Origin of the sequence: Legionella sp. MW5194, from assembly GCF_016864235.1 — a bacterium.
Classification (GTDB): domain Bacteria; phylum Pseudomonadota; class Gammaproteobacteria; order Legionellales; family Legionellaceae; genus Legionella_C.
Window position 1 is genome coordinate 2,536,013 of sequence record NZ_CP045732.1, and the last position, 57,671, is coordinate 2,593,683.

Genomic DNA, 57,671 nt, shown 5'->3' on the forward strand with positions numbered 1-57,671 from the left:
GCTTAATTGGAATCCTCTAATCCCGTTGCAATCGGCGTGACGCCGATATTGGGATTAATGCCGCAGTCATCCAGGAGTTTCAGCAGATTATTGCCGCGGCGGGTTAAGCGTTTGATGCAATACGTTTCGAGGTAGCTTTGCAGTATATAATAATACTCCGGTAGATTGAGTATGGTTACTATTTTTTCGGCACGGGCAATGTGATGGGACTGGCTGTGATCACAGGCTTGAAAAAGCACAGCGCCTAACATGGCGGCAAAGCTGGCTTTGCGAACAGGATCGGCAAGATAAAAGCGATGAACGCACTCATCAAGCGCCCGGTCTTTATCCCACTCAACCCAGCTATCATAAAGACCCATGGCTTCTTCGTCATCCAGGCGTCCATTTAGAGCCATTTTCTGCAGGGCGTAACCCACAGCAACCACGGATTGAACGTTGGCCCACGAACAATTGCCGCTGATTTGTGAGCTGATGGGCATTTGTGCCGTCGGCACCAATCCCAGTTGTTGATTGATGGTCTGATGAAAATACTTACGACCCTGTTTTCGGTAGAGGAATTCCTTAATGAATGCCAGATTAAAGGCGTCCGGCCGGGTGATGCGGTAAATATTGACACTGCCTTCTTTCAGGCTGTTCTCACCGCGATCAATTTTCGCCCACCATTGGCCATAACGAATAAAGGCCATGGCATGACCCCGGCTGGCGGCGGGTAGAATTAACAGGGGAACCTGCCTTAAGTGGTCAATCTGACGAAGCTGCTCTTCCTGCAGGTGAGGATGATGCTGAAATTTAAGCAATTCCGCCGCAGTGCCCAAGGCATCCATGATTTCATGTAAAAAAGGAAAGTGCTCCCGTAAATGCCGGGTAGAATAGCTGCTGGTAAAACGACGCAACGAATCCTTGATGACTGCCACGGTAAATTCAAGAATAAAGCCTTCGTAATCAAGCTCAATGAACTCACCTTTGGCATTGACAATATCGACATCGCCCTTTAATTCATAACGATGACCAAGCAGCTTGCCATGAATGAAATCAAGGGCAAAATCCAGTTTGGCACCGTATTGGTACAGTAAATGTTTCAGGGTATCCTGACCGCGAAGAACAGGATAAACCAGCACCGAAAGTCCGGAATGGGTATAGGCATTGGGATCAGCCTGATGTTCGAGCAGCAACCGGGTCAGTTCGAGATCCTGGTTATCAACAGCCCAGTGCAGCGGGGTCCTGCCAGTCACATCCGCTTTATTGACATTCACGCCCCGGCTGATTAACTGCTCGGCAATGGCGGGCTGACGAGTAATGGCGCATTCAATCAATGGCGTGAACCCATACTCATCAATGTCATCGAGCGATTCACCCAATCGCAGGTAATGCTCAAAATCAGGCACACGGCAACTGATGATGTCATTGGCGATGGTCATGGATTAAGGTCCCTGTGGTTTAGGCGCAGTCGTGAATTTGGGCATATTCCCCAGACGCAACTGTTTCTCCATTTCCTGCTCCCGCCGTTCATTGTCAAATTCGCGACGGGCTTCGGTATTGAGCGGCGGTTCCGGATTCAAATTCGGATCAATGCCATCAAAGCGCTGGGCATCCAGCCAGGGATGTTGTTGAATGGAATTCTGCAACTCCCCTTCCGGTGCATTGGACAGCTGTTCTTCCGGGTGTTCACGCGCATGCACTCGGGCCAGTTGACGATGCCCTTCCTGCTCCATCAAGCGGCGTTTACGTTCCATGCTGCCCGTTTCATCGGCTAGATAGGACCCCGTGCGCTTAACCTGCGGTAACTCACTGTAAGTAAACGCATCATGATGAACGATATTGCCATGGCGGGTCACCACCACCACATCAACAATACCGCGTCCAGAGGGTGTAAGGGCTGTTACCGTGGTTGGATTGACCAGTTTAAAACGCATGGCGGCTTTGCCGCCAAAGGTTACTCCGATGGCAGCGCTTAAATTGGGACCTGTAATCGTGACTTCCGTACCGCCAGCCATTGTGCCCAAGTCAGGAGACACGGTAATTCCAGTCACCATACGGCCAGTGAAGGCGTTAGCGATTTTTGGTTTAGTACTCATACTACACAGTATAAATTATAAATACTCACGTTGCAGTATTTCAGCAATCTGTACAGCGTTGGTGGCCGCTCCCTTGCGGATGTTGTCAGCGACAACCCATAAATTCAGGCCGCAGGGATCGGTAATGTCTTCCCGTATACGGCCCACAAACACCTCGTCATGTCCAATAGCATGGGTGAAGGGTGTCGGGTAAAGCAACTTGGCTGGATCATCCACCACCTTGACCCCAGGCGCTTTGGCCAACAGTTTGCGTGCGTCGGATGCGCACAGCGGTTTTTTTAATTCAAGATGAATGGCTTCTGAGTGCCCATAGAGAACCGGAACCCTGACGGTGGTAGGGTTAACCAGAATGCTGTCATCTTCCATGATTTTTTTGGTTTCCCAAACCATTTTCATTTCTTCCCGGGTATAACCGTTTTCCAGAAACTCATCAATGTGCGGCAGAACATTGAAGGCAATCTGGTGTGGATAGACCTGGGCATCCACCGGACGACCATTCAACAACTCACCGGTTTGGTGGATAAGTTCACTGATTGCTTTTTTGCCCGTACCGGAAACCGCCTGATACGTGGCCACATTGATGCGCTTGATTCCCACGGCATCCTGCAAGGGTTTTAATGCCACCACCATCTGGATGGTGGAGCAATTGGGATTGGCAATGATGCCGCGCTTTGTGTACTCGCGGATACGATGCGCATTGACTTCAGGAACCACCAGCGGGATATCCTGTTCGTAACGAAAACAGGACGTGTTGTCGACGACAACGCAGCCTGCAGCCGCAGCGATCGGCGCATACTGTTTAGACACCGAACCGCCCGCTGAAAATAATCCAATGTGCACACCTGAAAAATCAAAGTCAGCGAGATTCAGCACGTCCAGTTCACGGTTATTGAATCGCACCGTTTTTCCTGCTGAACGCTCACTGGCCAAGGGATACAACTTATCCACGGGAAAATCACGCTCCTGAAGCACCGTCAAGAACGTTTCTCCCACAGCGCCTGTTGCCCCTACGATCGCCACATTCAGCCGTCTGCTCATAATAACCTCGTTTATTGTCTTGTTGTCTTCAAATCTTGGGGAAAGTTCATCGCCACGTCAAGGCTCATGGAGCGTCCCCATCAGCGATTCTGTGCTTTATGACGCAAATAGTGATCCATGATCACTAAAGCCATCATCGCCTCCGCAATAGGAACGGCGCGAATCCCCACACAGGGATCATGGCGGCCTTTGGTCACAACTGTGACTTCCTCCCCTGCAATGTTCAGTGTTTTACCGGGTTTAATAATGCTGGAAGTCGGTTTGAGAGCCAAGCTGACTTCCAGGTTTTGTCCGGTGGAGATACCACCTAAAATGCCGCCGGCATGGTTGCTCAAAAAACCGGTTTTATCCATTTCATCGCGATGCTCACTCCCCTTTTGGGTGACCACGGCAAATCCCGAACCAATTTCAACCCCTTTTACGGCATTAATCGACATCATGGCAGCAGCGAGCGTCGCATCGAGTTTATCAAAAACCGGATCCCCCAGACCCGCCGGCATGTTTCGAGCCATGACATTCACGCGGGCCCCAATGGAATCCCCTTCCCGGCGTAATTGATCAATGGTATTGGCCAGCGCGTCAATCTGATGCGTGTTAGGGCAAAAAAAAGCATTGCGATCGATTTCGTTTTCGTCAACAAAATCGAGGATCAACTCTCCCATTTGCTGCAGGTAACCAACGATTTCAATCCCCGTCTCCTGCTTCAAATACAAACGGGCAATGGCGCCAGCCGCCACCCGCGCCGCGGTTTCACGCGCAGAAGAGCGCCCGCCGCCGCGGTAATCACGATGGCCGTACTTGTGATGGTACGTGTAATCGGCATGGCCTGGGCGAAAGACATGCTTTATTTCTTCATAGTCACTGCTGCGCTGATCCTGATTGCGAATCAGCAAGGCAATGGGTGTGCCGGTGGTCACTCCTTCAAAAACACCGGACAAAATCTCCACGCTATCGGCCTCACGGCGTTGCGTGGTGTACTTGGATTGGCCGGGTTTTCGTTTATCCAGAAAAGGCTGTATGACCTCTTCACTTAAGGCAAGACCTGGGGGACAGCCATCGACAATACAGCCTAATGCCTTGCCATGACTTTCGCCAAACGTCGTCACTCGAAACAAATGGCCAAAGGTATTTCCGCTCATGTTGCTTCCTTATTTGCCAAAATAGCGCTTAAGCTGGGTCTGAGTCAGCAGGAATACTCCCTGGCCGCCATTTTCAAACTCAAGCCAGGTGAATTCCAGATCGGGAAAGGCGTCAGAGAGCGCTTGCTCGCTATTTCCTACCTCAACGACCAAAATGCCATGGTCCGTCAGATAATCATGGGCATTGGCCAGTATTTTTTCCACCAGGGCAAGGCCATTGTTAGCCGCTTCAAGCGCCATCACGGGTTCATGGCGGTACTCCTGCGGCAAGGTCTGCATTTCCTCCTCGCCAACATAGGGAGGATTGGACACAATGATGTCATAGCGGACGGCCGGCACATTGTCCCAACAATCGGATTGAATGAGACAGAGCGACTCGTGAAGCGCATGACGATCCTGATTGATGGCAGCGACTGTCAGTGCGTCTTCCGACAGGTCAACCGCATCGACCTCCGCCTCGGGAAAAGCATAGCAACAGGCAATCGCAATGCAACCGCTGCCGGTGCATAAATCCAGAATGCGATGTACCTTTGCACTGTCAATCCATGGAGAAAATTGATGATTGATTAATTCAGCAATGGGCGAACGCGGAATAAGCACTCGCTCATCCACATAAAAAGGCAAATCACAGAAGGTCATGTGCTGAATTAAATAAGGCACCGGGACGCGCTTGATAATTCGGCGTGACAATTGCTCGGTCACCTGCTGTTTTTCTGATGGAGTGAGTCGTGCCTGCCAGAATCGGTCATCGTAATCCGGTGGCAGCCGCAAACTGCCAAGCACCAGGGCCACCATTTCATCCCAGGCGTTGTCAGTGCCATGACCATAATACAAATCATGGGCATTCGCCTGGCTAACGCCAAAACGGATGAAATCAAGAATCGTCACCAACTCGGAAGTGTCTGGTAAAGTCAGAGCAGTCATAGGTACCTTATGGTTAATTAATTGCGCAGAATTATACGCAATTGTGCGTCAATTAAACCATATTCTGCCAGTGTCAGTCGAGAAAAAGTCAACTGACATGCCGTACAGTCGTACAAGCAGGAATAAGCTTTGTTGTGCCCCGAAACCGTTAAAAAGGTGATTTACGAGGAGGGGGTGATGCTGAATTCTTGCAATTCCAGGGTATCCGGCAGGCGTCGTTTTGCTGGATTATGATGCCATAAGGATTGGATGACCGAGGCTACTTTGACAGGGCAGGATTCTGGAATAGCATAACGCGCGGCCTTATTCACTCTGTTTTCAACCAATTCAGTCAAGTCGTTTTCCGGGGCTTCCTTGCGGGCGGCCAATTCCCAAAAGGTAATACCCAATGCAAAATAATCGCCGGCGCGTGTCACTTTCAACGAATGGGTGAAAGGCTCCCCTTTCCGCTCAACCCGGTTTTCCAATGATTCTTGTTGTAAAAATTCTAACAATTCCGGGGCGCAGTAACTCGGCGAACCCACTTGTTCAACCGGGCTGCCAATCGCTTTCGTTAAACCAAAGTCACAGAACTTCGGTTCAAACATTGACGTTAACAGAATGTTTTGAGGTTTAACATCCCAATGGGCATAGCCCGCGTTATGTATGAATTGCATGCCTTTAATGCATTGCACAACGATGGGATAGCTTATTTTCCAATAGGCTTCCCATGACGTCACAGGAATCTGTTTATGATTTTTAAAAAACGCTTCGAGGTTCCCTTTCGGAGCATATTCCATAGCCAGGTAGAGTTGTTTTTTTAAGCTTATTTTTCCCACTAAATCAACAGTGTAATTTCCTGCTAAGGGGGTTTGATTTTTCTGTCGGGTGAGCTCTTTTAAAACCTCCACCTCATTGACAACGCTTGCATCATCGATTTTTTTAATGGCTATCCAACGATTAGCCTCGGTATGTTGTATTTTGTAGACAACAGAAAAGGCGCCCATCCCAATTTTGGTCTTGGTTTCAGGTTTGTACTCTGTACTGCAATCAATCAGCTCCTCCTCACAGTCTGTTTTTTCTGACTTGTCACCCGGTATTTGGCTGATCTCCTTCCCCTTGTTGCCGCCTGACACGTCGCTGGGAGAGGGCATTGTTTTGCTTTCGTTGGCTTCGTTCTCGTTTGAAGAAGCGTGAATCGCTTCATTTACGCTCTGTTGAGTATTGGGCATAAAGACTCCAAAAATAAGACAGACCCGGTCTAGCCAAGGATTGTTTTGATCAAAGTTAATACTTATGAATTTTATTAAAAACACATTAACGAATTATTAAGCAGAGCCGAGACTCCCTCGCCGGCGAGATGGCATCTCTGTTTAGTCCAGCCTGCTGGTTGATGGGCTGCCGCGGGCTAAGCCGCGGCGTATCGCGAGTGAAACGATAAGTTAAGTTATTTGGGAGCCAGCATTGAACTGTCTTCTTCAACAAGGTCAGCGGGTATATGCCGCTTGGCGCGATCCTGGTGCCATAACGACTGGATGATGGTGGAAACCTTCACTGGGCATTGTTCGGGCAAGTCATAACGCTCTCCCTTAACCACCCGATTTTGGTATAACTGGTCCATGTTGTCTTCATAGACTTCATCGCGAGCGGCCAATTCCCAGAAAGTGATGCCCAGGGAAAAGTAATCGGCACTGGCTTCAAGCTTCAAGTCGCTGACAACTTTCTCTTTTGTCCCTTTGGATTTCTGATTGAGTCTGTACAGTTCGATAATTTCGGGGGCACAGTAAAGCGGCGTGCCAACAGCCTCTGCTTGACTTCCTAATTCCCCCGCCAGCCCAAAATCACAGAATTTCGGTTGGTACGTTGCAGTTAACAGGATGTTATGCGGTTTAATATCACGATGAGCAATGCCCATGCTGTGAATAAAATTCAGCCCTTTGAGGCAATGAAGCATGATTGGATAAGCGATTTTCCAGTAAGCATCCCAGTTTTGCCTGGGAATTGCTTTAAAATTATTAAGAAACCCATCCAGATCACCTTGCGGCATGTACTCCATCACCAGGTAAAATTTGCCTTCGAGCCCAATACGGTCTAAAAAATCAACGGTATACTTTCCTTCCAATGCTGTTGCTTTTTTCTTCTGAGTGAGCTTGTCTAAAATTTTTGCGTCCTTTTCGACTGTCTTCTCCTCATCAAATTCTTTGATCGCTGCCCATTGACCAGTCCTGGCGTTCTGTATTTTATACACCACAGAAAAATTACCGGAACCAATTTTTACCCTGGTTTTTCGGTCATACTCATCATTGGTAGCAACAAGCTCAATGTCGGTTTCTGTTTTTTCAGATTTGTTATTGGATGATTTATGGGCATTCTTGTTTTCAGGCGATTCAAAATAAGGCGGCAGGCTCTCTGCTTCACTCCCTACGCTCCCATGGTCTTTACTTGCTTTAACGAGTTCAAAATAGGGAAGATCCTGCGAGGCATTGCCATCGCTTTTTTCGGAAGAAGAGAAGGGGCTTAACTCCACAATGGTCAGGGGATTAGTATTAGGCATAAAGACTCCAAAGAGATCGAATGGATCGATTATATCACGTTCTGATTTAATTTAGAACAATAACTACCTTTCCTGCCGCATGCGTGATGTTGTCAGTCTGATTGAGTATAATTAAATTAGGTTTGTATAAGGGTTTTAGTAATGGCGGATGATGGGGTATCTGATCAAGACAAGGCGTTGTTTCGTCAGGCCATGCAGTCGGTTAAACCGCTCAAAAAGGGTAAGGCCACGCCTGTGAGTGACATCAGAGCACCGCAAAATCATACCGCCCCACCCAAACAGCCGCGACGTGAAACGCCACCTCCCTCCGCGATGAATCTGTCCAGCTATTATACTGACGAGGTATTGGCACACACGACCTTATCGTACACGAGCCATGGCATTCCAGCCAAACGATTCCGGGAGTTGAAAACAGGCGCCATCCATTGGCAAGCCAAACTGGATTTACATGGCTTAACCACAGAAGATGCTCGAGAAACACTCCTTTCCTTTATCCTTTGTCAATATGAAGCAGGGCATCGCTCGATTCTGATTATTCATGGTAAAGGCGGCGTGCATGGGGAAGCGCCTGTGTTAAAAAACCTGGTTAATCATTGGCTCAAACAGATTCCCACCGTGCTGGCTTTCCATAGCGCCAAGCCCAAAGACGGCGGTACAGGGGCCCTGTATGTATTATTAAAGAGGCAACGTCATGATTAATGCATGAAATGAATGCCCTTTCCAGCTTTTGCATGCGTTTTCGATTGAATTTATCGTCATAAACGCTTACCATTTGCACAAATTTAAGTATGAAACGATCATGAGTAAAAAAGCGATTATCATCGGGATTTCAGGCCCTTCTGCCTCAGGCAAAAGTCTTTTAGCCAATACCATTGTCAATGAACTTGGTTCTGAGCAAGTGGTTGTAATTTCAGAAGATGCTTACTATAAAGACAACAGTCATCTTCCTTTTGCCGAAAGGGAAAAAATCAACTACGACCACCCCAATGCCTTTGATCACGCCCTGCTGTGCCAGCATTTAAAAAGTCTGCAGGATGGCGAATCGGTAGAAATTCCAATTTACTCCCATTCCAAACACATCCGCCTGCCTGAAACCCGCAAGGTGGGACAGCATGCCATTATTGTACTGGAAGGGATTTTATTGTTCAGCGACAAAGCCCTGCGTGAAATCATGGACATCCGCATTTTCATGTCAACGCCCCTGGATGTCTGCCTGACCCGCCGTTTAAAACGGGATGTGGTTGAACGGCATCGTTCCTTTGAATCCGTGGTTCATCAGTACGAAACGACCGTCAGGCCCATGTACCTGCAATTTATCGAGCCTTCAAGCCGTTATGCGGATATTATTGTTCCCCGTGGTGGTGAAAACCGGATTGCTATTGACATGATTCAAGCCAAAATGCGCGAACTGCTTGCGACTCATAAAAAAGATTAGAGGAGTATATGATGGGATTTTTAAATGGAAAAAAGGCTCTGATTGTTGGCCTTGCCAGTAACCGTTCGATAGCTTACGGCATTGCCAAAGCCTTCCATGAGCAAGGCGCACAATTGGCTTTTACCTATCAAAATGAAAAGTTACGGGAGCGGGTCGAAACCATGGCGGCCGAATTCGGTTCCAGCCTGACGCTTCCCTGCGATGTAGCCAGTGATCAGGCTATCCACGCCGTTTTTGAGCAATTGAGCAACCAATGGGATAAACTCGACATCGTGATTCATTCCGTCGCCTTTGCGCCAGCCGATCAAATCAGCGGCGACTTTGTTGAATCCGTGAACCGTGAAGGGTTTCGCATTGCCCATGACATCAGCGCATACAGCCTGGTGGCTTTGGCCAAAGCCGCGCTTCCCATGATGACTGACACCGGCTCCATTTTGACTTTAAGCTATTACGGTGCTGAAAAGGCCGTACCCAACTACAATGTCATGGGCATTGCCAAAGCCAGCCTCGAAGCCTCCGTGCGCTACCTCGCGGCAAGCCTGGGTCCCAAAGGCATCCGTGTCAATGCGATTTCCGCAGGCCCCATTAAGACGCTGGCTGCGGCGGGCATTAAGGATTTTCGAAAAATGCAGGCCTCCTATGCCAATGCCACGCCGATGCGACGCAATGTCACCGCGGAAGAAGTGGGCAATACCGCCGCCTTCCTCTGCTCTGATTTAGCTTCAGGCATTACTGCTGAAGTCATCCATGTGGATGCGGGTTACCATGCCGTTTCCATGTCGGACTTAACCGAGTAACCCTCTTTAATTGACGCGATGCTGGGCCTTAACCCAGCACGCGCTGCTTGTTCTCACTCCTCTTACTCTGCATTAATCCATTCATTTTTTAATTGCTTATTAGGCAACATCCCGGAAGTTTTTTAGACACGATTCAATCTTGAGTTGAGCGCAACTTTTTTATTTCGCCTCGATCGGCCCCCTCTCCCGCGCCAGGAGCTTTGATTGTATGATGATGCTTTTCGCGGGAGAGGGATCAGATCGAGGCTAAATTAGAAATCTGGGCTCAATTCAAGATTAAATGGTGCTCAGAAAACTTCAGGGACGTTGCCTAGTATGATGACGCCTTTCGCGGAAAGGGGGCAGATCGAGGCAAGATTGCATTATGTCTAAAAAACTTCCGGGACGTTGCCCGTAAGGCATGGATTCAATAGATTGGTTCAGGCAGATAAAACACCTTCTGCCCTGAATTGGATAAACACTTCAGCTGTTACTGTTATTAGCATCTGAAGCTGGGGCACACGCAGGGGGCGCCCCAGGAAATTAATCAGTCTAGACGAAATGAGGTGCAGTGGGCGTATAGACCGGCTGAATTGCCACGTAAGGTGGAGGTGATTCAGCGTAAGACTCCATGTTGGATGGATAACCATGATGGTGTTGCGTGTAAGTATCAGGCTGTGACGGCATGTTCAGTTGCGGGTAAAGATTTCCGGTCTGATAAACATAACCCTGAGTCTGTGCATCATAATAATAGGCAGGCATTAACACCTGTGGACGTCGTAAATTGAACGTCATGTCATCGATTTTGATTTCCTCTAATTCACCGCGTCTTAGCTGACGAACCTGAGCTAAAATCGCCTGTTTTTCCCCGCCCCGGGTCGTAAACCAACGATTTAATAAGGACGGTACTGAGTCCTCGCCCATCTTCTCGCGAAGGGCTGTGATGGCGCATTTGATAGCAATCGGATCAAGTCCTGCGACCAACAAATCGTTCATTTCTGAATCCGTTAATTGAAAACGGCAGGCATCCATGGGATCAATTGCATCGTTGTTTTTCAAAAGGTAGGTTTGTAATTTGTTGGTCGCAAAACAACCCAGGGCACCTAAAGCCAGTGACAGGCAGACGGTAGTAAAAACAACCAGCCCCACGGGATTACTGATTCCAGCCGCCAGAATCAGCGCGGACAAAGGTGATGCAACCACCATCGTACCCAACAAGGCCCCTGCCGTAGTGAAAGCAGCCATGCTTGACAGGGTGATAAACGCCTGCAGCCAGCCTTCATTCCAGACAAAGCGCTCCAGGCTATTCAAGGTCTGACTTAACATGTAATAAAGCGCGATACAGGCCAGCACCGCAGCAATAAGCACAACTACCAGCAGAATCAAAAAGGCTAAGCCTTCGCCGTTGATGCTGTCACTGCTGCCATGACCATGATGATGAGATCCCCACCATCCCCCATGGTGATGGTGGGCGTGAAGGCTGCTGAAATAAAGGTTCAGCATGGCCCAATCAAAAAAGGCGTCATGTCGGCAATAAGGATCGGGATTGACGACTAAAATAAAATCGTGTTTCTTCTTAAGCTTGTTTTTAATGTTTTCTTGACGTTGAAATTCTTGCAATTGGGCGAAATTATTTCTATACAATGGCGTGGAAGCGATAAAGGCGTTAAACACAGCCCATGCCTTGCCTTGCTCTTCATAATTTAGACCAAAAAAAGCAGAGCCCTCATTTGCCAATTCGCCATAGACTTTAAAATAGAGGGTCCAGTAAATTTGATCAGGTGCTAATTTGGGACTTTTCTCACAGAGCGTCTTATAATCCGCTGCCAAACCTAAATACAGCTGCGACAGCATGTTATCAGAAAAATTTTTTGCCATACGCTTACTCCCTAAACAACGCTATACCATTTACTGATGCCGTTCGATTTTCGCTTTGGCAATGATGCTATTGACGTACAGATCGTAATCCATAACCCCGTAACTCGATTCAATTTGCTGAGCCAAACTTGCCTGTTGCTCTTTATCCAGCGAAGAATAACGGCCATCATTAATTTTTTTAAGCTGGACAATTACGTAGTCACCGTTGACCAGACTGCGACCTTCGCGGCTATTGACACGCGGCAGACTGAAAGCAAGATCATTGATCATGGCATCGGCTTTGTCGGTATCGCGTGTGGCTTGTTCTACTTCATGCCAGGTCAATTTTTTCTCGTCGATGATTTTTTCCTGCTTGTCCTTGTCGGACTTGGTGGAGAGCAAATCCAGACCTAACTGTTTTGCTTCCTTGCGAGCCTGCAGCAGGGTTAGTTTTTTAACAATGGTATCCTTCACCTGGTCCAGGGGCTTTTTGGAGGCAGGAATGTGTTTGTTTACTCGAAGAACAATGATGCTGTCATTGTCCAATTGCACCGGTTCACTATTATTGCCCAACTCCAGCACATCGTGACTGAATGCCGTATTGACAATCTGCTTGTTGCGGGTAATGTCGCTTTGGCCACCCTGGCGGGTAAACGCTTCGGTTTGCTCAATGTTCAGTTTCAATTCATCGGCTGCCGGCGACAGCGAATCGGGAGTCTGGTAGCTTAGATCTGTCAACTGTTCCAACACCTGAGCATAATTGGCCTGGGCCAGTTCAGCAGAAAGCTGTTCGGAAATTTCTTTCTTTACGTCTGTCAGCGGCTTAAGCTTGGCCGGCTTGTAGGCGATGAGTTTAAAGATCTCATAACCATGCGCTGTTTTAAATGGGGCAGAAATCTGGCCAGGCTGAGTCAGGCCTGACAGGGCCTTATCAAATTCCGTGCTACCAGCCACAATCCAGGGCAAGACGCCATTGTTGGCCGCAGACAATTTATCCGCTGACATGGTTTTTGCCCATTGAGAAAATTGCATGGGGTTATTTTCAAGCGCCTGATAGGCTTCCTCCGCCTTTTGTTTAATCTGCTTTTCCGTTTCCACACTGGCGTCGTCCGGTATCGCGAACAGGATGTGGGCCACTTGCCATTGAGCAGGTGTCAGAAAATTGCTTTGATTGTCTTCATAGTAACGCTGAATGTCGCTGTCAGTGATCTGAATGTTTTTACGGATGTCCTGCATGGACAGGCGAATGTAATCAATGCTGACTTTTTCCGGTTCGATGAATTGCTGTTGATGTTTTTTATAGTAAGCAGCCACCTGTGAATCATCAATTTTAATGTGATCAGTGAATAACGAGGTAGGAATTTCAAGGTAATTGTAATCACGGGTTTGCATGTACAGTTTGACAAAGCGTTTGATTTCTTCGGGTAAAGCGAAGGCACTGCCCATGAAAGCAAACCGTTGTTGATTCAGCAGCATGCCCTGACGCACTTCTTTCTGAAAAGACTCCGGAGTGAACATGGCACCGCTTAAAGCCTGCTGGTAACGTTCCGTAGAGAAATGACCATCCTGTTGAAACTGGGGAATACTGACGATGGCGGCATTGGCCTGTTCAGGACTCACCTCAAAGCCTGCCCCCTTCGCCGCTTGCACGGTAATCTGATTGACAATCATGTTTTCCAGTACTTCTTTACGCAAGGCCACTTCACTGGCGGTTGTCATTTGCGAAGGGTCGCGCTGCTGACGGGCACGGCGATAACTGATTTCAAAGGATTGCTTGCTGATGGGCTCACCATTAACGGTCACTTCAGAATCTGATGCCTGATGAGACTGCATATAATAGTCGACTCCGAATAAAGTGAAGGTTACCGCAATCAGAATAATCACTACCCAGGCTACCACGCCCTGTATGCGTTCATTTAACTTTTGCAACATATTCGAAGTTCCATATTTTAATGTAAATACGCAAGAAATTCAGATTAACTCGGTTGATAAAAAAAACGCGCCATACGGCGCGTTAATCTGGCGGAGTGGACGGGGCTCGAACCCGCGACCCCCGGCGTGACAGGCCGGTATTCTGACCAACTGAACTACCACTCCAATTCTTGGTGGGTGCTGCAGGGATCGAACCTGCGACCCTCGCCTTGTAAGGGCGATGCTCTCCCAGCTGAGCTAAGCACCCAAAAAACTTACGCTTCCTGTACTGCTTCCTTCAAATTCTTTCCAGACTTGAATCTTGGAACTCTTGAAGCAGGGATCTGAATGGTTTTGCCAGTTTGTGGATTTCTTCCTGTACGAGCAGAACGATTGCCAACTGAAAATGAACCGAATCCTGGTAACACAACATCATGGCCGTTTCTTAAAGCATCAGTCACAGTCGCAATAAAAGTATCTAATACACGACTGGTATCTGCTTTAGTAACACCAGCACTACTAGCAATTGCTTCTACCAATTCACTCTTCTTCATCTTTTCCCCTATCCAGTTATTCATCCATAAGTTGAGTCGATTAACTGCATCTTCTCGGTTTAAGCGTCCACATCCTTGAACTGCCCGCCACTGGCGGGCAACGGAATGAAATATACCCCTTATTAGTGTGCGTGTAAATCCTTATTTTTATTTTTTTTTGAACTTTTTGTTGTCACTACCGGATTTACCTCCGAAATGGGCGAATCAACCCTGGGGCTGCGCTGTAAAGCGATGTCTAAAACCTGCTCGATGGTCTTCACCGGGTGGATAGTCAGCTTTCGCAGGACATTGTCAGGGATCTCTTCCAGATCCTTGGCATTTTCCTCAGGAATGATGACATGCTTGATACCACCGCGATGAGCAGCCAGGAGCTTTTCTTTTAGACCACCAATGGGCAGAACCTGCCCGCGCAGAGTAATTTCACCCGTCATCGCCACATCCGCCCTTACCGGAATCTGCGTCAGCGTCGATACCAGTGCCGTACACATGCCGATACCTGCACTGGGGCCGTCTTTAGGTGTTGCCCCCTCCGGCACGTGCACATGGAAATCATTCTTGTCATAGAAATCATCCGCGAGGCCAAAGGTTTTGGCACGGCTTCTAACCACTGTCATGGCGGCATGGATGGATTCCTGCATCACTTCGCCCAATTGGCCAGTATGAATGGTTTTGCCCTTACCTGGTATCATGGAGGCTTCGATGGTTAATAACTCACCGCCGACGCTTGTCCAGGCGAGTCCGGTCACCTGGCCAATCTGATCAAACTGTTCAGCCAGTCCGTAACGGAATTTTTTAACCCCCAGGTATTTTTCAATGTTGGCCCGGGAAATAGTGATTTTTCTGGTTTTTTTGCTTGATAAAATTTCCTTCACTACCTTACGGCAGATACTGGCAATATCACGTTCCAGATTCCTCACCCCGGCCTCACGGGTATAGTGCCGGATGATTTCCCTGACAGCACTCTCACCAATATTGATTTCATCGGATTTAAGACCATTGAGCGTAACCTGCTTGGGAATTAAGTAAGTCAGCGCAATATTAACCTTTTCATCCTCGGTATAACCGGCCAGGCGGATGACTTCCATCCGGTCAAGTAACGGTGCGGGAATTTCCAGAGAATTGGCTGTGGCGATAAACATGACATCGCTTAAGTCATAATCCACTTCAAGGTAGTGATCGCTGAAGGTATGGTTTTGCTCAGGATCAAGCACCTCCAGCAGGGCGGAAGCTGGATCACCACGGAAATCCATGGCCATTTTGTCGACCTCATCCAGCATAATCAGCGGGTTTTTCACCCCGGCCTTACATAATTTCTGAATGATTTTACCGGGCATGGAGCCAATGTAGGTGCGACGATGGCCACGTATTTCCGCCTCATCACGCACACCGCCCAAGGCAATACGGATAAACGTACGGCCCGTGGCATTGGCAATGGATTGCCCGAGAGAGGTTTTACCGACCCCCGGTGGTCCAACCAGACACAAAATGGGGCCTTTGAGGCGTTTTACACGCTTTTGGACCGCCAGGTATTCGATAATCCGTTCTTTGACTTTCTCAAGCCCATAGTGTTCTTTATCCAGCAGTTTCTCTGCTTTTTTCAAATCGAATTGAATTTTATTCTTGCGCTTCCAGGGCACACTGAGCATCCAGTCCAGGTAATTACGAATGACTGTGGCTTCAGCTGACATGGGCGACATCATTTTTAATTTCTGCAACTCAGCGGTTGCTTTGGCTTTGGCTTCCTTGGGCATACCGGCTTTATTGATTGAGTTTTCAAGCTGCTCAATCTCATTGCCTTCTTCACCCAGTTCTCCGAGTTCTTTTTGAATGGCTTTGATTTGCTCGTTTAGGTAATATTCGCGCTGGCTTTTTTCCATTTGCCGTTTCACGCGTCCGCGCACACGTTTTTCAACATGCAGCAAATCAATTTCACCTTCAATGGCAGCCATTAATCGCTCAAGGCGAGTGCCAACATCGACAATTTCCAGCAATTCCTGTTTGTCATCCACCTTGATGCTCAAATGCGCGGCAATGGTATCCGCGAGTCGGCCTGGCTCTTCAATGCCCACTAAGGAGCTTAACACTTCGGGTGGAATTTTTTTGTTAAGTTTGATGTATTGCTCAAACTGAGACATCAGCGAGCGCATGATGATTTCAATTTCCTGCTCTTTATGGCTTTCATTGACTTCGTGCATGGGCTCAAGACTGGCTTCAAGGTAACCATGTTCCTGATTGTAAGACACCACTTTGGCCCGTACTTCGCCTTCAACCAGGACTTTGACGGTACCGTCAGGCAATTTTAATAATTGCAGAACACTCGAGACGGTGCCCACGCTAAACACATCGTCCGGCGTTGGATCGTCATTGGATGATTTGCGTTGCGCGACTAAAAAAATTTGTTTATTGTCCACCATTGCCGCTTCAAGGGCCTTGATGGATTTTTCCCTTCCCACAAAAAGCGGAATAACCATATGAGGGTATACCACGACATCACGAAGCGGCAGTACAGGTAATGGCGACACCAATTCGCTTTCATTCGATATGAATTTATTTTCACTAGACATAATAAGCCCTTCTTCAGACGATTATCCCAAGTATCATTACCAATTTATATCAAAACAGCTTAGACGCATATAAGATTGGGACACTTGCCATTGATTTTTAGGAAATCAATGGCAATCTAACGACAAGGTGTAAAAAAATCAGCTCTAACCGCCAGCGGCAGATTGCTTGCTCTCGTCACCTTCAAAGATGAGGATAGGTTTACCGGTATTGTTGACAACATTCTCATCAATCACCACTTTCTTAATTCCATCTAGGGAAGGTAGATCATACATGGTATCTAAAAGAATATTTTCAAGGATGGCACGCAGACCACGAGCGCCTATTTTTCGCTCCAATGCCTTTTTGGCAATTTGATGCAAGGCTTCATCGCGAAACTCCAGCTCCACATCTTCCATTTTGAATAAGGCATGGAATTGCTTTGTCAGCGCGTTTTTCGGTCTGGTCAGAATGTCAATCAAAGCCTCTTCATCCAGCTCATGCAGAGTAGTGACTACTGGCAGACGGCCTACAAACTCAGGAATCAGTCCGTATTTCACCAAATCTTCGGATTCTAAGGATTCCAGAATCTTTTCATTGATCTTGCTGTCTTTCTGGTTTTTAAGCTGGGCCGCAAAACCAATACCGGATTTGTCGCTGCGTTCACGGATAACTTTTTCAAGGCCGGCGAAAGCACCGCCGCAAATGAACAGAATATTGGAGGTATCGACCTGCAAAAACTCTTGCTGTGGGTGTTTACGACCGCCTTGGGGGGGGACAGAAGCCACCGTGCCTTCGATTAGTTTCAACAACGCCTGCTGTACCCCTTCACCAGAGACATCGCGCGTTATCGACGGGTTGTCGGATTTTCGTGAAATTTTATCGATTTCATCGATGTAAACAATGCCCTGCTGGGCCTTTTCCACATCATAGTCGCATTTTTGCAGCAGTTTCTGGATGATGTTTTCGACGTCTTCCCCCACATAACCGGCTTCGGTCAATGTCGTGGCATCGGCCATGGTAAACGGCACATTCAACAAACGGGCCAAGGTCTGAGCCAGGAGGGTTTTACCGCTTCCTGTCGGTCCAATCAGCAGAATATTGCTCTTGCCCAGCTCGATGCCATCTTCGGTTTTATGCTGCAGGCGCTTGTAATGGTTGTATACGGCGACTGACAAGACTTTCTTGGCATGCGGTTGACCAATAACGTATTCATCCAGGAACTGTGAAATCTCACGGGGTGTCGGTAAATGGGATTCTGATTCTTCCGCCACATCCTGTGTTTCTTCACGAATAATGTCGTTACACAGTTCCACGCATTCGTCACAGACGAATACGGAAGGGCCAGCGATTAACTTCTTGACTTCATGCTGACTTTTTCCGCAGAATGAACAATAAAGAATTTTGTCCCCATCGCTGTTACCAGTTTTACTCATTGATAAACCCCTTTCTTACTTTATGCCATTATCTGTGGCAATCTAGTAAAATTTTAGACAATTGAAAAAATAAAGGCAATGCGGCTACGAAAACTTAACAGTTGCCTGTCTTTTTCGCAGCCGTCTGAATTACATTTCGCTCGCAAGCGCATTACGATCGTAGAGGACCTTGTCAATTAACCCGTATTCCATCGCCTGGGTCGCACTCATAAAGTTATCCCTTTCGGTGTCCCGCATGATTTGGTCAGGCGTCTTTTTGGTGTGTTTACCCATAATATTGTTCAATCGTTCCCTGACAGCCAGTGTTTCACGTGCGTGAATTTCAATGTCTGTCGCCTGGCCGCGGTAACCGCCTAAAGGCTGATGAATCATCACGCGGGCATTGGGCAGGCAAAACCGCTTGCCGTCGGCACCGGCGCAAAGCAATAGCGCGGCGGCGGAAGCAGCCTGGCCGATACACAGGGTGCTGACATCGGGTTTGATGAACTGCATGGTGTCGTAAATGGCCAAACCCGCAGTCACCACCCCACCAGGGGAGTTAATGTACAGGGAAATGTCCTTATCCGGATTTTCTGATTCAAGGAACAGAAGCTGAGCTACAACCAGATTGGCCATGTGGTCTTCGACTTCACCCAGCAAAAAGATAATGCGCTCTTTTAATAATCTCGAGTAAATGTCATATGAGCGCTCCCCTCGCGAGGTTTGCTCAATTACCATCGGCACCAAGCCGCTGGCATTTCTGATTACATCGTCTGAATGACCCGGCATCCTTACTCTCCTTTCTTCTCAGTATCCTTTTTGGGGTTCATGACGTCATCGTAAGACAGTTGCTTTTTAACCATTTTTGCATTTTCACTGATCTTTTCGGCAACGACTTCTTCCATGACCAGGGCTTCGACTTCGCCCAGACGCTCTTTGCTGGCTTTGTACCAGCTGCGCAGCTCGTCCGGATTTTCATAAGCACTGGCGAATTTATCAATCATAGCATCCACACGCTCTTTTTCAGTAGTGAGTTCATGCTTTTTGACGTATTCAGAGAATAAAAGTCCGAGATGAACACGACGCTTGGCCTGTTCTTCGAACAGTGCGCGCGGAAAGTCAGGAATTTTTTCATTGTCATGGTGTTCGTGACCGAATAAGCGGTGATACATTTCATGCTTTAAGTGGGCAATTTCATTGTCAATTAACGCCACAGGCAAATCAAACGGATTGGCAGACAATAATTTATCGAAGATTTTTTCGCGGTTCATGGCGCTGACACGGCGTTCGAGTTCACGGGTCATGTTGTCTTTAATGTCTTTTTTGAGTGCGTCAATGCCACCTTCCTTAATATTGAATTTCTCTGCGAAGGCATCATTCAACTCAGGTAATTGACCTTCAAAGACCTTGTTCACCGTGATTTTGAATGTGGCTTCTTTTCCGGCCAACTCGTTGTGACCGTAATCGGCAGGGAAAGACACCTTGATGTCGGTGGGCTTACCTGGCTTCATGCCTACAATCCCGTCTTCAAATCCGGGAATCATGGATCCGGAGCCAAGAACCAATTCATAGTCTTTGGCACTGCCGCCTTCAAAAGGCTCATCACCCAGAAAACCTTCGAAATCAATGACCACTTTGTCGCCTTTTGCCACAGCACGCGACACGTCCTGCCATTCTTTATTCTGTTCGCGCAGTTTTTCCAGCATGTTGTCAACATCGGCGTCTGTGACTTGCGCTTCGATGGCTTCGATTTCATCCTGGTTCAATTCAGTGATGTCAATGACCGGGAATACTTCAAACGTCGCGGTGTAGCGAAAATCCTTGCCCGCTTCGAGCTGCTCGGGTTCGACCATGGGCTGGCCTGCCGGCACCAGTTCGTTCTTTTGCAGGGCCTCATACAGGGTGGATTGAACCATTTCACGGGCGACTTCTTCGCGAACACTGTCAGAAAAGCGGTTTTTTACCACATTCATGGGCACTTTACCGGGGCGAAAGCCAGCCACTTTGGCTTTACGGGCAAGCTCGCGCAGACGTTGGCCTACCTCTTCTTCAACTCGTTCGGTAGGTACCGAAACCGTTACTTTGCGTTCCAAACCGTTTAAGGTTTCAACAGAAACTTGCATCTAGTCACCTCTTGATGAATTTACATGAATATGGTGCGAAAGGAGAGACTCGAACTCTCACGGGTTACCCCACTGGAACCTAAATCCAGCGCGTCTACCAGTTCCGCCACTTTCGCAAAACAGGGTGGAATTATCGGACAGTACGTGAGTCTTGTAAAGACTCTCTGTGAATCTCGACATGAATTGTATTTGGCTTGATTTAAATGGGGTGAACGATGGGACTCGAACCCACGACAACCGGGATCACAACCCGGGGCTCTACCAACTGAGCTACGCTCACCATAACGACATAATCTTGAATCTGCACTAGGCTGGCACGCCCGGCAGGATTCGAACCTGCTACCCTCGGCTTAGAAGGCCGATGCTCTATCCAGATGAGCTACGGGCGCATTAAATGGTCGGGGTGGAGGGATTCGAACCCCCGACATCCTGCTCCCAAAGCAGGCGCGCTACCAGACTGCGCTACACCCCGTAACCCGTCCTAGGACAGAGCGCAGATAATACTAGCAGCAAAACCTAAAATCAATAACCTGGGCATTTATTTTATCATGCCTGGTCGAATAAAGCCCTTTCTATTTGGATGCGTGATTCTACCGTTTGCGAAGCCCCTGGTTTCTCAGTAGCATAAGCTTTAAAAAGACTGGTGATGATTATGAAAACCCCGCTGCTACCCCTGTTTGACAACCTGGATCACCTGCATAAAAACCACGAGCATGTCGTGCTTCCTAATGCCGAGGTGCAACCTGATTTTTATTACACGCTGCAGTTTTTAAAAAGCTACACCGGCAGTCAGGGCACCTTTAACAGTTATCGACGCGAAGCCGAGCGTTTGCTGCAATGGACCTGGCATGTCCGCAAGGCCACGCTTAAACAATTGAAACGCGAGGACATCGACCAGTTCATCCGTTTCTGCCAGAATCCGCCCGAGAGCTGGATTAGCGTCAAAAAAGTCCCCCGTTACCTCGAAAAAGAAGGCTTAAGGCAGCCTAATCCGGAATGGCGTCCGTTTGTGGTTACCGTCAGCAAGGCGGCGTTTAAACAGGGTCATCGCCCCACCGTTGACCAGTTTACGCTCTCCCAGGGCGCCATTCAGGAAATGTTTGCCATTTTAAGTACCCTGTTTAATTTTTTGATTGCCGAAGAGTATTTAATTGCAAATCCCGTGGCGCTCATCCGCCAGAAGAGCAAGTACATCCGCAAACGCCAGCAAAACGCCCCTATCCGCCGTTTAAGCTTAATCCAGTGGGAAGCCGTGCTTCGAGCTGCCGAAACATTGGCCAATGAGCATCCAGAAAAGCATGAGCGGACGTTTTTCATCTTAAGCCTGCTTTTTGGCCTGTACCTGCGTATTTCGGAGTTAGCCGCCAGCGATCGCTGGATACCCACCATGAATGATTTTGCCAGGGATAACCATGGCAACTGGTGGTTTACGACCGTCGGTAAAGGCAATAAGGAGCGCCAGATTGCCGTCAGCGATGCCATGCTGCAAAGCCTGTCGCGATGGCGTCGTTTTTTAGGTTTATCGGCCCTGCCCTCCCCGGCCGACAATTCGCCGCTGATTCCCAAATTGCGCGGCAATGGCCCAATGAGCGACACCGCCCCCTTGCGTCGTCTGGTGCAGCACTGCTTTGATTTGGCGGCTTTGGATTTACAGGCTCGCAATCAACTGGACGAGGCAGAACATCTGGCCTCAGCGACCGTCCACTGGTTAAGGCATACGGGAATTTCAGAAGACGTTAAAATCCGCCCGCGCGAACACGTGCGGGACGATGCCGGACACAGTTCCAGCGCCACAACCGATCGCTACATTGATGTTGAAAAGCTGGCGCGGCACCGTTCAGCCCGGGGCAAACAGATTGAACCCACTGAAAACAGCTAGGGGCAGGCGTCGACGAGTTCAATGGATTCTGTTTTAAGCGCTTCGCCTAAAAAAATCTCCCCAACCTGTTGGAATCGGGCGACTGAATCAGTAACTAAATAACGGATGTGACGGCCATTGCCCTGAGTCTGCAAGCCAGCCTCGCTGAGCAGCTGCTTTAGACGCTTGGCCGTGGCCTCTGCGGAATCAACAATGGTGACCGTTTCCGGTAGCAACCTGCACAGCAACGGTTTAAACACGGGAAAATGGGTACAGCCTAACAACAGGGTATCCTCGGCATTAAAATCAGCAAGGTAATGGCGCAGGGCTTCTTTCGCGACCGCGTTATCCACCATGCCTTCTTCAGCCAAAGCCACTAATACGCTGCAGGCTCTTGCTGTAATCACGGCTTCAGGCAACTGCTCGTTGATTAAGCGTTGGTAGGCTTTGGAGGCGATGGTTGTTTCGGTGGCTAAAACCGCCACCTGCTGGTTTTTCGTGGCAGCAATGACCGCACTGGCGCCGGGCTGCACCACACCAAGCACCGGAATGTCCGGCAACATGACTTGCAGATGAGGCAAGGCCGCGGTGGTTGCGGTGTTGCAGGCAATCACCAGGGCCTTAATGCGGCGTTCAACCAGCACCTTGGCCATCTGTGACGCATACTGCTGCACCGTATCAGGACTTTTCGTCCCATACGGAAGTCTTGCCGTATCCCCGAGATATATGAACGATTCTTGTGGCAGCGTGCTTTTTAAGGCACGCAAAACCGTGAGACCGCCCATCCCTGAATCAAACACCCCGATTGGTAGGTTATTATTCTTCATAGTGTCCTGTGTTTAGGTTTACCCGAGCGTAGGACCTCGGTTGGTATTCAAATCGCGCTCAAGATTATCCAAGGCTTCCTTCCCTTCCGTCTTAAATTGCTGCAGCATGCTGGCAATTTTTTTGGTGACGTCTTTGGTCGTACTCTTTTCCGCTTCTTTGGATTCGGTGAAGGTTTTTATCAAGCCCACCATTTGTTTAATGGCTGGATGCGCCATGTACGTATTGTAGAGCGCATCGCTTTTAAGTCCAAACACTTTACCCAGTTCACTGTCAGGATCAAACGCGGTGGAGGAAACTTTAATCGCATCCTGGCTGAACTTCATCTTGGGGTTGTTTTTACCCAATACCATCAGCGCCGTCCATAAATGCCTTAATTCCTTGGGGTTGGAGCCGGTAATGACGAGAGGTCTGTCTTTGGTTGGCGCATGATCCAGGTGAGCCAGCAATTGCGAGGCCATGGCCATGGCGTATTTAATTTGATTCTCGGGGTCTTTAGGGAATTTAGACACCGTAATGGTCGCCTTGGGATTAACCTCGGTTTTTTTCTTGACTGTTTTGGGTTCCAGATGGCCGGCATGGACTTCTTCAACAAAGGTCCCGGTATCGGCCACCGTGCGGGTTTGCCCTTCGCCGTAGGTTTCTTGTCTGGTGCCAGAAAGAACGTATTCACGGCACATGCCCGGTTCAAGTTTTTTAACGGTGTAGGTTCTTGGCGCCTCGGTGGAGACCGCTGTACGGTCTGGCGCTGCCTGCTGTCCGGGACCGGGTTGATAGCCCTGAGCAAAATGCTGCTCTTTCTCATCCACCGGAAAATCACTGTATCTCATGTCGGAGGTGGCGAAAATCACATTAGTGCCGTGCTTGCAATCCTCCAGATGTTGAATTAACCCCTTGCGGGCTAATTCATTCGTAGCCGAAGGATCACCGTTCAACGCCAGGCTGGCCTTTTCATAGTAGTCAATGCCAGCTTTAATGTTATCCAATTCTTCTTTTAATTGCTCACGGAACTTTTCAATGTCCTTTTTTTGCTGGCGTTGATTGGCCTGATTCAGAGTCGATGTATTCGGCAAGGAATTAAGCTTGTTTTCATAAATCTTTTGCTGTCTTCGAAACTCTTCAAGGATAACGTCGCAATCGCGTGCAAAGGCTTTAAATTTCGGATGTAACTCGTTGTAAGCCTGACGTGCCGCCACTTCAAACTCGGGGCTTAACCATTGCATTTGAGTTAAATTACCCAGGTGTTGAAGTTCATCACGGTAACTATTGTCAATCTCGGTTACCGTTTCTAGCCTGGTTTTTAACGCCTGAACCTCAGCTTGCTCAGTCTCTCTGGTACCACCTTGGGCGTTGTAGGTAGCATTCAACCAGGCCTGCTGTTTCTTAACCTGTTTGTAGGCGTCAAACATCTCAGGGGTGATTTGTTGTTGCCAGCCTGTATTTCCCAAATTGGTATTTATCGTGTTATTTCCGGGTATACCGGTAATGACATCATTAAGCGAGGCTGCATTTTCAAAAAAATCCCTGAAGTTTTGAATCTGATTTTGGTCAAAATTCTGCGCCTTACTTAAGCGCAGGGCAATTTCAATCGCGGCTTTTTCTTTAATGTCCGCTGCGATAGGGTTAGGCAAATTGGATATAGCGCCATGCCTTGCCACCAGGTGATGATTACGCCCATGCTGATCTGCCATGGCTTGCCGAATGGCACCATTTGCAATATTAAGCCCCTGCGCATCCAGCCCAAAGGCCTGATTAAACGCCGCTTTATCCTGCGGATTAAACGCCATCCTTAGTGTACCAACCAAGTTCCTATAGACATTGTTATTCGCATCAAAGATGTTATTTTGAGTCAACAGCGTGCGATTGAGCGCATCAATCTGTGCGTCATTAACCGCCAGAGGCGGTTTAATGCTGGCTAAAATCTTGGCCAATTCGGGATTGTACAGTTTACTTAATTTTGATAAGCGCTGATTTTCGGCAATCAAATCACCGGCACTGCTGTTCGTAGTACCGACTACGCGGCGAATTTCATCGATGCTTTGCGCTTTCATCAAGGCGCCGAGCACCTCCGGTTTGGCTAAAATGGCCTTTTGCTTATCCAGGCTTAAATGAGAAATGAATGCCTGCAGGTGAGGATGTGCTTCGGCAGGAAAGGCTGAGTGAGCATTGATATGCCCAGTGGCTGCACGTGCCGCGGCTTTTCTCTGTAAATCGGCAGCGAGGCTGTCATCCATCCAATCCAGATTGGCGGTAACCCCCATGTTGGCGAGTTTGATTTTAACATCATTGGTGTCTTTGGCTTGAATTAGCTCATTTAAATGAGCTATTGGGGCTAAATGAGCTATTGGGGCGTGCCCTGGACTAGCAAGAGGGTATTTATCAATCAGTATTTCGATGAGTTGCTTGCGTAAATTATTTTGATCATTTGAGTCTAAGTTCAATAGAATTCTTTGTGTCTCGTTTTGGTTGCCATCAAAACTAAGGCTATTGATGAAGTGCTTCACCTCATCAAAAGTACCCTGATCTGTTAAATCGGCCGTCTTATAATGTCTTACAAGTCTCTCTGCCCTGGCAAGCCCTACCAGTGAAGTAACAAACCGTGCACTTCCATTAGTAATTAGATTATCAGCATCTGTATTCCCAACACCCATTAAACCGTTAATTTTTATAGCATTTGCCAAATTCTGCCTAACATTGGCGGTAGCAATCGTCTGAACCTCTAGAGTATCCAAATTTTCTAATTTCGCTCTAAAAAAAGCAATCAACGCCTCTTCACGACTTTTTGTCACATTAGCCGGGTTATTGAAATAGTCATCAAGGGCCTGTCCCACCAGAGGAGGTTCTGTGGCAGACATTAAATATTGTTTGTACTGAGTGGCAAAATTGGCCTGAGCAACCAGCCTTTTTAAATGCTCCGTTGAGGCCGAAGGGAGATGGGCGCGGACATGGGCGGCCCCCAGGATAGAGCGCAGCAGGGCAGGCTCAACCAGGGCTTCTCGAGCGTTAAGATTACCAGGGCCAGAAAAACCCAAGGCGGGGTATTTGTCAAGGACGGAACGCAGGCTTCCGATGTCGCGCACATCGGCCAAGGCCTTTAAAGCCTTGACATCGCCACACGCGGCAATGTTCAATTTTAAAGCCTGAAGCGCGGCAATCTGACGTAATTCTTTGGCATTGGCCTCCGTGACGGCATGAGTCACATAACGTCCATTTGTATCAAGTAGAGGGGTGATGGCACCCTGTAATGTCCCAACCGGTGGGTTTGCTGCGGCAGCGGCTATGCGGATAAGATCATTTGCATCGTCATGAACAGCCAAGGCTTCCTTAAGGTATCTCGCCCCTAAAACCCCTTTTGCCCAGTTGGCATCCTCATCCTGCTGGTTAAATTTATCGTGGTATACACCGTTAAATACACCTTGAGGAAATGGGTTAAAAGTCTCTGTCTGATGATCCAGCGCATTAAACGCGTTAGCGATAGGATTAAAGTCAGCCCTGAAGTGATACTGAACTCTGAGTTCAAAGGCTTTTCTTAAAGCCACTTTTTCAAATGGACCATTCGCCAGAAGATTACCCCTCAGGGCATTTCTAACATTGACATCCGCTATGCCCAATTGTTGGGCGGCGGCACGGAAATTAACATCGTTATTACGAGCGGCCAATAACCTTTCAAGCTGTGTCAGGGTTTGCGCCGTACCCGGTGCCGCTTTAATTTTCTGAATTAACAACGCCCGTTTCGCCGTCTCCTGAATGGAGTCAGCGGCATTATTAGTAATGTGAGTTTCGTTATTATTTTGAAGTCCGCCTTGCCATTGAGCAGGATCCCCTATCAGGGCGTTTAATGGCGCAGCAGCTAACTGTTGTCTCACAGCTTGTTGATTATTGGCCGTAATAATGGCACTGAGTGCCGCCTCATTTGCCTCCATCAGTGCCAGTTCGACCCGCTTTTGGGCGGCGAGTTGATACAGATCGAAGAATCGCCTCCCCGCATTATTATCAGCGGCATCGAAATTATTATTCGTCGTATCGTTATCCTGAAAATCAGCGTTTACCAATGCACCGCCACTGATCGCTATCCATACATTTTTATGCCTAAAAAGGGCTTGTCTAAATGCGTTAGCATCCGCATGCCCCACCCGCAGGATGTCATCAAGGGCGGCTTTATACCCGGGATTATTCGCTAAATGAGGATTATCGTTAAGACCATTGAGAAGCGCTGCAAACTGTTGATTCTTTGCCATGAAAAATACTCCGGGTATCCAATCACTTTATTGTAAACCTAATTCCTTAAGTTTACCTTAACCAAATCGGGCGAACTCATTTAAATCATTTGGAATTGCCGCCAATTTATTCTATGTTAATTAGTATAGCAAGCGAATGGATAACATCGGATGTTAAGACCGCTCGTCTGTCTCTTCCTCTTAGTCCCTGCCTTAGGCTTTGCCTGCGGCGCGACCAAAACCGTGGTGGATGTCAAACCGGCGGGCCTGCCGCAATACATCTGCTTTGACGGCCGCACCCTCACCTGCGCCCGCACGGGCTACATTTGGCAGGCTAAACGCGGCTGCTTCTTCAGTCATGTCCCATGCGAAGAATACCAGGCGAATTTTTATGGCTATTACCCGCGCGGCAAGCAGATAGCCCGGGCTTATTACAAATGCCGCAAGGGCTATCCCTGGCGTCTCGGTGAGATGCAAACGCATTGAGGTTAGCTGAAGAGGTTAAACAGCAGGCAGTTCCATCACCAGTGCGAAAGCAGCGACTATCCAGATGACTGTGCTCAATAAGTAGGGGTGTTTAAAACGCTCATAGGTTTTCTTTATTGACCACAAATCAATCAGCAGTGTGGGAAGGATAGTCAAAGCCGTCAGTAAAAGAATCTGTGCAACCAGCCAGTCAGCGGTATCAAACGGCAGAATATCCCGAATCCCTTCCGTCATCGCATAAAGAACCGCCTTTAATTTCAACAGTGCCCACAGAACCCAGGGTTCATAATAAACCACTAAAAAAGAAGCCAGGGCGGTGGGGAGGAACAGCGTCATGCCTGCGATTTTAAACACTTTTTTAATGGTCTCGCTGAATTCCTGGGAAAAAAACACCACGATGGACGAACACAGTACAACCAGTGTAATGGTTAATAACATGGCGTTACCCTTTGTCTTCCAGCGCTTCCCAACGCGCATAAAGCGTAGCCAACTCGGCTTCGTCTTTGGCGAGCTCCTGGGTAAATTGGCTGATGGCCTGCGTATCGCGTTGATAAAAATCAGGATTGGCCATGACCAGTTGCAATTCGTTTATCTTTGCTTCCAATTGTTCGATTTTTTGCGGCAATTGCGCCAACTCCCGTTGCTCATTAAAACTCAGTTTAACCGAACTGGCCGTGCGTTTAATAGTCTTTGCCGGGGTACTGATTTCGCGCTGCTGCTTTTTCTGGCGGCGATAATCCTCATAGCCCCCCACGTACTCGTTAAACACCCCTTCGCCCTCATAAACCAGCACGCTGGTGACCACCTGATTGATGAATGCCCTGTCGTGGCTGATCAATAGCAAGGTGCCCGGGTAATCCACCAGCAGGGTTTCGATGAGCTCCAGCGTTTCAATGTCCAAATCGTTGGTTGGTTCGTCCATGACCAGCAGATTCACCGGTTTGGCGAACAATTTAGCCAGCAGCAGGCGGTTGCGCTCGCCCCCGGACAAGGTGGAAACCTGTTGATTGAACCGCTCCGGCGCAAATAAAAATTCCCGCAGGTAGGTGGCCACGTGCTTTTGCTTGCCATTGATGGTGACGTAATCCGCCCCGTCGCCGACATTGGCCATCACGGTTTCATTTTCATTGAGCTGGCGGCGCAATTGGTCAAAATAGGCAACCTCCAGGGATGTCCCCTGCCGAACCGTGCCGCTGTCAGGCTGCAATTCGCCGAGCAGGGTGCGGATCAGCGTGGTTTTACCGCAGCCGTTAGGGCCGATAATGCCAACCTTGTCGCCACGGGTCAGCAGCAGGGAAAACTGCTTAAGCAGTGTTTTATCGCCCAGGGTTAAATTAACCTGGTTTGCCTCAATCACCAAAAAACCGGAACGGGCGACATCAAGCGTCACGGATTGCACTTTACCCAATTGGGCACGTCTGGCCTTGTACTCCTCGCGCATGGCCTTGAGTGCCCTCACCCGCCCTTCGTTACGGGTCCGCCGGGCTTTAATGCCGGTGCGAATCCAGGCTTCTTCTTCGCTGAGGCGCTTGTCGAAAAGTTCATTGTGTTTTTCTTCCGTCAGGCGCATGGCTTCGCGTCGGTCAAGGTAAGTCTCGTAATCGCAGTCATGGGTATACAGGTTGCCGCGGTCAACTTCGACAATGCGGCTCGCCACCTGGCCTAAAAATTCGCGGTCGTGGGTTACTACCAGTAGGCTGCCCTGATAGGATTTAAGGTAGGACTCCAGCCATTCAATGGCATTGACGTCAAGGTGGTTGGTCGGTTCATCGAGCAGGAGCAAATCCGGTGCGGCAATCAGCGCCGCGGCGAGCAGGGCGCGGCGTTTCATTCCGCCCGAGAGCTTGTCCATGCGTGCATTGGCGTCAATGCCGATGCGGGTGGCCATCATTTCAACCCGGGGCAGAATATCCCAGGCATGCAGGTTGTCCATGCGCAATTGACATTGGGCGAGGCGCGTCAGATCATTGCCTTGCGACAAGCGATGAAATTCATCAAGTACCTCGCCGACTTCGCCAAGTCCTTTCACCAGAAAATGATACACCGATTCGTTTTCATGAACAGGAACCTCCTGTGTCAATCCCGCCACACGCAAACCGCCCAAGCGGTTAATCTGGCCTTTGTCCGGTTGCAACTGGCCCTGCAGCAGACGAAGCAGGGTTGATTTGCCAGCGCCATTGCGGCCCACCAGCGCGATGCGATCCTGAGCCTGTATCTGCCAGTCCACCTCGTTAAGTAACGCATTGCCGGCAATGTTTAAACTGACCCCGTGAAGCGAGACTATACTCATAAAAAACCCGTTGACCTGATTGTGTAAACCCTATTTTTCGATGATCAATTGCCTGTCTTTTTGCGATAAATTAAACAGCGACAACACATTCATTCCCAACAGCACCATCTCATCCTGCTCATCGGGTAAAATCACCGCTTTAATGTTTTTTAATTCAAAAGGACCAAAGGATAACCTGTCTAAACGCGTCAGCAGGCCGGTGACTTCGCCGCTGGCAGTATTGAGCGTAATGGGGTAACGTCCCTGAAGGTGAAGCTCGTCGGCCACCGTTTTAGGAATGGCGACGAGGCTTGCGCCTGTATCGACCATGAACTCGACGGACTTGTCATTAATAAACCCCTTGACACGGTAATGCCCCTGCCGGTCGCTCTTGATGGTCAATGTGCCCCGGTCAATCTCATAGCGGGCAGGATCGTGCTGGTCGTGAACGTAAAAAAAAGTAAACAGCAGGCCGAATAAAATCAGCCAGGCAATAATGAACATCTTACGCCCGGTGCGGGCGTATGAATCGTCTTCCACGCCAGTGACTCGCTTATTTTCGTGGTAAAACCAAAATGCCGTCAATTTCGACCTGAGCCCCCCGCGGCAGTGCCGCGACACCAATGGCCGCCCGGGCGGGGAAGGGTTCTGCGAAATAACGGGTCATTGCTTCGTTGACCAACGGAAAATGGTTCAAATCCGTCAGGTACACGTTCAGTTTGACAACATTGGCCAAGGTGCCGCCCGCCGCCTCGCACACGGCGGTTAAATTGTCAAGAACCTGATTAATCTGCAGCCTGATTTCATCACTGCAAAGCTGCATGGTTTTTGGATCCAACGGAATTTGTCCGGATAAATACACGGTATCGCCGCAACGAACGGCCTGGCTGTACGTTCCAATCGCCGCTGGAGCGACCTCACTGTGAATCGCTTGCATGAATTATTCCCCCTGTTTCTTACGGTAAAGGCGCATGACCACTTTATTGGCACGCAGGCGCCGCATGACCCTGGCTAAATGGGTTCGATCACGGACACTGATGGAAAACGTGACCGCATTATGACGGCCATCCCGTGGGTCGACATTGATATTGCCAATGTTGGATTCCGCCTCCGCAATGGCCGTGGCCAAGGCCGCGAGTACGCCTCGCTGGTTGGCCACATCCACCGTGATATCCACCCAGTATTCACCCTGCACCTGCTCATCCCAACGCAAGGAGATGAATTGTTCAGGGTGACTTCGAACATGATTGACCTGCGGGCAATCACTGGCATGAACAATGATACCCCGACCCTGCTGGAAACGTCCAACAATACTGTCGCCCGGAATGGGTTGGCAGCAATCAGCAAAATGAATCACCATCCCTTCGGTGCCTTTAATGGCTAACGGTCCGCCCTGGGTGGTTTTTTCAAGGTCCGGGCTTTCCTGGGTAATGACCAAGCGTTTGGCAATGACCATGGGCATTTGATTGCCGATGCCCACCGCATAATACAGCTCGTCGGCTGACTTGTAATTGAGATCCTGCAATAAAGCCTGAATGGATTCAGGCGGTACCTTGGATAAGGCACTGCCGAGTTCGTTCAATGCCTGATCCAGCAAACGTTTACCAAGGACAATGGATTCCGCATGCTGCTGGCTTTTCAGAAAATGACGAATATTACTGCGTGCTTTGCCGGTTACCACAAAATTTAACCAGGCTGGGTTGGGATGCGCACCCGGGGCGGTGATGATTTCCACCGTTTGGCCATTGGACAGCGGGATGCTCAACGGCACCAACCGTCGGTTAACTTTGGCGGCCACGCAGCTGTTACCCACTCCGGAATGGACGGTGTAGGCAAAGTCAACCGGTGTCGCCCCTTTGGGCAACTCCATGATGTGGCCTTTGGGCGTAAAAACGTAAATTTCATCAGGAAACAAATCAATTTTAACGTTTTCGATGAATTCCAGGGAATTCCCGGTGCTGCGCTGCATCTCCAGCAAACGCTGCACCCATTCCCGTGCCCGTAACTGGGCTTCGTTGATTTCAAGTCCTGAGGATTTATAAATCCAGTGCGCGGCAACCCCGTTTTCGGCTACTTTATCCATGTCACGGGTACGAATCTGCACTTCCAGAGGGACTCCATAAGGGCCAAAAAGCGTCGTGTGCAGCGATTGGTAACCGTTGGCCTTGGGAATACCGATGTAATCTTTAAAGCGTTGGGGCACGGGTTTGTAAGTGCGATGCAACGCGCCGAGCACCCGATAGCAGGAGTCAATGTCTTCTGTGATCACCCGGAAAGCAAACACATCGGTGATTTCAGTAAACGACGCCTTTTTCTGTTTCATTTTTCGGTAAATGCTGTACAAGTGCTTCTGGCGGCCAAACACATGCTCATACGGGATATTCAAATCCTGCAAGGCTTTCTGCAAATCGTGTTCGATGCGCTGCGTCAATTCGCGGCGGTTACCGCGTGATTTTTCCACCGCGGACTTGATGGCACGGTAGCGCATGGGATACAACGCCTGAAAGCCCAGATCTTCAAGGCCGGTATACAGCGCATGCATCCCGAGACGGTTGGCAATGGGGGCATAGATTTCCAGGGTTTCAATGGCGATGCGGCGGCGTTTCAAACGCGGCATGGCGCCCAAGGTGTGCATGTTATGAAAACGGTCGGCCAGTTTGACGATGATGACGCGGATATCCTTCACCATGGCAAGCACCATTTTACGGAAGTTTTCCGCCTGAGCCTCCGCCCGGGATTCAAATTTGATTTTGGTTAATTTCGTCACGCCATCCACCAGCGCGGTGACGTCTTCTCCGAATTGCTGCGTTAAATCGTCTTTGCTGATGGACGTGTCTTCAACGACGTCATGCAGCAGCGTGGCCATGATGGTCTGGTAATCAAGACGCATTCGGGCAAGAATGAGGGCCGCGGCAACCGGGTGGGTAATGTAAGGCTCGCCAGAACGACGCATTTGGCCCTGGTGTGCTTTTTCAGCCACCAGATAGGCTTGATGGCATTTTTCTATGTAGGGTTGCTCAAGATAGCATTTAAGCTCTTCATCCAGCTCCTTAAAGTAGCTCACGCCTCACTCCCCTCGCTTTGATGACGGCTATTATTTAGGCGAGCCGCAGCTCCCTGGCTATAATTCAAGCGATATTGCCAACACATCGAAAGCCTTAAACCAACTTTATTATAAAAATTGTACTCTTTTTATAAGTATCGACATCAATGCCTGAATCATCAAGACAATAAAAGCCATCCTGATGATAATTCCTGATTTTGGGATGATTAAGCAGGTCCCAGGGTTTCGCGGAAACACGAAACCCGATACAGGGCGGCTTGTTAGTCTTTTTCCAGAATCTCGGGCGTGACTAATCCGGCAGCGATTTCTCTTAAGGCAACCACCGTGGGCTTGTCATTTTCCCAATCCACCATTGGCTGCTCGCCGCGGACTGCGATTTGGCGTGCACGTTTTGTGGCCACCATGACCAATTCAAAACGATTTGCTACGTGCTCTAAACAATCTTCTACCGTTACACGTGCCATACAAACTCCCCTCCAGAATTGAAACGGCAACGCCGTTGGTGTTGCCTACTTTTTAGCTAAAACATTCTATTTTACTGCTATGAGAGCAGGAAAGAAAGTAATTTTCCTACTTTAGCCGACTGGCGCTGCAAAGTCAGACGATTGGCTTTGACGATGGCTTTGAGATCCGAGGCCGCCTTTTCGAATTCATCATTGACAATCAGGTAATCAAATTCGGAGAAATGACTTAACTCATCCTGGGCTCTGTGCATGCGATCCGCGATAACGTCTTCCTTGTCCTGCTTTCGTTCCTGCAGGCGCTGTTTCAACACATCAAGGGATGGTGGAACCACAAAAATGCTGATGGCCTGCGGGAAAATGCGGCGGATTTGCTGCGCTCCCTGCCAGTCGATATCAAGGACCACATCGATGCCGGCGCTCAAGCGGGCATTGATTTGCGCCACCGATGTCCCGTAATAATGGTTAAAGACCTGCGCGTGCTCAACAAAATCGTTGTCATTGACCATCTTAAGGAAACGCTTTTCATCCACAAAGAAATAATCCACACCTTCCTTTTCACCCGGGCGCTTGCCGCGCGTCGTGTGAGAGATGGATACTTCGATGTCTTCCAGGGAGCTAATCAGGTGTTTGACTAGACTGGTTTTGCCGCCACCCGAAGGAGCGGCGACGATGAAAATATTTCCCAGCAATAAATTGGCCATTTTATTTACTCTATGTTTTGAATTTGCTCTCGCATTTGTTCAATCAATACCTTCATTTCAATCGCACACTGGGTTAATGCGATGGAATCCGATTTTGAACCCAGCGTATTGGCTTCTCGATTTAACTCCTGCATCAGGAAATCAAGTCGTCGACCCGATGCTTCAGTATTACCCAATACGCGCGCAACTTCCAGCAGATGCGTGGTTAAGCGGTCAAGTTCTTCACTGACATCCATGCGCGTCAGCAGGAGGGCAATTTCCTGCTCGACACGGCCGTGCTCAACATCAAGCTGCAGCGCATGCAACCGGGTTAATAATTTGTCGCGGGCATCATCCAGTGACGCGCTGACAGCCATACGGGCCTTATCCACTTCGTCCTGCATTTTTTTAACCCGCAACTGCAGGTAATGCTCCAAAGCCTGCCCCTCCGCCATTCGGGCGGCTGTGAGCGCCGTAACCGCCTGCTGGAATAATTGTTTGACCTGAGTGGCCAGATTCTCTGCATCCGGTTGAGCCACCTGCACAACGCCAGGCCAATTAAGCAGCGACGACAGGGTTAAATCATTGGCCAGGTGTTTTTGAGCAGCGAGTTGATTGCCCGCCACCAGCAGCGAGTCGAGCAGCGCCTGATTAATGGCAATCGACTGCGCCTGCGTGTCACTCTCCGTCAATTTCAACTGGCATTCGAATTTACCGCGGCTGCACTGCTGACGCAGCATCTGGCGCAGATCATTTTCAAGGAAACGAAAAATCTCAGGCAGTCTGAACGAAATGTCCTGGTAGCGATGATTCACTGAGCGAATTTCCCAGCACAGTGTTGTCGCCTCGACCTGAGCCTGAGCTCGGGCAAAGGCAGTCATGCTTTGAGTCATAGAGAACCCGGATTGACTAAGGTGGGGCGACTATAAACGAAATTTGTACAAATGCAAGCCCAGGTGCATGATTGCCTGGAAAAGAGTATACTGGCTCATTTTTAGCGAGGATAACCCATGCGCCCCAGTAATCGCGAAGTCAATCAGTTACGCCCCATCAAAATTACCCGCCAATACACCCAACATGCCGAAGGCTCTGTGCTGGTGGAATTTGGCCAGACCCGCGTACTGTGTACCGCATCCGTCGTCGAAGGCGTGCCCCGTTTTTTAAAAGGTAAAAATCAGGGCTGGATTACTGCCGAATACGGCATGCTGCCCCGCGCAACCCACAGCCGTACCGAACGTGAAGCCAGTAAGGGCCGCCAGGGAGGACGCACCCTGGAAATTCAACGCCTGATTGGCCGCTCGTTAAGGGCCTGCATGGATTTAAAAGTACTTGGCGAAAACACCCTCACCATCGACTGCGATGTAATCCAGGCCGACGGCGGCACGCGCACAGCAGCGATTACCGGCGCCTGCGTCGCCATGAAAGACGCGGTCGATTGGATGGTCGCCCGTGAGAAGCTGCGCAAAATGCCTGCTTTCCATTACATCGCAGCCGTCTCCGTGGGTGTCTACCGCGGTCAGGCCGTGCTCGATCTGGATTATGCGGAAGACGTACTGGCAGAAACCGACATGAACGTGGTCATGAATGAAGCCGGTGAATTCATTGAAATACAAGGCACCGCCGAAGATAAAAGTTTCTCCCGCCAGCAACTCAACGACATGCTGTCTCTGGCCGAAGGTGGAATTTCGCAATTAATCCAGCTTCAAAAGGAAGCCGGTCTTAAGGCCTGACAATCAGGCGGATCCCGAGCCCGGGTCCTTATTTAATAGCCCTCTCTCTATCCCTCTCCCGCCTGCGAGAGAGGGAACACTATTGCGAGCCAGAAAAACTAGAATAAGGTTTTATTAATCGCCACGTCCCGCGCGGTGTGTTTGGCAATCAGGTTATCATGGACAAGCTGAGTCAAATGCTGATCGAGCGTCTGCATGCCCTTGGCCTGCCCTGTCTGGATGGAAGAATACATCTGCGCCACCTTGTCTTCGCGAATCAGGTTGCGGATGGCTGAATTGCAAATCATGATTTCCAGCGCCGCCACCCGGCCTCCTCCCACTTTCTTCAACAGGCTTTGTGCCACCACGGCCATTAGCGACTCAGATAACATCGAGCGAATCATGGATTTTTCTTCGCCAGGGAAGACGTCAATGATCCGGTTGATGGTTTTGGTGGCCGAGTTGGTGTGCAGGGTGCCAAAAACCAGATGTCCGGTTTCTGCCGCGGTCATGGCCAGACGAATGGTTTCCAAATCCCGCAACTCCCCCACCAGAATGATGTCGGGGTCTTCACGCAGGGCTGAACGCAGGGCCGCATTGAAACTGTGGGTATCGCGGTGCACTTCCCGCTGGTTGACCAGGCATTTCTTGCTGTTGTGAACGAATTCGATGGGATCCTCAACCGTCAGGATGTGTTCGTAGCGGCTGGAATTGATGTAATCGATAACCGCCGCGAGGGTGGTACTCTTCCCCGAACCGGTCGGTCCTGTGACCAGCACCAGCCCCTTGGGGTAACTGGCCATTTCGGCAAAGACCGGCGGCAATCCCAAATCTTCCATGCTTAAAATTTTGGAAGGAATGGTCCTGAATACCGCACCGGCACCGCGCGATTGGGTAAACGCATTCACCCTGAAACGGGCAAGGTTGAGGATTTCAAATGAAAAGTCAGTTTCAAGGTGCTCCTCAAATTCCTTGCGCTGCTTGTCATTCATGATGTCATAGATGATTTTAATGACATCCTTATGCTCCAGAGCCGGCACGTTAATGCGCCGCAAATCGCCGTCGACACGAATCATCGGGGGCAATCCTGCTGATAAATGCAGATCCGAGGAATTATTTTTAACTGAAAAGGCTAACAACTCGGCAATGTCCATATCAATCCCTGTCATCACGTTGCTGAATCATACTATTCCATAGAGTAGCTCACTAACCGCCGTCGGGCAATGATTGTCGGGATAAAGCCTCTTTGATATCGTTAGCATCTTACTAATGAATGCAGCGCTTGACGACACCATGACGATTGCCGAACGCCTACACCTTATTCAGCAGCAGATCGCTGACACAGCCAGGGGCTGTCAACGCGACCCGCGGGAAATTCGTATCCTGGCGGTCAGCAAGGGACAGCCGGCCAGTGCAATCCAGGAAGCCTTTGCCGGCGGCGTATGCGACATCGGCGAAAATTACTGGCAGGAAGCCCGCGAGAAACTCAACGCCCTTAAGCATCTGCCGCTGACCTGGCATTACATCGGCCCCCTGCAAAGCAATAAAGCGAAAGACATCGCCCGCCATTTTGACTGGGTTCACAGCGTTGAGAAAGAAAAAATTGCCTGTCTTCTATCACAGGCGCGCCCAACCGACAAGCCGCCACTCAATGTCTGCATCCAGATTAATCTTGACAGCGAAGCCAGCAAATCCGGCATCGAGCCTGCGAAAGCCGCTGGCTTGATTGAACGCATACATCACTTGCCGGGTCTTTGCGTCCGTGGGTTTATGGCCATCCCCAAGCCCCTGGCGAATGAAGAGGAACAGTATGCCAGCTTCCAACGGCTTACCACGCTGCTTCAGGAAACCAATCAACAGCTACACTTGCAGATGGATACCTTATCGATGGGCATGAGCGATGATTTAAAAGCCGCCATACGTGCCGGCAGTACGTTAGTTCGCATTGGCCGGGCCATTTTTGGCGAACGCCCCAAAACAGGAAAGAATGAATGAACATTGCTTTTATTGGTTACGGTAACATGGCACGGGCTTTAATTCAGGGCTTTGAACAGGATAAAACCCTGATAATCCGGGCCGCTTCGCCCTCGCTTAAACCCGGTCAAATCGGTTCACTGTCATGCTATTGCGACAACAAGGCTGCAATAGCCGGCACGGATGTCCTGTTTCTGACGGTGAAACCGGCCAAAATGGCCGATGTGCTCCGCGAAATTGGCCCTTTCATTCCGTCAAAGGCGGTCGTTATTTCCGTGGCCGCGGGCGTCAGTCTTTCGTTTATCCAATCGTTTTGCAACAAAGAACAGGCCATCATCCGCTGCATGCCCAATTTACCGCATGCCGTGAGACTTGGGGCGACGCCGCTGGCAGCGAATGACGCCTTAACTGACGCACAAAAACAGCAGGTCGAAACGCTTTTTCAGAGCGCCGGAATTTACACTTGGGTTGATGAAGCACAGATTGATGCTTATACAGCCATTTCAGGCAGCGGGCCGGCCTATGTCTTTTTATTGATTGAGGCCCTGGTTGCTGCGGCAACGAACCTTGGGATAGAGGAAGCGCAGGCGACTGATTTTGTCTCTCAAACCGTTCAGGGCGCCGCCGTCCTGCTCAAAGATAGTGGTCTTTCGGCAAAGGCGTTGCGAGAAAAAGTCACCTCGCCTGCCGGCACCACGGCAGCGGCCCTTGATGTTCTGCAGGCGCAAGGATTTGCTCCGTTGATTGATTCCGCCGTCAATGCGGCATTTAATCGCGCAAACGCATTGGGTTCTATTGACACTGCCTGAAAAAAGCCAAAAAATGAACGCCATTTTCACGCAGGGCTTTTTCAGGCACTCGCCCTGCCTTAACGTTATTCCCTTTGAGGAGATTGTATGACAGGCCTTGTAACCGTAGGGTATTACCTTGTCAGTCTGTTTTTTTCACTAATCCTGTTACTGTTATGGGCGCGTATTTTTTTACGCTATTTCCGCATCAGCGCCCTGCATCCCATAAGCCAGGGAATCAACGGATTGCTCAATCCAATCATCGGCCCGGTGGAGCGTCTGGTCTACAGAAAGCAGCCAGCCCCCAAACGCTATGACTGGATTACCCTGCTGTTTGTCATTGCGGTGGAATTGATTAAATTTTTTTTGATAGGCCTCATTGTGTATGGCGCCATCATGCCTTTTTCCTATCTGCTCCTTTTCACTGCAGCCGATCTTGTCGTGCAGCCGCTTAATCTGTTGTTTTTTATGGTGCTTATCCGGGCGCTCATGAGCTGGATCAACCCGCAATGGCATCATCCGGCCGGGGAAGTGCTGGCGGTGATGACCAATCCTTTACTGGCGTTGGGACGGAAAATCATCCCTGACATTTCCGGTTTTGATTTCTCGCCCATCATCATCATGATTATCATTAAAGTCATTACCCTGTTCATCAGCGCCTCCATGCCTTTACCGATTCTTTAGGATGAGGCAGTCTCCTCTTTCAATGGGGAGCAGCTATACTTGAAGCAAAGAATACGCTGTTGAGGGCTGCCATGAAACTTGCACTAACGACCATTGGATTACTGCTGTTTTCATTCCAGGGCTTCGCCGCTCAATCGATTTATTGCCCTCAGAAAGCCGGCTACATCAATGTCGGCATGTCCGAGGATCAGGTGCGGGCTGCCTGTGGCGAACCGTTAAGCAAACAGGAATCCAATAATCCCATCATGCAGAAAGTGCAGGTTCAGCAATTGTTTTTTAACAATCAGGGTTCCAGCACCGCCTTTTATGGCGTCTGGTCATTGCCCGTTGGAACAAACAGTGGCGCCCAATTGCAGGTCGATGTGGTCGACAATAAAGTGTACGGTGTGAAATTAAACGGCTCCGACACCAATGCCTTTTCCATCTGCGGCGGGACCAGTATTCAGGTCGGCGATCCCGTGGGAAGGGTCTATGGTTCCTGCGGCAATCCCTCGTTAGTCAACAACACCTACATCAATCAACCCGTGGCCACGGCCCAAAAACCACAGATATGGATTTATCAGCCCGGCCAATATCAACCGCCCATTACCTTGACATTTGTCGACGGCAAATTACAATCCATCGATTAAATTTTATCGGGATAGTATGAATGGCTGAAAGTATTGATGAAATAACCATTGCCTTTGCTGAAGACGGCATCGAGACCACGAAAGAGCTGGGCAAGGAAATTCTTTCCAAAGGAGCATGGACTACCATCCTGTTTCGTTACCAGGACTGGGATAATGCCCAAAAAGCGTATGGACCGGTTAAATATTCCATTCGCCGCTATCAAAAACGCAACAATCAGTATTGGATGAAGTCCAAATTCAATATTTCAAGCAACGAGCAGGCCCGAAAAATCATTGATACCTTAAGTCAATGGCTCGTCGAAGACGACAGCGCCAAAGCCTAAGCTCATCCGGGTTGCGGCAGAGAGCCGCGCCCAACTGACCTCCCCTTACACCAGGACAGCATCACCCGCCGCATTTTGAATAATGATGCAAATTGCTTTATAATTTTTCTCCATCTTATACTCGGTGCCTGGCATGAAACGTCGGTTTACAATTCTTATCTTCTGCTTCATGGCCCTGGCAGGCGTCGTCTATTTCTATTTTAACCCGATGGAAGCCGAACAGCCTGCAGTCGCACGAGTCAAGCCCATTAGCGTGGAAGTTTCTCGCGTTAAAGAAAAGGTGTTTGCTGAAGAATTTGAAACCCTGGGCTCCTTAGCCAGTGTCGATAATATTGACATCAGTTCTGAACTGGCCGGGCAGATTACCGCCATTCATTTCAAACCGGGCACAGAAGTTAAAAAAGGGACGCTGCTCATCCAGCTCGATGATACGGTTCTTAAAAGCGAACTGGCGACTGCAAAAGCCAATCTTGAACTGAGCGAAACCAATTACAAACGAACCACCGAACTCGCCAGGCGCGGACTGGCCTCCGAACAAGCCCAGGATCAGGTTCTTGCTGACTTAAAAGACAAGCAAAACCGCGTCAAGGTGAAAGAGGCACAATTGGCAAAATTCCGTTTGAAAGCCCCCTTTTCAGGCACCCTGGGCTCCAGAAAAGTCAGTGTCGGTCAATATGTGAATGTGGGACAACCCCTCGTTCGTCTCATTGCCAACCAACAGCTGCGCATTGAATACAGCCTGCCCGAACGCTTTTTAACCCGCTTGAAATTAGGACAACAGGTGCGTGTTTTTTCTGAAGCCTTCCCTAAACACAGTTTTAAGGGAGTCGTTAACTACATTGCACCCGCCATTGACAAAGAAACCCGTACCATTGCTGTCGAAGCCTTGATTGACAACGACAGACAACTCCTGTCAGCCGGCCTTTTCGTCCGTGTCAGCCATCAGTTAGGCCAGGAGAAAAAACGTCTTTTTGTACCGGAAGAAAGCCTTATCCCCACCATTAACGGCCAACGCGTTTTTGTCCTTCGTGAAGGCAGGGCAGTTGCCCTTCGCGTACAAACCGGCGCTCATTACAAGGCGCTCACCGAAATTAACAGCGGTTTAAACCCTGATGATGTCGTCATTATTCGCGGACAACACAAGCTTAAAGAAGGAAGTCGCGTGGTCGCTGTTGCCCATGGTGCCCCGTGACGTTTCCCGAGCGCTGCATCAGGCGCCCTGTTTTTACCATTGTCCTGACTTTATTGCTGGTTATTACCGGTTTATTGCATTTTAAGCAATTACCTGTCCGTCATTTGCCCAACATTGACAAACCGTTGGTGACAATCATGACCACGTTTGATGGGGCAAGTCCGGATCTGATTGAAAAGGAAATCACCATTCCTGTTGAGAATGTTCTCACCAGTGTGCCAGGGGTTGATCTCCTGCGTTCAACCAGCCTGCTCAGCAAAAGCCGCGTCAATGTCGAATTTCAATTGGGTGTGGACATTAATGAGGCCGTGAATGAAATCCGTAATAAAATGTCGGCGCTTCAGCCTCGTCTCCCCTTGGGCAGTGACGCGCCAACAGTCAGCAAAAACGATGATGACGCCAACCCGGTGGTGGTTATTGCTTTTCATGATCCTAATAAAAACGCGCTGGAATTGACCGATTACATTACCCGTAATATCAAGCCGCAATTGCAGGAAATTCAGGGTGTGGGCGAGGTGGTTTATCACGGCGCGCGCGATTACGCCGTAAAAATCGCACTGGATCCGGTCAAAATGGCTGCTCGCGGGATTACTGTGGCGGATATTAAAAAGACGCTGACTCAACAGAGCATCGATGTGCCAAGTGGTCAAATTAAAAGCAAAAATCGCTATTACACGGTGGTCACCCATGCTCGAATTCAAAACGTCAAACATTTTGCCGATCTGGTGATTGCCAAACGCAACAACCAGCTGATTCGTCTGGGTGAAGTGGCTATTGTCAAGGTAGGCAGCGAGACGGAAGATAACCTGCTTCGGGTTAATGGTAAACCCGCCGTGGGTTTAGCCATTCTCGCGCAATCCACCGCCAACCCGGTCGACGTGGCGAAAGCCGTTCATCAGGAGCTTAAGCGCTTGCGGCCAACCTTGCCTGTCGGATTTCAAGCCGACGTTATTTTTGATTCCACCCATTTTATTAAAGAATCAATCCATCAGGTGTATAAAACCTTCATCGAAGCTGCTCTGTTTGTCGGTTTTGTCGTGTTTTTATTTCTAGGCTCCCTAAGGGCTTCGCTCATTCCCATCATTACTATCCCCATCTGCCTTGTCTGCACCTTCTGGCCCATGTACTGGCTGGGATTTGAATTAAATTCACTGACCTTACTGGCCATGGTATTGGCCATTGGCCTGGTCGTCGATGATGCCATTGTCATTCTTGAAAATTGCCACCGCCATATGGAAGCCGGGCTGACAGCGATGCAGGCCGCCATTCAGGGCAGCAATGAAATTTTGTTTGCCGTCATCGCCATGACCCTGACCTTGGGTGCCGTTTATGCGCCCATGGGTTTTGTTTCCGGATTTACCGGGAAATTATTCTTGCAATTCGGCTTCACCCTGGCTCTGACCGTGATTTACTCAGGCATTATTGCCTTAAGTCTCTCTCCGATGATGTGCTCAAGGCTCATGAAAAAAGGGAATTCCGCCTACCAGAAATGGCTGGATAACCAGTTCGCACGCCTTGGCAACACGTATCGGCGCAACCTGAAAAACACCTTGCAAAAACCCCTTGTTCTGATTTTGTCATTACTGGTTTTAGCCGGCGCCGGGACATTGTCTTATCAAAGGCTTGGGGCAGAAATTGCACCGGTTGAAGATCAGGCTTATATTATCGGGCCCGTCAGTTCGCCAACCAATTCCAGTACCTCCTACACCGATTATTATACCCGCGAGCTGGAAGCCATTTATGAATCCATTCCCGAAAAGGTGGCTTACATGGTTTCCATTAAACCTGCCTCTGCCTTTACGCTGCTGAAATTGGCCCCCTGGAATAAGCGTTCTCGCTCGCAAAAGGAAATCAGTCAGGATTTAAGCGATAAAATGCAGAAAATCCCCGGCATTAATGTTTTCCCTGTCAGTCCCAATCCCTTAGGCCATCGCAGCAGCGGCAACAGTCAGTTTAGTCTGGCTTTAGTCAGCAACACCTCGTATTTACGTCTCAATGAAGTCAGTTCGGGTTTGGTTAAACGCTTGTCCCACCATCCCTTGCTGCGCCATGTAAAAAATAATCTGGCATTGGACAGCGAGCAGGTGGATATCACCATTAATCGCCAGTTGGCCGCTGACCTGGAAGTGAATCTTGCTGATATCGCCGAATTACTTTCGACCATGCTTGGCGGTAACAACCCCGTTAATTTTAATTACGATGGCCAGGCTTATAAGGTGATTCTGCAATTGCAGCAGGCTCAGCGCAGTGACATTGCCATCCTGAATAAACTCTATGTGCAGAGCGGGCGTGGTCGCATGATCCCGTTATCTACCCTGGTTGAGGTCAGCAACAGCATCGGTCCTGACAGCCTGCCGCACTTAAATCGACAGCGCTCTGCCATCATCACGGCCGAACTGACGCCCAACGCCCATGTCAGCACGGTTGTCTCAACGGTGGAACATTTACTTAAAGAGTACCTCCCTGACGATATCCAATATCATTTTACCGGTGCCATTAAAGATTACCTCGAATCCACAGGAAGCAGTCTCTCGGCCTTTTTGCTGGCGCTTATGTTCATTTATCTGGTATTGGCTGCGCAATTTGAAAGCTTTACCGACCCCTTAATCGTCTTGTTGAGCGTTCCCCTGTCACTGGCCGGTGCGGCCCTGATTCTTTTCCTCTGCGGTGAAAGTCTGTCGATTTACACCAACATCGGCATGGTGACCCTGATAGGCCTTGTCACCAAACATGGCATCATGATCACTGAATTTGCCAATCAGCAACTGCAACAGGGCCAGGATAAATTAACCGCGGTGTTAACCAGTGCCGAAGCCCGCTTACGTCCTATCCTGATGACCACCATGGCCATGCTGCTCGGCGCTCTGCCTTTGGCTCTGGCATTTGGCGCCGGTGCTGAAAGCCGGCGTCAATTGGGGATTGTCATTCTGGGCGGCATGAGCGTGGGTACGTTTTTCTCTCTGTATGTCGTTCCCTTTGCCTACTGTTTGTTGTCACAACGCCAACCGGCGGAGACTGCAGGCGCGGTGAAAGTCCATCATCAACCGATTATTAAAGAAACTGAAGCCGCAAAATATAAAGCCTAGTGCACACCCATGGATGCCCGCCTTACGCGGGCATGACAGGGTATTCGGATGGCTCAGGTGGTAAGAAAAGTTCAGTGCCTGCTCATGGATGCCCGCCTTGCGCGGGCATGACAGGGTATTTGGATAGCTGAGCGGATTAGAAAAGTTTAGTGCCTTGGCTCATGGATGCCCGCCTTGCGCGGGCATGACAGGGTATTTGGATAGCTGAGTGGATTAGAAAAGTTAGTGCCCTGCTCATGGATGCCCGCCTTACGCGGGCATGACAGGGTATTCGGGATGAGCATCTGTATTTAGAAATAGCAACCCACACCGTCGAAACCAATGACCTCGCAGCGTTTGAAGGATGATTTATCCAACTGATAACGGGTTTTACCATACACAGCCACAATCTGTTCGCCATTCTGCTCTACTCTGGGCAATTGGTAATTACCTTCGTCCTGGCAGGCAGCTTCCAGTTGTTGCCAGTGAGCTTTTGCGGTGGTTAACGTTTTTTGTTGAGCCTGCAAAGCACCTCCGGCACAGGAAACCAATCCGAGGTTTTGTCCAGCGGGGGCTGTAAAGACCACATCGTAGTTGGCTAATGCGGCTTTTATAGCCTGATGCGCGTCCAGGATACCGTGGCCGCAAGGCTTTTTGCCGACACACGACTTGTTGGCATCGCGGCTTTCGCCAAAGGCATGGGTGGTGGTAAAGAGAAGCTGTTCGACCTGCTCGGGCGTAATGTCGCTGTTTTTAACTGCATAAATCAACGCAGCAATACCCGCTGCATGCGGAGAAGCCATGCTGGTGCCTTGATAGAAATCAAATCCCGAACCCTGATAGCCGCCACCAGGATTCACCGTTGACAGAATGGAGCCCGTCTTGCCATAACGTGCGTCCCCGCCCGGCGCTGCGTAGGTGATGCCCGGTCCGTAATTGGAATAATAGGCACGCAAACCTTCAGGTCCGGTTGAGGCAACCTTCATGGTGTGATTACACACCGCCGGCGCATTGTAATGCTCCCAACGGTTGTCATTGCCTGCGGCGGCTGCAACCACAGCCCCTTGTTTGCGGGCGAAAGCCAGGGCTTCCTGCAAGGCTTCATCGCAGTGGTCGATCTCTTTGCCAGGTCCCTCATCCACGCCAAAGCTCATATTCAATACTTTGGCAGGGTAAGGATTATGCGGTACGCCAGGCACATCACCACCAACTGACCAATAGATGGCATTCACCACCTGGCTTTCATAAAACATACCACTGGCATCCGGTATTTTCACAGGCAGTACTTTAAGATGAACACCGATGCCGTTCATGACCTCACCGTAAGCAGCTATTGTCCCTGCGACATGCGTACCATGGTAAGAACGCGTTTCATCGCGTACATCACGGTTGTTGCCGGCGAAATTCCATCCCCACACCCCACCACCCTCGTCTTTGGTGAGGTTATCCACCAGGCTGGGATTTAAAGCCACCCCGGTATCTAAAACAGCAACCACAACGGGGAAATGCGCCTCGCCCGTCGTATAGGCCCAGGCACCGTCGCGTTTGCCCGCGGCTGATTCCAGCATGACCCCGGCGGGGGCTGAAAACTCATCCCATTGCAGCTCATGGGATAATGGAATGTAGTCGCTGTCAGTCGACTGGTTCATGGGTTTAAAATGGCCAACCCGGTCTTTGACGGCATATTGGATCTCGGGATTGTGGCGAAGTGTCGCCAATACCCAATCCGTTGCATCACCCTGAGAGAGGGCCTGTTTTAGTTCACTTGCGGGGATGGACAACACATAAGCACCATTCGCCATAGGTGTTAAGGTTTTTACAGGCACATGCAATTGCTGGGTCAACTGCTTTTGGAGACTGGTCAACACCATGGGGTGTTTGTATTTAATAATGACCCGCACATCATGAGTTTCGGGTAAAGCACATGCCCCTTGAGCCAGCGCCAGCAGGGTGCATCCAATAAGTCCTGTTTGATACCGCATTTGTCCATCTCCTTGCGTCAATAAGGTGTTCAGTATGCAGGAGTTTGTTTTTGACAACAAGAGCATTAATTACGTGGTATCCGGTTAAATAACGGAGGTGTATCCAGGCAGGAGGAACTCCCTTCAGACATCGCCAAAGGGAGAAGAAATGAATTAATACCGGTAATGATCGGGCTTGTACGGACCATCCACAGCGACACCGATGTAATCGGCCTGCTCACGGGTCAATTGCGTTAATTTAGCACCAATGCGGTCCAGGTGCAGGCGAGCAACTTTTTCATCCAGGTGTTTAGGTAACACGTACACCTGATGCTCGTAATGGTCACTGTGCTGAAATAATTCAATTTGAGCTAAAACCTGATTGGTGAATGACGTGGACATGACAAAACTGGGGTGTCCAGTCGCACAGCCTAAATTAACGAGACGGCCTTCTGCCAGAATGATCAGCCGTTTGCCATCTGGAAAAATGACATGGTCCACCTGCGGTTTTATATTCTCCCAGCGGTATTGGCGCAGGCTTTGTATGTCAATTTCGGAATCAAAATGACCAATATTACAAACAATGGCCTGATTGCGCATGCGCAACAGATGGTCATGGGTCACCACGTGGTAATTGCCTGTGGCACTGACAACGATATCGACTTCGTGAGCGACATCATCCAGAGTAACCACTCGATACCCTTCCATGGCCGCCTGCAGTGCGCAGATGGGGTCAATTTCACTGATATAGACAGTCGCCCCCTGCCCTTTCAAGGCTTGTGCACACCCCTTGCCCACATCCCCGTAACCTAAGATAATGGCGACTTTGCCGGCAATCATGACATCCGTGGCACGCTTTAATCCATCCAGCAGGGATTCACGGCAGCCGTATAGATTGTCGAATTTTGACTTGGTCACCGCATTATTGACATTGATGGCCGGAATTTTGAGCTGATGCTGTTTAGCCATTTCGTAAAGACGGGCCACCCCGGTTGTGGTTTCCTCCGAAACGCCTCGCACATTTTTTAACAGTTCGGGGTATTTTTCATGCATCACCTGGGTCAAATCGCCACCGTCATCCAGCAGGAGGTTCGGTTCCCAGCCATCAGGCCCGCGGATGGTTTGCTCCACGCACCACCAGTATTCTTCTTCCGTTTCTCCCTTCCAGGCAAAGACCGGAACGCCGCTCGCCGCAATGGCCGCAGCCGCCTGATCCTGGGTGGAAAAGATATTACAGGAGGACCATCGTACCTCTGCACCCAAAGCAATCAGGGTTTCGATTAACACGGCGGTCTGAATGGTCATGTGCAGGCAGCCGGCAATCCGTGCTCCCTTAAGCGGTTGGGTTTTGCCAAATTCCTGACGTAAGGCCATCAAACCCGGCATTTCGGTTTCCGCTATGGCGATTTCTTTGCGGCCCCAGGCGGCTAAGGAAATATCAGCCACTTTAAAATCCTGACCAACACGAGGCCTACTCAATGCATCGATGTGTTTCATATGATTATCCTTTCTCACGACTAAAAGCCTGTTGCCAGCGCAACAGGCCGTTACTTAATTACAGCGCTCTTTTAAGGGCATCAACTTTATCTAGACGCTCCCAGGGAAGATCATTTCGGCCATAGTGACCGTATGCGGCTGTCTGCCGATAAATCGGACGCAGCAAATCGTGATGATCAATAATCCCCTGCGGCGTTAAATCGAAGTGCGTATTGATTAAATCAATGATGGTGTCATCGGATAAACGACCGGTATTGTAGGTGTCGATGCTGATGGAAGTCGGCTCCGCCACACCGATTGCATAGGAAACCTGAATTTCGCACTTGTCAGCAATGCCTGCAGCCACCAGGTTTTTAGCCACATGACGCGCAGCATAAGCGGCAGAACGATCCACTTTTGACGGATCTTTACCTGAAAAACACCCACCGCCATGGCGGGCCATGCCGCCATAGGTATCCACAATGATTTTTCGCCCGGTCAATCCGCAATCACCTAAGGGTCCGCCGATTACGAAACGGCCAGTGGGATTAATGAAATAGCGGGTTGACGGAGTTAACCAGGCTGCTGGTAAAATCGGCTTGATGATTTCCTCACGAACGGCTTCGCATAATTCCTTGTGACTGATGTCGGGAGCATGCTGGGTAGAAAACACGATGGTATCGATCGCTACCGGTTTACCCTGCTCATAGCGCATGGTCAGCTGGCATTTGGCATCAGGGCGCAACCAGGGTAATTTCCCTTCCTTGCGCATCTGCGCCTGCTTTGCCATCAAACGGTGAGAGTAAGCGATGGGAGCCGGCATGAACACGTCAGTTTCACGGCTGGCATAACCAAACATCAAGCCCTGATCCCCGGCACCCAGTATTTTGGTTTCCTGATTGTCGACACCCTGAGCAATGTCGGGGGATTGTTTACCGATCGCGCTCAACACCGCACAGGACGCCCAGTCAAACCCCATCTCTGAACTGTTGTAACCGATGTCGCGAATAACGCCGCGGGTGATTTCTTCCACATCCACCCAGGCAGTGGTCGTAATTTCGCCGCCGACTAGCACCATACCGGTCTTTACCAGGGTTTCGCAGGCCACACGCGCTTTGGGATCTTTTGCTAAAATGGCATCTAGAATCGCATCGGAAATCTGATCCGCAATCTTATCCGGGTGGCCTTCTGAAACGGATTCCGAAGTAAAAACGTGAAAATTACTCACTACCTGTTCTCCCTAAATTGGTTTTATGATTTGAATCCATCATAGTGACAAATTCATCGAAAATGATTTCAATTTCATGCGGTCCTGGACTTGCTTCCGGATGGCCCTGAAAAGCCAGAGCGGGTTTGGTCTTGTGTCGAATACCCTGTAAGCTGTTATCAAACAGTGAACGATGCGTTATTTCAAGGCAATCCGGTAAAGTGGCTTCTTCCACTGTAAAACCATGGTTCTGACTGGTGATGAAGACCCGGTGGGGTAAGCGTGTTTCAATCACAGGGTGATTGGCGCCATGGTGACCAAATTTCATTTTGACCGTTTTAGCCCCAGCCGCCAGGGCCAGGATTTGAAACCCCAGACAAATACCGAAGAGGGGAATGTCTTTTTCTAAAAATTCACGCGTGGCAGCAATGGCATAATCACAGGCAAACGGATCGCCTGGGCCATTGGATAAAAAGATACCGTCAGGATTTAAAGCCAGGGCTTCTTTGGCCGAGGTAGTCGCCGGCACCAGGGTAATATGGCAGCCTTTTTCATGCAGGATACGCAGGATATTGTATTTCACGCCAAAATCATAAGCGACCACATGAAAATGCGAAGGCCTGGATTTTGGTCCCCATTCGCCGCGACCGTCATGCCAGCGTTCGATGGTCTGGCGCGACACTTCACAGGCGAGGTCCAGACCATCCAGACCGCCGAACTGCTGCGCCTTGCGAACAGCCGCCTGTTCATCATCCTGGGTACTGATACAGGCCCCTATCGCGCCCTTTTCGCGCAACAGAAGGGTCAACTGACGGGTGTCGATGCCGGCAATGGCCACCACCCCCTGCCTTTTAAGCCAGTCGGGCAGGGATTGTGAGGCGCGGTAATTACTGGGAATCAGCGAGCAGTGACGCATGACCAGTCCGGCCGCCCAGATTCGTGAAGACTCCATGTCCTCTTCATTACAACCGGTATTCCCAACATGCGCCGTCGTCAGCGTGATAATCTGCCTGGCATAGGATGGATCAGTGAGCATTTCCTGATAACCAGTCATCGACGTATTGAAAACCAGTTCACCGACGCAATCCCCGTGTGCGCCCACGGAAACTCCTCGAAATACTGTTCCATCGGCTAGCGCTAAAATTGCTGGTTTATTAAACATGGAGATACTCTTCACTAAAGGGCTCTTTGGCTCTGAGCCCATTTCGGTCGAAATGGCCCAGAGCAGACAGCTACTGGCAGTAAAATTAACGGATTGTAACGTACTCGTGTTAAAATTTCATGTCCTCGAAGAATTTTTTTACACCATCGAACCAGGAGCTTAAACGCGGCGAATGGGTTTTTTTACTGCTGTCTAAGGATTCCTGCAATTGGGTTAATAACTCCTTCTGTTCGCGGGATAAGTTCACCGGCGTTTCCACCACCACCCGGCAAAGCAAATCGCCGATGCCCTGACCTCTTACCGATTTAATTCCCTTACCCCTTAAACGAAACACTTTGCCGGTTTGCGTCTCAGCAGGAATCTTAAGGGTAACCCGCCCCTCCAGTGTAGGGACTTCGATAGAGCCGCCCAGCGCCGCTGTGGCAAAACTTATCGGCACTTCACAATGGAGATCACTGTCGCTTCGTTCAAAAATGGGATGCGCCTTGACACCGATTTGAACATACAAGTCGCCGCTGCCGCCACCATGGATACCGGCCTCGCCTTCGCCGCTTAACCGCACTCTGTCGCCATTGTCGACGCCGGCCGGGATTTTAACCGTGAGTTTTTTACTTTCCCGTACGCGGCCCTGACCATGGCAGTTGCGGCAGGGATCGGTGATTACCCGACCTTCGCCATGACAGCTGGGACAGGTTTGTTGAATGGAAAAGAAACCCTGTTGGATACGCACCTGGCCTACGCCGCCGCAGGTTTCGCAATTTTTGGGACTGGATCCGGGTTTTGCTCCCGAACCATGACAGACGCCACAGGCCGCATGACGGGGTACAGTAATTTCAACCTGCTTACCGGCTGCCGCTTCTTCCAGGGTCAGTTGCAGGTTGTACTGCATATCGGCACCGCGTTGACCGCGTGATTGCCGCCCCTGCCCGCGCCCGCCGGAGAAAATGTTTTCGAATATGTCTTCAAACACATCGCCAAACCCGCCAAAACCACCAAATCCGCCGCGCATGGATGGATCAACGCCAGCATGGCCAAACTGGTCATAAGCCGCTCGCTTTTGCGGATCGGACAGGACAGCGTAGGCTTTTTGAATTTCCTTGAATTTTTCTTCAGACTCTTTGTCATTGGAATTACGATCAGGGTGGTATTTCATGGCCAGCTTGCGATAGGCCTTCTTGATTTCGTTTTCATCGGCATGACGGCCCACGCCGAGAAGTTCGTAGTAATCCTGTTGTTCCATGACTGCTCACATCAATAATAACGCTATACCTTTAAACCTATAGCACAATAATAGTAAAAGAGTGCCTGGCACTCTCCCCTGAATCATTACTTAAGCAGCGCCGGTCAGGCTTTAGCAGACACGCTTCGGTGGTCCGCTAAAACCGCCGTACGCTATCTGTTATTTTTTGTCGTCCTGAACTTCTTCAAATTCAGCATCGACAACCCCTTCATCGGCTTTGGCAGAAGACGCTTCTTCTGTGTGAGTCTCAGCACCGGCTGGAGCGCCCTGTGCCTGGCCTTCCGCGGCTTTCTTGGCATAAATGCGCTCAGCCATTTTCGCAGAAGCATCGGTCAGAACTTTCAATTTGTCTTCGATGTGAGCCTTGTCATTGCCCTTGACCGCTTCTTTCAATTCGGAAATGGCTGTTTCAATGCCGCGTTTTTCGTCATCAGACAGCTCTGTTGCCAAATCTTTCAGGGATTTTTCACTGCTGTGAATCAAACTGTCTGCATGGTTTCGGACATCAGCCAGTTCTTTGAATTTTTTGTCTTCGTCCGCATGCGCCTTGGCATCTTTCACCATCGCTTCGACTTCGGCTTCACTTAAACCGCTTGAAGCTTTAATGACGATGGATTGCGCCTTACCGGTAGCCTTGTCTTTAGCGGATACATTCAAAATACCGTTTGCGTCAATGTCAAAGGTCACTTCGATTTGCGGCACACCGCGTGGTGCAGGCGGAATGTCGTTTAAGTCAAAGCGGCCTAAGGATTTGTTCGCTGAAGCCTGTTCACGCTCCCCTTGCAGAACATGCACGGTTACGGCGGTCTGATTATCATCGGCAGTGGAGAAAACCTGATTGGCCTTGGTAGGAATGGTTGTGTTTTTCTCAATCAGTTTGGTCATGACACCACCTAAGGTTTCAATCCCTAAAGACAGTGGCGTAACGTCAAGCAACAGAATGTCTTTCACGTCACCGGAAAGGACCGCCGCCTGAATAGCCGCACCGACAGCCACCGCTTCATCAGGGTTTACGTCTTTACGGGGCTCTTTGCCGAAAAAGTCCTGCACGGTTTTTTGCACCAGCGGCATCCGGGTTTGACCGCCAACGAGAATGACTTCATTGATTTGGGAAACTGACAGCCCGGCATCCTTTAATGCGGTTTTGCAGGGTTCAATCGTACGCTCAACCAGTTTTTCAACCAAGGATTCCAGTTTGGCACGGGTTAATTTGATGTTAAGGTGCTTGGGCCCTGACGCATCAGCCGTAATATAAGGCAGGTTAACATCGGTCTGCTGTGCGGATGACAATTCGATTTTTGCTTTCTCAGCGGCTTCTTTCAGGCGTTGCAGAGCCAGCGGATCGTTATGCAGGTCAATGCCGGTGTCCTTTTTGAACTCAGCCGCCAGGTATTCAATTAAGGCGAGGTCAAAGTCTTCACCGCCGAGGAAGGTATCCCCATTCGTGGACAACACTTCAAACTGGTGCTCGCCATCGACCTCAGCAATTTCAATAATGGAAATATCAAACGTACCGCCACCCAAGTCATAAACCGCAATGACGGAGTCACCGCGTTTTTTGTCCATTCCGTAAGCCAATGCGGCCGCTGTGGGTTCGTTGATGATACGTTTCACTTCAAGACCGGCGATGCGGCCAGCATCTTTTGTGGCCTGACGCTGAGAGTCATTGAAGTAAGCCGGAACAGTAATAACCGCTTCCTTGACTTCTTCACCCAGGTAATCTTCTGCGGTTTTCTTCATTTTGCGCAACACTTCCGCTGAAATCTGCGGCGGCGCCTTGTCCTGGTTTTTAACACGTACCCAGGCATCGCCATTGTCGGCTTTGATGATTTGGTAGGGAACCATTTTAATGTCTTTCTGAACCACTGGATCATCAAAACGACGTCCAATCAGACGCTTGACGGCAAACAGGGTGTTTTTAGGATTGGTGACTGCCTGGCGTTTAGCGGCCTGACCAACCAGTGTTTCATTGTCATCCGTGTAAGCAACAATAGACGGGGTGGTGCGGTGACCTTCGCTGTTTTCGATCACGCGGGTATTGTTGCCTTCCATGATCGCCACACAGGAGTTGGTCGTACCTAAGTCAATTCCGATAATTTTTGCCATTTTATTCTTGCTCCACTAGTAATGTATTCATCATGTCTCTGATATGGGGTGAAATTTAACAATTTCAAGCGTGGTTACACATTTTCATCAATTGGTTTCGGTTTTGCGACAATGACCCGGGCCGGTCGGATAATGCGGTCGTTGAGTTTGTAACCCTTCTGGAATACCGCAACAATTGAATTGGGGGCTGCTCCCGGCACGTCCTGCATGGACATGGCTTCATGTTCCTGCGGATTAAAGGGTTCACCCTGCGGGTCCAGTTGCTTGACATCGTGTTTATCCAGCACGTCCAGAAAGAGCTTCATCGTTAATTGAAGGCCTTCATACATGGCAACATTGGCATCTTTGTCCGCCAGTTGCAGGGCCTGCTCCAGGCTGTCGAGGATTGGCAGCAGGGAAGCAATCAGTTTTTCCTGGCCATAGCGATGGGCATTAGCGACATCGCGCTCCGCGCGGCGGCGTACGTTATCCAGCTCGGCTATCGCCCGCACTGACTTTTCCCAATTTTCATGGGCATGCTTTTCAGCCAACAGCAATTTTTCTTCAAGACCGCCAATGCTGGGTTGTTCCAGGGCCCCCTCGACATGCTCTGAGGAATCCTCACCGTCTGTCAGATCCTCATCGTCTTCAAACAAGTCATTGTCCAATGCGTCACTTTCTTCTTTAATTTTTTGCCAGTTTTTTGTTTTATTTTCGCTCATCAGCCACTCCTCGCATCAATCAGACGCTTTAAATTGGGGGCGGCGATAGAAAATTCAAGTGTTCCTGTGCAATAATAATTGAAAAGAAGCTGCGGTTTAAAACAGAGAATTATTTGCCGTATCTTGCACAATCTGTTCATTCACAGCATACTTGGATTTTTGCCTAGTCATAAGGTTTACTATGAGTTCTTGGTCTCCTGTTTCCTGGCAGCAGTTTTCATACCAGCAGGCCGCCACTTACCCGGATGAAATTCAACTGTCACGGGTGGTGGAACAGTTAAGTCAAATGCCGCCTTTAGTCACCAGCGGCGAAATAAAAAGGCTGAAACTGGCCATTGCACGCGCCGGTCGTGGCCAGGCGTTTATTTTACAGGGCGGCGACTGTGCCGAATCATTTAACGATTGCCGCTCGCAGGTCATCAGCAATAAATTGAAAATTTTGTTGCAGATGAGCCTTGTGCTGCTCCATGGTATGCGTAAGCCCATCATTCGTGTCGGCCGTATTGCCGGACAATACGCGAAGCCACGCTCGTCCGATTTTGAAACGCTCGATGGCGTGACGCTGCCGAGTTACCGCGGCGATTTGGTCAATTCCCCTGAGTTTAACGCCCATTCCCGCATCCCTAACCCCAAACTGTTGCTTAAGGGTTACAGCTGTGCTGCCATGACCCTGAATTACATCCGCGCCCTGCTCAACGGCGGCTTTGCCGATTTGCACCATCCGCAACGCTGGGATTTAAGCTTTGTCGAGCATTCACCCCAGGCGGAAGAATACAATACCATCGTCCGCTCGATTGCGGATTCGCTTGATTTTCTTGAAAGTATTGATGGCTTACGTAACAGCAGCCTGAGTAAGGTTGATTTCTATACTTCGCATGAAGCCCTGCACCTTCATTATGAGCAAGCACTGACCCGCAAACCGCAGGATGGCCTGTGGTATAACCTTTCCACGCACCTCCCCTGGATTGGCATGCGCACGGCACAATTGGACAGCGCCCATGTCGAATTCATCCGCGGCATTCAAAACCCGATTGGCATTAAAATCGGACCGTCTGCCACCAAAGACTGGCTGCAAGCGTTGTTACAAAAACTCAACCCGGAGCGTGAAGAAGGCCGCCTGCTGCTGATTACCCGCTTGGGCGCCAATCAAATTGAACAACGGCTTCCTTCCCTGATTGCTGCTGTGCAGGAAAGCGGTTTCCCCGTCACCTGGTCCTGCGATCCCATGCATGGCAACACAGAAACCACGGCTGATGGCATTAAAACGCGCCATTTCGACAATATTCTTTCCGAATTGCAGCAAGCCGTCACGATTCATCAGAAAATGAACAGCTATCTGGGCGGCGTCCATTTCGAATTAACCGGCGACAATGTCACCGAATGCATTGGTGGTGCACGGGGTTTAAGCGAGAGCGATTTAAAACATGCTTACCGCAGCCTGGTGGATCCACGCCTGAATTATGAACAATCCCTGGAGATGGCTATTCAATTGAGCCGTCAGTTCCAAGCTTATTGAACTGCTGGTGAAGGTGAGCAGGGATGCGCTCCTCCAGCCAGTAAACAGGCCGACCAATGACGCTGCCGCTGATAAAGCCGACATGGCCGCCACGCTCGCTGAGCTCAAGGGTTATCTGGTCTGATAAGTCTTTTTCCTCAGGAACAACCTCCGGCGTCATAAAAGGATCGTCCAAGGCATGAATAATCAAGGTGGGAGTGGCTATTTTACCCAGGTAAGCATGGCAACTCGCTTGACGGTAATAGGCGTGCACATGAGCGAAACCATGCAAAGGCGCCGTCACTTTTTCATCAAAAGTCCAGAAACAGCGCCATTGATTAAAATTCATTAATTCCTTCGGTAGATCAGGGTTCAGGAATTCAATTTTGCGATGAAAAACGCTTTTTAAACGCCGCAACAGGTAGGATTGATAGATGCGGGAAAATCCCTGCCCCATTTTGTCAGCGACCAGCCGCAACTGGAAGGGTACTGAAACCGCCACTGCGGTATTCACCAATTGTTGCCCTCCCTGCTCGCCCAGCCATTTCAATAATACATTTCCGCCCAGAGAAACCCCGACTATCGCTTTTAAGGTATTCGGTTCACGTGCAGCCAATAAGCGCAACAAATAATCCAAATCACCGGTATCGCCTGAATGGTAGGCACGGGCAAGACGATTCGGTTCTTTACTGGCACCGCGAAAATGCATCAGCATGGCACGCCAGCCATGGCGGTTGAATGCATGCATCAAGCCACCGGCATATGCCGACTCAATACTGCCCCCGAGACCATGAAGCAAAATGACCAGCGGTGTGTCATCGGCCAAGCCATTCACCGCCCAGGCCAAATCAATGAAATCACCGTCAGGCAATTCAATACGCTCGCAATCATCAACCGGTGCAATGATACGACGCATCATCGTCGGGTACAGTGTCTGACCATGACCATTCGTCAACCACCATGCCGGTTTAAATTCGCTTTCGATGATCATCGGTTCTCCTGATGATAGGGAGGACTGTAGTCATGGACCGCATCAATCATGGCCGTAACGCTTTCAGGCGTTACATCCGGAGTAATGCCATGTCCGAGATTAAAGACATGACCGTTACCCTTACCGAATGAAGCCAGCACTTTTCCGACCTCTTCACGGATAACGGTTTCATTTGCCAGTAAAACCGCCGGATCAAGGTTACCCTGCAAAGCCACCTGATTGCCCACTCGCACTCTGGCGCGCTGCAAATCACAGGTCCAATCCAAACCCAAGGCATCGCATCCTGTCATCGCCATGTCCTCCAACCATTGCCCCCCTCCTTTAGTAAAGAGAATAATGGGAATGTGTGGGAAAGCCTGCTTAATTTCTCTGACAATTTTCTCCATGGGATGAAGGGAAAATTGCTTGTAATTGGCTGTACTCAAAAGGCCGCCCCAGGTATCAAACAGCATGACAGCATCAACACCTGCGCGAATTTGTTCTTGAAGATAAGCCGTTACGGCAAGTGCCAGCTTATGCAGTAATGCGTGGGCCGCTAAAGGCTGGTTGTAAAGTAACTTGAGCATTTCCCGGTAATCCCGGCTTCCTTTCCCTTCAACCATGTAACAGGCCAATGTCCAGGGACTTCCGGAAAAACCAATCAGCGGTAAATGCGCAGGCATTGCCCCACGAATCAAACGCACGGCTTCCATAACATAGTTTAGTTCATCGACAATGGAGAGATGAGGTAAAGCCTCTATATCGCGGGTAGTCCGCAACGGCTTATGGAAACCTGGGCCCTCCC

Annotated in this window: 48 protein-coding genes and 6 tRNA genes (1 of these 54 cut by a window edge); 14 read left to right on the top strand and 40 right to left on the bottom strand. The window is 49.6% G+C overall.

What is annotated here, in order from left to right; all coding sequences use genetic code 11:
- Window positions 1–2 precede the first annotated feature (2 nt).
- From ankH to GH742_RS11695, 7 genes are all read right to left on the bottom strand, one after another.
- Complete coding sequence (gene ankH, locus GH742_RS11665; protein WP_203455113.1) at window positions 3–1,418, bottom strand: Dot/Icm T4SS effector AnkH/LegA3; 1,416 nt, start codon at window positions 1,416–1,418, stop codon at window positions 3–5.
- A 3-nt stretch (window positions 1,419–1,421) separates the two neighbouring features.
- Window positions 1,422–2,075 carry an IPT/TIG domain-containing protein gene (locus tag GH742_RS11670; protein WP_203455114.1) on the bottom strand — a complete coding sequence of 218 codons (654 nt, stop codon included), beginning with the start codon at window positions 2,073–2,075 and terminating at the stop codon, window positions 1,422–1,424.
- Between the two features lie 15 nt (window positions 2,076–2,090).
- Complete coding sequence (locus tag GH742_RS11675) at window positions 2,091–3,113, bottom strand: aspartate-semialdehyde dehydrogenase (protein WP_203455115.1); 1,023 nt, start codon at window positions 3,111–3,113, stop codon at window positions 2,091–2,093.
- A gap of 80 nt (window positions 3,114–3,193) precedes the next feature.
- Window positions 3,194–4,252 (bottom strand): chorismate synthase, encoded by a 1,059-nt coding sequence (gene aroC / locus GH742_RS11680; RefSeq protein WP_203455116.1) that lies wholly within the window; start codon window positions 4,250–4,252, stop codon window positions 3,194–3,196.
- Between the two features lie 9 nt (window positions 4,253–4,261).
- On the bottom strand, window positions 4,262–5,176 hold the full coding sequence (prmB, locus tag GH742_RS11685; RefSeq protein ID WP_203455117.1) for a 50S ribosomal protein L3 N(5)-glutamine methyltransferase: 915 nt from the start codon (window positions 5,174–5,176) through the stop codon (window positions 4,262–4,264).
- A 161-nt stretch (window positions 5,177–5,337) separates the two neighbouring features.
- Window positions 5,338–6,387 carry a protein kinase gene (locus tag GH742_RS11690; protein WP_203455118.1) on the bottom strand — a complete coding sequence of 350 codons (1,050 nt, stop codon included), beginning with the start codon at window positions 6,385–6,387 and terminating at the stop codon, window positions 5,338–5,340.
- A gap of 215 nt (window positions 6,388–6,602) precedes the next feature.
- On the bottom strand, window positions 6,603–7,709 hold the full coding sequence (locus GH742_RS11695) for a serine/threonine-protein kinase (RefSeq protein ID WP_203455119.1): 1,107 nt from the start codon (window positions 7,707–7,709) through the stop codon (window positions 6,603–6,605).
- 141 nt (window positions 7,710–7,850) lie between these two features.
- Here GH742_RS11695 and GH742_RS11700 point away from each other — a divergent pair, with 141 nt between their 5' ends.
- From GH742_RS11700 to GH742_RS11710, 3 genes are all read left to right on the top strand, one after another.
- Window positions 7,851–8,408 carry a Smr/MutS family protein gene (locus GH742_RS11700; protein ID WP_203455120.1) on the top strand — a complete coding sequence of 186 codons (558 nt, stop codon included), beginning with the start codon at window positions 7,851–7,853 and terminating at the stop codon, window positions 8,406–8,408.
- Window positions 8,409–8,508: 100 nt separating this feature from the next.
- Window positions 8,509–9,144: a uridine kinase gene (gene udk, locus GH742_RS11705; RefSeq protein ID WP_058527274.1), complete on the top strand. Its 636-nt coding sequence runs from the start codon at window positions 8,509–8,511 to the stop codon at window positions 9,142–9,144.
- A gap of 11 nt (window positions 9,145–9,155) precedes the next feature.
- On the top strand, window positions 9,156–9,941 hold the full coding sequence (locus GH742_RS11710; RefSeq protein WP_203456933.1) for an enoyl-ACP reductase: 786 nt from the start codon (window positions 9,156–9,158) through the stop codon (window positions 9,939–9,941).
- Between the two features lie 531 nt (window positions 9,942–10,472).
- Here the strand turns inward: GH742_RS11710 and GH742_RS11715 are convergent.
- The 13 genes from GH742_RS11715 to GH742_RS11775 all read right to left on the bottom strand — a co-directional run bounded on the left by GH742_RS11715 (window position 10,473) and on the right by GH742_RS11775 (window position 20,793).
- Complete coding sequence (locus GH742_RS11715) at window positions 10,473–11,798, bottom strand: hypothetical protein (protein WP_203455121.1); 1,326 nt, start codon at window positions 11,796–11,798, stop codon at window positions 10,473–10,475.
- Between the two features lie 30 nt (window positions 11,799–11,828).
- Window positions 11,829–13,709 (bottom strand): SurA N-terminal domain-containing protein, encoded by a 1,881-nt coding sequence (locus tag GH742_RS11720; RefSeq protein WP_203455122.1) that lies wholly within the window; start codon window positions 13,707–13,709, stop codon window positions 11,829–11,831.
- An 88-nt stretch (window positions 13,710–13,797) separates the two neighbouring features.
- Window positions 13,798–13,874, bottom strand: a tRNA-Asp gene (locus GH742_RS11725).
- 6 nt (window positions 13,875–13,880) lie between these two features.
- A tRNA-Val gene (locus tag GH742_RS11730) sits at window positions 13,881–13,956 on the bottom strand.
- Window positions 13,957–13,963: 7 nt separating this feature from the next.
- Window positions 13,964–14,242, bottom strand: coding sequence for an HU family DNA-binding protein (locus GH742_RS11735; protein WP_165481661.1), 279 nt, complete (start codon window positions 14,240–14,242; stop codon window positions 13,964–13,966).
- Window positions 14,243–14,364: 122 nt separating this feature from the next.
- Window positions 14,365–16,806, bottom strand: a complete 2,442-nt coding sequence (lon, locus tag GH742_RS11740; protein WP_203455123.1) for an endopeptidase La — start codon at window positions 16,804–16,806, stop codon at window positions 14,365–14,367.
- 144 nt (window positions 16,807–16,950) lie between these two features.
- Window positions 16,951–18,219 carry an ATP-dependent Clp protease ATP-binding subunit ClpX gene (gene clpX / locus GH742_RS11745; protein WP_058531056.1) on the bottom strand — a complete coding sequence of 423 codons (1,269 nt, stop codon included), beginning with the start codon at window positions 18,217–18,219 and terminating at the stop codon, window positions 16,951–16,953.
- Window positions 18,220–18,348: 129 nt separating this feature from the next.
- On the bottom strand, window positions 18,349–18,987 hold the full coding sequence (clpP, locus tag GH742_RS11750) for an ATP-dependent Clp endopeptidase proteolytic subunit ClpP (RefSeq protein WP_203455124.1): 639 nt from the start codon (window positions 18,985–18,987) through the stop codon (window positions 18,349–18,351).
- A gap of 2 nt (window positions 18,988–18,989) precedes the next feature.
- Window positions 18,990–20,321, bottom strand: a complete 1,332-nt coding sequence (gene tig / locus GH742_RS11755) for a trigger factor (RefSeq protein ID WP_203455125.1) — start codon at window positions 20,319–20,321, stop codon at window positions 18,990–18,992.
- A 31-nt stretch (window positions 20,322–20,352) separates the two neighbouring features.
- Window positions 20,353–20,437, bottom strand: a tRNA-Leu gene (locus GH742_RS11760).
- 88 nt (window positions 20,438–20,525) lie between these two features.
- A tRNA-His gene (locus GH742_RS11765) sits at window positions 20,526–20,601 on the bottom strand.
- Between the two features lie 32 nt (window positions 20,602–20,633).
- Window positions 20,634–20,710: transfer RNA gene (locus GH742_RS11770), tRNA-Arg, on the bottom strand.
- Between the two features lie 6 nt (window positions 20,711–20,716).
- Window positions 20,717–20,793, bottom strand: a tRNA-Pro gene (locus tag GH742_RS11775).
- A 174-nt stretch (window positions 20,794–20,967) separates the two neighbouring features.
- Here GH742_RS11775 and GH742_RS11780 point away from each other — a divergent pair.
- Entirely contained in the window at window positions 20,968–22,200 is a 1,233-nt protein-coding gene (locus GH742_RS11780) for a site-specific integrase (protein ID WP_203455126.1), read from the top strand.
- Here the strand turns inward: GH742_RS11780 and murI are convergent.
- Window positions 22,197–23,006: a glutamate racemase gene (gene murI, locus GH742_RS11785; protein WP_203455127.1), complete on the bottom strand. Its 810-nt coding sequence runs from the start codon at window positions 23,004–23,006 to the stop codon at window positions 22,197–22,199. The two genes, GH742_RS11780 and murI, sit on opposite strands and share 4 nt — an antisense overlap.
- 18 nt (window positions 23,007–23,024) lie before the next feature.
- Window positions 23,025–27,242 carry a hypothetical protein gene (locus GH742_RS11790; RefSeq protein WP_203455128.1) on the bottom strand — a complete coding sequence of 1,406 codons (4,218 nt, stop codon included), beginning with the start codon at window positions 27,240–27,242 and terminating at the stop codon, window positions 23,025–23,027.
- 150 nt (window positions 27,243–27,392) lie between these two features.
- On the opposite strand from GH742_RS11790, the gene GH742_RS11795 reads away from it, so the two are divergent.
- Window positions 27,393–27,707 (top strand): hypothetical protein, encoded by a 315-nt coding sequence (locus tag GH742_RS11795; RefSeq protein ID WP_203455129.1) that lies wholly within the window; start codon window positions 27,393–27,395, stop codon window positions 27,705–27,707.
- A 15-nt stretch (window positions 27,708–27,722) separates the two neighbouring features.
- On the opposite strand, the gene GH742_RS11800 is transcribed toward GH742_RS11795, so the two are convergent.
- The 8 genes from GH742_RS11800 to GH742_RS11835 all read right to left on the bottom strand — a co-directional run bounded on the left by GH742_RS11800 (window position 27,723) and on the right by GH742_RS11835 (window position 35,077).
- Window positions 27,723–28,145: a hypothetical protein gene (locus GH742_RS11800; protein WP_203455130.1), complete on the bottom strand. Its 423-nt coding sequence runs from the start codon at window positions 28,143–28,145 to the stop codon at window positions 27,723–27,725.
- Between the two features lie 4 nt (window positions 28,146–28,149).
- Window positions 28,150–29,997, bottom strand: a complete 1,848-nt coding sequence (locus tag GH742_RS11805; RefSeq protein ID WP_203455131.1) for an ATP-binding cassette domain-containing protein — start codon at window positions 29,995–29,997, stop codon at window positions 28,150–28,152.
- 30 nt (window positions 29,998–30,027) lie between these two features.
- On the bottom strand, window positions 30,028–30,516 hold the full coding sequence (locus tag GH742_RS11810) for a TIGR02281 family clan AA aspartic protease (RefSeq protein ID WP_203455132.1): 489 nt from the start codon (window positions 30,514–30,516) through the stop codon (window positions 30,028–30,030).
- Window positions 30,517–30,529: 13 nt separating this feature from the next.
- Window positions 30,530–30,913, bottom strand: a complete 384-nt coding sequence (locus GH742_RS11815; protein WP_108290669.1) for a RidA family protein — start codon at window positions 30,911–30,913, stop codon at window positions 30,530–30,532.
- 3 nt (window positions 30,914–30,916) lie between these two features.
- A complete protein-coding gene (spoT, locus tag GH742_RS11820) occupies window positions 30,917–33,040 on the bottom strand; it encodes a bifunctional GTP diphosphokinase/guanosine-3',5'-bis pyrophosphate 3'-pyrophosphohydrolase (RefSeq protein WP_203455133.1) in 2,124 nt (707 codons plus the stop codon).
- A 260-nt stretch (window positions 33,041–33,300) separates the two neighbouring features.
- Window positions 33,301–33,504, bottom strand: coding sequence for a DNA-directed RNA polymerase subunit omega (gene rpoZ, locus GH742_RS11825; RefSeq protein WP_058525884.1), 204 nt, complete (start codon window positions 33,502–33,504; stop codon window positions 33,301–33,303).
- A 77-nt stretch (window positions 33,505–33,581) separates the two neighbouring features.
- Window positions 33,582–34,205, bottom strand: coding sequence for a guanylate kinase (gmk, locus tag GH742_RS11830; RefSeq protein WP_203455134.1), 624 nt, complete (start codon window positions 34,203–34,205; stop codon window positions 33,582–33,584).
- A 5-nt stretch (window positions 34,206–34,210) separates the two neighbouring features.
- Window positions 34,211–35,077, bottom strand: a complete 867-nt coding sequence (locus tag GH742_RS11835) for a YicC/YloC family endoribonuclease (protein WP_203455135.1) — start codon at window positions 35,075–35,077, stop codon at window positions 34,211–34,213.
- Between the two features lie 117 nt (window positions 35,078–35,194).
- Here GH742_RS11835 and rph point away from each other — a divergent pair, with 117 nt between their 5' ends.
- On the top strand, window positions 35,195–35,914 hold the full coding sequence (gene rph, locus GH742_RS11840; RefSeq protein ID WP_203455136.1) for a ribonuclease PH: 720 nt from the start codon (window positions 35,195–35,197) through the stop codon (window positions 35,912–35,914).
- Between the two features lie 98 nt (window positions 35,915–36,012).
- On the opposite strand, the gene GH742_RS11845 is transcribed toward rph, so the two are convergent.
- Window positions 36,013–37,047, bottom strand: a complete 1,035-nt coding sequence (locus GH742_RS11845; RefSeq protein ID WP_058531040.1) for a type IV pilus twitching motility protein PilT — start codon at window positions 37,045–37,047, stop codon at window positions 36,013–36,015.
- Window positions 37,048–37,186: 139 nt separating this feature from the next.
- Here GH742_RS11845 and GH742_RS11850 point away from each other — a divergent pair, with 139 nt between their 5' ends.
- The 7 genes from GH742_RS11850 to GH742_RS11880 all read left to right on the top strand — a co-directional run bounded on the left by GH742_RS11850 (window position 37,187) and on the right by GH742_RS11880 (window position 44,569).
- Window positions 37,187–37,888 carry a YggS family pyridoxal phosphate-dependent enzyme gene (locus GH742_RS11850; RefSeq protein WP_203456934.1) on the top strand — a complete coding sequence of 234 codons (702 nt, stop codon included), beginning with the start codon at window positions 37,187–37,189 and terminating at the stop codon, window positions 37,886–37,888.
- A complete protein-coding gene (gene proC, locus GH742_RS11855) occupies window positions 37,885–38,676 on the top strand; it encodes a pyrroline-5-carboxylate reductase (protein ID WP_203455137.1) in 792 nt (263 codons plus the stop codon). Before GH742_RS11850 ends, proC begins: the two co-directional genes overlap by 4 nt.
- 87 nt (window positions 38,677–38,763) lie before the next feature.
- Window positions 38,764–39,339: a YggT family protein gene (locus GH742_RS11860; protein ID WP_203455138.1), complete on the top strand. Its 576-nt coding sequence runs from the start codon at window positions 38,764–38,766 to the stop codon at window positions 39,337–39,339.
- Window positions 39,340–39,410: 71 nt separating this feature from the next.
- The gene (locus GH742_RS11865) at window positions 39,411–39,968 is read left to right on the top strand and encodes a DUF2845 domain-containing protein (protein ID WP_203455139.1); all 558 of its coding nucleotides are present in this window, start codon (window positions 39,411–39,413) and stop codon (window positions 39,966–39,968) included.
- Between the two features lie 20 nt (window positions 39,969–39,988).
- Window positions 39,989–40,291 (top strand): hypothetical protein, encoded by a 303-nt coding sequence (locus GH742_RS11870; RefSeq protein WP_203455140.1) that lies wholly within the window; start codon window positions 39,989–39,991, stop codon window positions 40,289–40,291.
- A 133-nt stretch (window positions 40,292–40,424) separates the two neighbouring features.
- Window positions 40,425–41,483, top strand: coding sequence for an efflux RND transporter periplasmic adaptor subunit (locus tag GH742_RS11875; RefSeq protein WP_203455141.1), 1,059 nt, complete (start codon window positions 40,425–40,427; stop codon window positions 41,481–41,483).
- A complete protein-coding gene (locus GH742_RS11880; protein WP_203455142.1) occupies window positions 41,480–44,569 on the top strand; it encodes an efflux RND transporter permease subunit in 3,090 nt (1,029 codons plus the stop codon). Before GH742_RS11875 ends, GH742_RS11880 begins: the two co-directional genes overlap by 4 nt.
- 290 nt (window positions 44,570–44,859) lie before the next feature.
- Here the strand turns inward: GH742_RS11880 and GH742_RS11885 are convergent, their stop codons facing one another.
- From GH742_RS11885 to grpE, 7 genes are all read right to left on the bottom strand, one after another.
- Window positions 44,860–46,530: a S8 family serine peptidase gene (locus GH742_RS11885; RefSeq protein WP_203455143.1), complete on the bottom strand. Its 1,671-nt coding sequence runs from the start codon at window positions 46,528–46,530 to the stop codon at window positions 44,860–44,862.
- 153 nt (window positions 46,531–46,683) lie between these two features.
- Entirely contained in the window at window positions 46,684–48,006 is a 1,323-nt protein-coding gene (ahcY, locus tag GH742_RS11890; protein ID WP_203455144.1) for an adenosylhomocysteinase, read from the bottom strand.
- A gap of 58 nt (window positions 48,007–48,064) precedes the next feature.
- Window positions 48,065–49,213 carry a methionine adenosyltransferase gene (gene metK / locus GH742_RS11895; RefSeq protein ID WP_203455145.1) on the bottom strand — a complete coding sequence of 383 codons (1,149 nt, stop codon included), beginning with the start codon at window positions 49,211–49,213 and terminating at the stop codon, window positions 48,065–48,067.
- Complete coding sequence (carA, locus tag GH742_RS11900; RefSeq protein WP_203455146.1) at window positions 49,206–50,354, bottom strand: glutamine-hydrolyzing carbamoyl-phosphate synthase small subunit; 1,149 nt, start codon at window positions 50,352–50,354, stop codon at window positions 49,206–49,208. The genes metK and carA overlap by 8 nt, the downstream gene beginning before the upstream one ends.
- 109 nt (window positions 50,355–50,463) lie before the next feature.
- A complete protein-coding gene (gene dnaJ, locus GH742_RS11905; RefSeq protein WP_203455147.1) occupies window positions 50,464–51,594 on the bottom strand; it encodes a molecular chaperone DnaJ in 1,131 nt (376 codons plus the stop codon).
- Window positions 51,595–51,753: 159 nt separating this feature from the next.
- A complete protein-coding gene (gene dnaK / locus GH742_RS11910) occupies window positions 51,754–53,700 on the bottom strand; it encodes a molecular chaperone DnaK (RefSeq protein ID WP_203455148.1) in 1,947 nt (648 codons plus the stop codon).
- A 74-nt stretch (window positions 53,701–53,774) separates the two neighbouring features.
- Window positions 53,775–54,401: a nucleotide exchange factor GrpE gene (gene grpE, locus GH742_RS11915; protein ID WP_203455149.1), complete on the bottom strand. Its 627-nt coding sequence runs from the start codon at window positions 54,399–54,401 to the stop codon at window positions 53,775–53,777.
- Between the two features lie 181 nt (window positions 54,402–54,582).
- Between grpE and GH742_RS11920 the strand changes: the two genes are divergently transcribed.
- Complete coding sequence (locus GH742_RS11920) at window positions 54,583–55,917, top strand: 3-deoxy-7-phosphoheptulonate synthase class II (protein WP_203455150.1); 1,335 nt, start codon at window positions 54,583–54,585, stop codon at window positions 55,915–55,917.
- Here GH742_RS11920 and GH742_RS11925 read toward each other — a convergent pair.
- Window positions 55,883–56,887 (bottom strand): hydrolase, encoded by a 1,005-nt coding sequence (locus tag GH742_RS11925; protein ID WP_203455151.1) that lies wholly within the window; start codon window positions 56,885–56,887, stop codon window positions 55,883–55,885. The two genes, GH742_RS11920 and GH742_RS11925, sit on opposite strands and share 35 nt — an antisense overlap.
- Window positions 56,884–57,671: the 3' portion of a uroporphyrinogen decarboxylase gene (gene hemE, locus GH742_RS11930; RefSeq protein WP_203455152.1), read on the bottom strand. The gene runs 280 nt beyond the window's last position; only the last 788 of its 1,068 coding nucleotides appear in the window; its start codon lies beyond the right edge, outside the window; it ends in the stop codon at window positions 56,884–56,886. Before hemE ends, GH742_RS11925 begins: the two co-directional genes overlap by 4 nt.

Bases quoted from the DNA above. Each gene is read 5' to 3' on its own strand.
- GH742_RS11870 (WP_203455140.1), top strand. From the start codon at position 39,989: ATGGCTGAAAGTATTGATGAAATAACCATTGCCTTTGCTGAAGACGGC.
- lon (WP_203455123.1), bottom strand. From the start codon at position 16,806: ATGTCTAGTGAAAATAAATTCATATCGAATGAAAGCGAATTGGTGTCG.
- GH742_RS11860 (WP_203455138.1), top strand. From the start codon at position 38,764: ATGACAGGCCTTGTAACCGTAGGGTATTACCTTGTCAGTCTGTTTTTT.
- GH742_RS11805 (WP_203455131.1), bottom strand. From the start codon at position 29,997: ATGAGTATAGTCTCGCTTCACGGGGTCAGTTTAAACATTGCCGGCAAT.
- dnaJ (WP_203455147.1), bottom strand. From the start codon at position 51,594: ATGGAACAACAGGATTACTACGAACTTCTCGGCGTGGGCCGTCATGCC.
- GH742_RS11690 (WP_203455118.1), bottom strand. From the start codon at position 6,387: ATGCCCAATACTCAACAGAGCGTAAATGAAGCGATTCACGCTTCTTCA.
- clpP (WP_203455124.1), bottom strand. From the start codon at position 18,987: ATGCCGGGTCATTCAGACGATGTAATCAGAAATGCCAGCGGCTTGGTG.
- GH742_RS11885 (WP_203455143.1), bottom strand. From the start codon at position 46,530: ATGCGGTATCAAACAGGACTTATTGGATGCACCCTGCTGGCGCTGGCT.
- GH742_RS11735 (WP_165481661.1), bottom strand. From the start codon at position 14,242: ATGAAGAAGAGTGAATTGGTAGAAGCAATTGCTAGTAGTGCTGGTGTT.
- GH742_RS11720 (WP_203455122.1), bottom strand. From the start codon at position 13,709: ATGTTGCAAAAGTTAAATGAACGCATACAGGGCGTGGTAGCCTGGGTA.
- GH742_RS11700 (WP_203455120.1), top strand. From the start codon at position 7,851: ATGGCGGATGATGGGGTATCTGATCAAGACAAGGCGTTGTTTCGTCAG.
- GH742_RS11675 (WP_203455115.1), bottom strand. From the start codon at position 3,113: ATGAGCAGACGGCTGAATGTGGCGATCGTAGGGGCAACAGGCGCTGTG.
- prmB (WP_203455117.1), bottom strand. From the start codon at position 5,176: ATGACTGCTCTGACTTTACCAGACACTTCCGAGTTGGTGACGATTCTT.
- ankH (WP_203455113.1), bottom strand. From the start codon at position 1,418: ATGACCATCGCCAATGACATCATCAGTTGCCGTGTGCCTGATTTTGAG.
- GH742_RS11850 (WP_203456934.1), top strand. From the start codon at position 37,187: ATGACGATTGCCGAACGCCTACACCTTATTCAGCAGCAGATCGCTGAC.
- gmk (WP_203455134.1), bottom strand. From the start codon at position 34,205: ATGGCCAATTTATTGCTGGGAAATATTTTCATCGTCGCCGCTCCTTCG.
- GH742_RS11800 (WP_203455130.1), bottom strand. From the start codon at position 28,145: ATGTTATTAACCATTACACTGGTTGTACTGTGTTCGTCCATCGTGGTG.
- GH742_RS11865 (WP_203455139.1), top strand. From the start codon at position 39,411: ATGAAACTTGCACTAACGACCATTGGATTACTGCTGTTTTCATTCCAG.
- GH742_RS11845 (WP_058531040.1), bottom strand. From the start codon at position 37,047: ATGGACATTGCCGAGTTGTTAGCCTTTTCAGTTAAAAATAATTCCTCG.
- GH742_RS11695 (WP_203455119.1), bottom strand. From the start codon at position 7,709: ATGCCTAATACTAATCCCCTGACCATTGTGGAGTTAAGCCCCTTCTCT.
- udk (WP_058527274.1), top strand. From the start codon at position 8,509: ATGAGTAAAAAAGCGATTATCATCGGGATTTCAGGCCCTTCTGCCTCA.
- GH742_RS11875 (WP_203455141.1), top strand. From the start codon at position 40,425: ATGAAACGTCGGTTTACAATTCTTATCTTCTGCTTCATGGCCCTGGCA.
- GH742_RS11710 (WP_203456933.1), top strand. From the start codon at position 9,156: ATGGGATTTTTAAATGGAAAAAAGGCTCTGATTGTTGGCCTTGCCAGT.
- dnaK (WP_203455148.1), bottom strand. From the start codon at position 53,700: ATGGCAAAAATTATCGGAATTGACTTAGGTACGACCAACTCCTGTGTG.
- clpX (WP_058531056.1), bottom strand. From the start codon at position 18,219: ATGAGTAAAACTGGTAACAGCGATGGGGACAAAATTCTTTATTGTTCA.
- GH742_RS11815 (WP_108290669.1), bottom strand. From the start codon at position 30,913: ATGCAAGCGATTCACAGTGAGGTCGCTCCAGCGGCGATTGGAACGTAC.
- GH742_RS11835 (WP_203455135.1), bottom strand. From the start codon at position 35,077: ATGACTCAAAGCATGACTGCCTTTGCCCGAGCTCAGGCTCAGGTCGAG.
- GH742_RS11715 (WP_203455121.1), bottom strand. From the start codon at position 11,798: ATGGCAAAAAATTTTTCTGATAACATGCTGTCGCAGCTGTATTTAGGT.
- murI (WP_203455127.1), bottom strand. From the start codon at position 23,006: ATGAAGAATAATAACCTACCAATCGGGGTGTTTGATTCAGGGATGGGC.
- GH742_RS11780 (WP_203455126.1), top strand. From the start codon at position 20,968: ATGATTATGAAAACCCCGCTGCTACCCCTGTTTGACAACCTGGATCAC.
- rpoZ (WP_058525884.1), bottom strand. From the start codon at position 33,504: ATGGCACGTGTAACGGTAGAAGATTGTTTAGAGCACGTAGCAAATCGT.
- grpE (WP_203455149.1), bottom strand. From the start codon at position 54,401: ATGAGCGAAAATAAAACAAAAAACTGGCAAAAAATTAAAGAAGAAAGT.
- ahcY (WP_203455144.1), bottom strand. From the start codon at position 48,006: ATGAAACACATCGATGCATTGAGTAGGCCTCGTGTTGGTCAGGATTTT.
- GH742_RS11920 (WP_203455150.1), top strand. From the start codon at position 54,583: ATGAGTTCTTGGTCTCCTGTTTCCTGGCAGCAGTTTTCATACCAGCAG.
- tig (WP_203455125.1), bottom strand. From the start codon at position 20,321: ATGCAAGTTTCTGTTGAAACCTTAAACGGTTTGGAACGCAAAGTAACG.
- GH742_RS11925 (WP_203455151.1), bottom strand. From the start codon at position 56,887: ATGATCATCGAAAGCGAATTTAAACCGGCATGGTGGTTGACGAATGGT.
- GH742_RS11670 (WP_203455114.1), bottom strand. From the start codon at position 2,075: ATGAGTACTAAACCAAAAATCGCTAACGCCTTCACTGGCCGTATGGTG.
- carA (WP_203455146.1), bottom strand. From the start codon at position 50,354: ATGTTTAATAAACCAGCAATTTTAGCGCTAGCCGATGGAACAGTATTT.
- proC (WP_203455137.1), top strand. From the start codon at position 37,885: ATGAACATTGCTTTTATTGGTTACGGTAACATGGCACGGGCTTTAATT.
- aroC (WP_203455116.1), bottom strand. From the start codon at position 4,252: ATGAGCGGAAATACCTTTGGCCATTTGTTTCGAGTGACGACGTTTGGC.
- GH742_RS11795 (WP_203455129.1), top strand. From the start codon at position 27,393: ATGTTAAGACCGCTCGTCTGTCTCTTCCTCTTAGTCCCTGCCTTAGGC.
- rph (WP_203455136.1), top strand. From the start codon at position 35,195: ATGCGCCCCAGTAATCGCGAAGTCAATCAGTTACGCCCCATCAAAATT.
- GH742_RS11790 (WP_203455128.1), bottom strand. From the start codon at position 27,242: ATGGCAAAGAATCAACAGTTTGCAGCGCTTCTCAATGGTCTTAACGAT.